The 57,671-nt window shown below is 38.9% G+C and carries 44 protein-coding genes, 1 riboswitch and 1 other annotated feature (2 of these 46 cut by a window edge); of the genes, 5 read left to right on the forward strand and 39 right to left on the reverse strand.

All coding sequences use genetic code 11. The features are described 5' to 3' along the window. The 22 genes from hemA to CD126_RS10545 all read right to left on the reverse strand — a co-directional run. Positions 1 to 263 carry the 5' portion of a glutamyl-tRNA reductase gene (gene hemA / locus CD126_RS10440; RefSeq protein WP_103370468.1) on the reverse strand. The gene continues 1,081 nt to the left of window position 1, outside the view, so only the first 263 of its 1,344 coding nucleotides appear in the window; its start codon is at positions 261 to 263; its stop codon lies beyond the left edge, outside the window. Between the two features lie 309 nt (positions 264 to 572). Further along, positions 573 to 1,160 carry a ribosome biogenesis GTP-binding protein YihA/YsxC gene (gene yihA, locus CD126_RS10445; RefSeq protein WP_002471536.1) on the reverse strand — a complete coding sequence of 196 codons (588 nt, stop codon included), beginning with the start codon at positions 1,158 to 1,160 and terminating at the stop codon, positions 573 to 575. Between the two features lie 261 nt (positions 1,161 to 1,421). After that, complete coding sequence (gene clpX, locus CD126_RS10450; protein ID WP_103370469.1) at positions 1,422 to 2,684, reverse strand: ATP-dependent Clp protease ATP-binding subunit ClpX; 1,263 nt, start codon at positions 2,682 to 2,684, stop codon at positions 1,422 to 1,424. Positions 2,685 to 2,926: 242 nt separating this feature from the next. Continuing rightward, positions 2,927 to 4,249, reverse strand: coding sequence for a trigger factor (tig, locus tag CD126_RS10455; protein WP_049407345.1), 1,323 nt, complete (start codon positions 4,247 to 4,249; stop codon positions 2,927 to 2,929). Between the two features lie 114 nt (positions 4,250 to 4,363). Then, entirely contained in the window at positions 4,364 to 5,287 is a 924-nt protein-coding gene (locus CD126_RS10460; RefSeq protein WP_049407348.1) for a hypothetical protein, read from the reverse strand. A gap of 15 nt (positions 5,288 to 5,302) precedes the next feature. Next, positions 5,303 to 5,911 (reverse strand): NUDIX domain-containing protein, encoded by a 609-nt coding sequence (locus CD126_RS10465; RefSeq protein ID WP_049407351.1) that lies wholly within the window; start codon positions 5,909 to 5,911, stop codon positions 5,303 to 5,305. A 213-nt stretch (positions 5,912 to 6,124) separates the two neighbouring features. Then, positions 6,125 to 6,481: a 50S ribosomal protein L20 gene (gene rplT, locus CD126_RS10470; RefSeq protein ID WP_002470931.1), complete on the reverse strand. Its 357-nt coding sequence runs from the start codon at positions 6,479 to 6,481 to the stop codon at positions 6,125 to 6,127. Between the two features lie 46 nt (positions 6,482 to 6,527). Beyond that, on the reverse strand, positions 6,528 to 6,728 hold the full coding sequence (gene rpmI, locus CD126_RS10475) for a 50S ribosomal protein L35 (protein ID WP_049407353.1): 201 nt from the start codon (positions 6,726 to 6,728) through the stop codon (positions 6,528 to 6,530). A 17-nt stretch (positions 6,729 to 6,745) separates the two neighbouring features. Beyond that, positions 6,746 to 7,279, reverse strand: a complete 534-nt coding sequence (infC, locus tag CD126_RS10480) for a translation initiation factor IF-3 (protein ID WP_040805965.1) — start codon at positions 7,277 to 7,279, stop codon at positions 6,746 to 6,748. A 24-nt stretch (positions 7,280 to 7,303) separates the two neighbouring features. Next, positions 7,304 to 7,427 (reverse strand) — a sequence feature (ribosomal protein L20 leader region). A gap of 64 nt (positions 7,428 to 7,491) precedes the next feature. After that, the gene (locus tag CD126_RS10485) at positions 7,492 to 8,985 is read right to left on the reverse strand and encodes an amino acid permease (protein ID WP_103370470.1); all 1,494 of its coding nucleotides are present in this window, start codon (positions 8,983 to 8,985) and stop codon (positions 7,492 to 7,494) included. Between the two features lie 128 nt (positions 8,986 to 9,113). After that, positions 9,114 to 9,288, reverse strand: a riboswitch (Lysine riboswitch). Between the two features lie 67 nt (positions 9,289 to 9,355). Continuing rightward, a complete protein-coding gene (thrS, locus tag CD126_RS10490) occupies positions 9,356 to 11,293 on the reverse strand; it encodes a threonine--tRNA ligase (protein ID WP_103370471.1) in 1,938 nt (645 codons plus the stop codon). Positions 11,294 to 11,694: 401 nt separating this feature from the next. Further along, positions 11,695 to 12,621, reverse strand: a complete 927-nt coding sequence (dnaI, locus tag CD126_RS10495) for a primosomal protein DnaI (RefSeq protein ID WP_103370472.1) — start codon at positions 12,619 to 12,621, stop codon at positions 11,695 to 11,697. Then, on the reverse strand, positions 12,618 to 14,036 hold the full coding sequence (locus tag CD126_RS10500) for a replication initiation and membrane attachment family protein (RefSeq protein ID WP_103370473.1): 1,419 nt from the start codon (positions 14,034 to 14,036) through the stop codon (positions 12,618 to 12,620). Before CD126_RS10500 ends, dnaI begins: the two co-directional genes overlap by 4 nt. Further along, positions 14,033 to 14,506 carry a transcriptional regulator NrdR gene (gene nrdR, locus CD126_RS10505; RefSeq protein WP_002470932.1) on the reverse strand — a complete coding sequence of 158 codons (474 nt, stop codon included), beginning with the start codon at positions 14,504 to 14,506 and terminating at the stop codon, positions 14,033 to 14,035. Before nrdR ends, CD126_RS10500 begins: the two co-directional genes overlap by 4 nt. Positions 14,507 to 14,816: 310 nt before the next feature. Next, entirely contained in the window at positions 14,817 to 15,815 is a 999-nt protein-coding gene (gene gap, locus CD126_RS10510; RefSeq protein ID WP_049407361.1) for a type I glyceraldehyde-3-phosphate dehydrogenase, read from the reverse strand. A 421-nt stretch (positions 15,816 to 16,236) separates the two neighbouring features. Continuing rightward, the gene (gene coaE / locus CD126_RS10515) at positions 16,237 to 16,866 is read right to left on the reverse strand and encodes a dephospho-CoA kinase (RefSeq protein WP_103370474.1); all 630 of its coding nucleotides are present in this window, start codon (positions 16,864 to 16,866) and stop codon (positions 16,237 to 16,239) included. A gap of 15 nt (positions 16,867 to 16,881) precedes the next feature. Continuing rightward, the gene (gene mutM, locus CD126_RS10520) at positions 16,882 to 17,754 is read right to left on the reverse strand and encodes a bifunctional DNA-formamidopyrimidine glycosylase/DNA-(apurinic or apyrimidinic site) lyase (protein WP_103370475.1); all 873 of its coding nucleotides are present in this window, start codon (positions 17,752 to 17,754) and stop codon (positions 16,882 to 16,884) included. A 15-nt stretch (positions 17,755 to 17,769) separates the two neighbouring features. After that, on the reverse strand, positions 17,770 to 20,400 hold the full coding sequence (polA, locus tag CD126_RS10525) for a DNA polymerase I (protein WP_049407365.1): 2,631 nt from the start codon (positions 20,398 to 20,400) through the stop codon (positions 17,770 to 17,772). A gap of 378 nt (positions 20,401 to 20,778) precedes the next feature. Continuing rightward, entirely contained in the window at positions 20,779 to 22,473 is a 1,695-nt protein-coding gene (gene pnpS, locus CD126_RS10530; RefSeq protein ID WP_049407367.1) for a two-component system histidine kinase PnpS, read from the reverse strand. After that, positions 22,473 to 23,180 carry a response regulator transcription factor gene (locus tag CD126_RS10535; protein WP_049407368.1) on the reverse strand — a complete coding sequence of 236 codons (708 nt, stop codon included), beginning with the start codon at positions 23,178 to 23,180 and terminating at the stop codon, positions 22,473 to 22,475. The genes pnpS and CD126_RS10535 overlap by 1 nt, the downstream gene beginning before the upstream one ends. Positions 23,181 to 23,416: 236 nt before the next feature. Beyond that, positions 23,417 to 24,685 carry an NADP-dependent isocitrate dehydrogenase gene (gene icd, locus CD126_RS10540; protein WP_049407370.1) on the reverse strand — a complete coding sequence of 423 codons (1,269 nt, stop codon included), beginning with the start codon at positions 24,683 to 24,685 and terminating at the stop codon, positions 23,417 to 23,419. 66 nt (positions 24,686 to 24,751) lie between these two features. Further along, positions 24,752 to 25,873, reverse strand: coding sequence for a citrate synthase (locus CD126_RS10545; RefSeq protein ID WP_049407372.1), 1,122 nt, complete (start codon positions 25,871 to 25,873; stop codon positions 24,752 to 24,754). 711 nt (positions 25,874 to 26,584) lie between these two features. Between CD126_RS10545 and CD126_RS10550 the strand changes: the two genes are divergently transcribed. Next, positions 26,585 to 27,943 carry an amino acid permease gene (locus CD126_RS10550; RefSeq protein WP_049407374.1) on the forward strand — a complete coding sequence of 453 codons (1,359 nt, stop codon included), beginning with the start codon at positions 26,585 to 26,587 and terminating at the stop codon, positions 27,941 to 27,943. A 239-nt stretch (positions 27,944 to 28,182) separates the two neighbouring features. On the opposite strand, the gene pyk is transcribed toward CD126_RS10550, so the two are convergent. From pyk to CD126_RS10590, 8 genes are all read right to left on the reverse strand, one after another. Then, positions 28,183 to 29,943 (reverse strand): pyruvate kinase, encoded by a 1,761-nt coding sequence (gene pyk, locus CD126_RS10555; protein ID WP_049406160.1) that lies wholly within the window; start codon positions 29,941 to 29,943, stop codon positions 28,183 to 28,185. 22 nt (positions 29,944 to 29,965) lie between these two features. Next, positions 29,966 to 30,934 carry a 6-phosphofructokinase gene (gene pfkA / locus CD126_RS10560; protein WP_049406162.1) on the reverse strand — a complete coding sequence of 323 codons (969 nt, stop codon included), beginning with the start codon at positions 30,932 to 30,934 and terminating at the stop codon, positions 29,966 to 29,968. Between the two features lie 324 nt (positions 30,935 to 31,258). Beyond that, the gene (locus CD126_RS10565) at positions 31,259 to 32,206 is read right to left on the reverse strand and encodes an acetyl-CoA carboxylase carboxyltransferase subunit alpha (RefSeq protein WP_049406163.1); all 948 of its coding nucleotides are present in this window, start codon (positions 32,204 to 32,206) and stop codon (positions 31,259 to 31,261) included. Further along, positions 32,199 to 33,065, reverse strand: coding sequence for an acetyl-CoA carboxylase, carboxyltransferase subunit beta (gene accD / locus CD126_RS10570; protein WP_002471215.1), 867 nt, complete (start codon positions 33,063 to 33,065; stop codon positions 32,199 to 32,201). Before accD ends, CD126_RS10565 begins: the two co-directional genes overlap by 8 nt. Before the next feature lie 268 nt (positions 33,066 to 33,333). Next, entirely contained in the window at positions 33,334 to 34,569 is a 1,236-nt protein-coding gene (gene ystJ, locus CD126_RS10575) for an NADP-dependent malic enzyme (protein ID WP_103370476.1), read from the reverse strand. A 212-nt stretch (positions 34,570 to 34,781) separates the two neighbouring features. Beyond that, positions 34,782 to 37,976 (reverse strand): DNA polymerase III subunit alpha, encoded by a 3,195-nt coding sequence (locus CD126_RS10580; protein ID WP_103370477.1) that lies wholly within the window; start codon positions 37,974 to 37,976, stop codon positions 34,782 to 34,784. A 14-nt stretch (positions 37,977 to 37,990) separates the two neighbouring features. Next, positions 37,991 to 38,926, reverse strand: coding sequence for a DHH family phosphoesterase (locus CD126_RS10585; protein WP_049406168.1), 936 nt, complete (start codon positions 38,924 to 38,926; stop codon positions 37,991 to 37,993). Positions 38,927 to 39,122: 196 nt separating this feature from the next. Continuing rightward, the gene (locus CD126_RS10590; RefSeq protein WP_103370478.1) at positions 39,123 to 40,415 is read right to left on the reverse strand and encodes a DRTGG domain-containing protein; all 1,293 of its coding nucleotides are present in this window, start codon (positions 40,413 to 40,415) and stop codon (positions 39,123 to 39,125) included. A gap of 216 nt (positions 40,416 to 40,631) precedes the next feature. Here CD126_RS10590 and CD126_RS10595 point away from each other — a divergent pair, with 216 nt between their 5' ends. Continuing rightward, complete coding sequence (locus tag CD126_RS10595) at positions 40,632 to 41,045, forward strand: universal stress protein (protein WP_049406170.1); 414 nt, start codon at positions 40,632 to 40,634, stop codon at positions 41,043 to 41,045. A gap of 114 nt (positions 41,046 to 41,159) precedes the next feature. Here CD126_RS10595 and CD126_RS10600 read toward each other — a convergent pair whose 3' ends face one another. Further along, positions 41,160 to 41,849, reverse strand: a complete 690-nt coding sequence (locus tag CD126_RS10600; protein ID WP_049406172.1) for a metal-dependent hydrolase — start codon at positions 41,847 to 41,849, stop codon at positions 41,160 to 41,162. A 152-nt stretch (positions 41,850 to 42,001) separates the two neighbouring features. Here CD126_RS10600 and CD126_RS10605 point away from each other — a divergent pair, with 152 nt between their 5' ends. After that, positions 42,002 to 43,060, forward strand: a complete 1,059-nt coding sequence (locus CD126_RS10605) for a M24 family metallopeptidase (protein WP_169931279.1) — start codon at positions 42,002 to 42,004, stop codon at positions 43,058 to 43,060. A gap of 51 nt (positions 43,061 to 43,111) precedes the next feature. On the opposite strand, the gene ald is transcribed toward CD126_RS10605, so the two are convergent. Beyond that, the gene (gene ald, locus CD126_RS10610) at positions 43,112 to 44,227 is read right to left on the reverse strand and encodes an alanine dehydrogenase (protein ID WP_002471233.1); all 1,116 of its coding nucleotides are present in this window, start codon (positions 44,225 to 44,227) and stop codon (positions 43,112 to 43,114) included. Positions 44,228 to 44,371: 144 nt separating this feature from the next. On the opposite strand from ald, the gene CD126_RS10615 reads away from it, so the two are divergent. Together CD126_RS10615 and CD126_RS10620 are read left to right on the forward strand one after the other, a co-directional pair. Next, on the forward strand, positions 44,372 to 44,875 hold the full coding sequence (locus CD126_RS10615; protein ID WP_002471230.1) for a universal stress protein: 504 nt from the start codon (positions 44,372 to 44,374) through the stop codon (positions 44,873 to 44,875). A 268-nt stretch (positions 44,876 to 45,143) separates the two neighbouring features. Further along, on the forward strand, positions 45,144 to 49,610 hold the full coding sequence (locus CD126_RS10620) for a putative mucin/carbohydrate-binding domain-containing protein (RefSeq protein ID WP_103370480.1): 4,467 nt from the start codon (positions 45,144 to 45,146) through the stop codon (positions 49,608 to 49,610). A 300-nt stretch (positions 49,611 to 49,910) separates the two neighbouring features. Here CD126_RS10620 and CD126_RS10625 read toward each other — a convergent pair whose 3' ends face one another. From CD126_RS10625 to CD126_RS10655, 7 genes are all read right to left on the reverse strand, one after another. Next, positions 49,911 to 51,107, reverse strand: a complete 1,197-nt coding sequence (locus tag CD126_RS10625; protein ID WP_002471232.1) for an acetate kinase — start codon at positions 51,105 to 51,107, stop codon at positions 49,911 to 49,913. Positions 51,108 to 51,188: 81 nt separating this feature from the next. Next, positions 51,189 to 52,136: a class I SAM-dependent methyltransferase gene (locus tag CD126_RS10630; protein WP_103370481.1), complete on the reverse strand. Its 948-nt coding sequence runs from the start codon at positions 52,134 to 52,136 to the stop codon at positions 51,189 to 51,191. Between the two features lie 659 nt (positions 52,137 to 52,795). Continuing rightward, the gene (locus CD126_RS10635) at positions 52,796 to 53,350 is read right to left on the reverse strand and encodes an RDD family protein (protein ID WP_002471190.1); all 555 of its coding nucleotides are present in this window, start codon (positions 53,348 to 53,350) and stop codon (positions 52,796 to 52,798) included. Between the two features lie 9 nt (positions 53,351 to 53,359). Then, on the reverse strand, positions 53,360 to 54,355 hold the full coding sequence (gene sppA, locus CD126_RS10640; protein WP_103370482.1) for a signal peptide peptidase SppA: 996 nt from the start codon (positions 54,353 to 54,355) through the stop codon (positions 53,360 to 53,362). A 155-nt stretch (positions 54,356 to 54,510) separates the two neighbouring features. Further along, positions 54,511 to 55,284 (reverse strand): sulfite exporter TauE/SafE family protein, encoded by a 774-nt coding sequence (locus CD126_RS10645; protein ID WP_103370483.1) that lies wholly within the window; start codon positions 55,282 to 55,284, stop codon positions 54,511 to 54,513. A 44-nt stretch (positions 55,285 to 55,328) separates the two neighbouring features. Next, the gene (gene thiI / locus CD126_RS10650; protein ID WP_049406185.1) at positions 55,329 to 56,552 is read right to left on the reverse strand and encodes a tRNA uracil 4-sulfurtransferase ThiI; all 1,224 of its coding nucleotides are present in this window, start codon (positions 56,550 to 56,552) and stop codon (positions 55,329 to 55,331) included. Continuing rightward, a protein-coding gene (locus CD126_RS10655) for a cysteine desulfurase family protein (RefSeq protein WP_049406186.1) crosses the window boundary here: on the reverse strand, positions 56,549 to 57,671 show its 3' portion. The gene runs 14 nt beyond the window's last position; only the last 1,123 of its 1,137 coding nucleotides appear in the window; its start codon lies off the right edge, out of view; its stop codon occupies positions 56,549 to 56,551. The genes thiI and CD126_RS10655 overlap by 4 nt, the downstream gene beginning before the upstream one ends.

Genomic DNA, 57,671 nt, shown 5'->3' on the forward strand with positions numbered 1-57,671 from the left:
GAAATTGCTTTAATATCTTCCACTTCAAGACCAGAATTACGTGCTAAAAAGCGTTGAACGTAATAACGTCCAGTGTGAATTTGGTCTGCAACTACATATACTTCCGTGCGATTACATGTTGATAAGATGACATTCTCTAAAATCGCTTTCGTTTCAAACAAATCAACATTCGCTGAACGTATGTTATCTTCTTTGAAGGCAACTTTCTCTCTCAATGCTACATCTGCAGTGCGATGGTTAATACTTATCGCAATTAAATGCATTTATAACGCCCTCCATACATATTACAATAACTACATTATAACACAATTTATCCCGTAGTTAAGCACTCTGCTTGATTTAATTATAAATATTCTAATGTAAGAATCAGAAGACTACATGTTGAGTTATAAAATGTGAACGAACAGCCCTTTTTGCTCTATATTTGAGTACTAGCCCCACTTATAGATACCAGGTGTATTTCGAATAAATTCAAAAGGATGTCTCGCGATTCTAATCTAGCTACATTCTACTATGAAATTTGATCGAGATAGTACCTCTTAAATTAACCAGTCGTTATCACATTAGAATAATTATAAATAACTTTCGATAGCATCCCAAATCTGTTGTTGCTTATTTCCTTTTATAGATGAATAACTAATGATTTGATCGCCTTCTTCAAGCTCTAACTCGCGTTTCACCATAGCAAGTTGTTTCTGTACTTGGCCTCTTTTAATCTTATCCTCTTTAGTCAACACAATCAGCGTTGGTATTTCAAAGTGCTTAAGATAATCATACATCAACACATCATCTTCTGTCGGTTTGTGACGAATATCAACGAGTTGTACTACGAGTTTCAAACTTTCTCTCTGTGTGAGATAAGCTTCAATCATCTTGCCAAACTCTTCGCGCTTCTTCTTACTCACTTTGGCATATCCGTATCCTGGCACATCAACGAAGATAAGCTGACTGTCGATATCATAGAAATTTAGTGTTTGTGTCTTACCTGGCTGAGCAGACGTACGCGCCATATTCTTGCGACCTATCATACTATTGATAAAGGTCGATTTCCCCACATTAGAACGTCCACTCAATGCCACCTCACTTAGCCCTGTTTCAGGATATTGCTCTGGCTTTACTGCACTGATGAGTAGTTCGATTTTATTCGGATTAACCTTCATAGCTACCCTCTCTTCTCTATTTAACTAACTGTTTCATTATATTATATTGTGAACGGAGATGCGAGTGCTGTCACGAAAGTTTCATATTATTCATTATATATATTGAGTAAAATGCAATACTCAATGGGATGATTGCTAAATCCCTTATTCATCCCTAATTCTTCTTCATAACTCATAAATCCAAAAAAATCGCTCATCTGCCTTATAAAGACAAATGAGCGACACAATTATCATACAAACTTTAACAACGATAGCACCTAGCTATGCAGAAGTTTGCTCTTTATTAACTAAATTACCTTCATTATCATATAGTTCTGGTTCAGTTTCATCTGTAATTGTTTGTTCTGTAATAACGACTTTCACTACACCATCGCTTGAAGGCACATCGTACATAATGTCAATTAATGCTTCTTCGATGATTGAACGTAAACCACGAGCACCTGTCTTACGTTCGATAGCTTTGTTACTAATGGCAGCTAAGGCTTCATCAGTAAATTCAAGTTCTACATTATCTAATTCGAGCATCTTCGTATATTGTTTAACTAATGCGTTCTTAGGTTGAGTTAAAATATTTTTCAATGCTTCAACATCTAATTGTTCGAGGTTAGCAACAATAGGTACACGACCGATGAATTCAGGAATTAAACCGTAAGATTGTAAGTCCTCTGGTCGAATTTGTTCTAATAATGCATCTTCATCGTATTTAGATGCTTCACTACTTGCAAAGCCGATAACCTTTTCACCTAGACGACGTTTAATCACGTCTTCGATACCGTCAAAGGCACCACCTAGGATGAAGAGAATATTAGTTGTATCAATTTGAATCAATTCTTGGTTTGGATGCTTACGTCCGCCTTGAGGTGGCACACTAGCGCTCGTACCTTCAAGAATTTTGAGTAACGCTTGTTGTACACCCTCACCGGAAACATCACGTGTGATTGACGTATTTTCTGATTTACGTGCAATTTTATCGATTTCGTCGACGTAGATAATTCCTTTTTCAGCTTTATCTACATCGAAATCAGCGGCTTGGATTAAACGTAAGAGGATATTCTCAACGTCATCACCTACATAACCTGCTTCAGTTAAGCTCGTCGCATCGGCAATAGCGAAAGGCACGTTAAGCGTCTTAGCTAATGTTTGTGCGAGTAATGTCTTACCGCTACCTGTAGGTCCGATTAACGCAACGTTACTCTTTTGAAGCTCAACATCATCGTCATCAGGACCGAGTTGTTGAATACGTTTATAGTGGTTGTAGACCGCAACTGCTAGGGATTTCTTAGCTTTCTCTTGTCCAATGACATAATCATTTAACTGATCCATGATTTCTTTAGGAGTAGGTAATTCAGTTAAACCTTCTGGAGCGGATTGAGAGAGCTCTTCTTCTACGATTTCAGAGCATAATTCGATACACTCATTACAAATGTAAACGCCGCTACCAGCAACTAATTTTTTAACTTGATCTTGGTCCTTTCCACAGAAAGAACACTTTAAGTTTTCTTCATCTTCATTGAATTTAAACATTATATTTACACCCCTATTTCCTAAAGACTATACTAGAATGAATTTTAATATGCAACTGACGGTAACTACAAGTTAAATGCCTTATGTTTGAGTCTTCAGACTTAACTTTCCCGTTAGTTAAAAAATATAAGCCCCAGCATGCATAAAATTTAAACTTTAGTTATGCTGGGGCCTCAAATTATTCACTTCAAAACAGCAATATTTGATTGCAATTTATGAAATTAGTTACTACTTTATTAAAATTATTCTTCGTCTTTGTTGTCTTTATCGTCTTCAGATGGTTCGACTAATTTCGCTTCGTCTACGAGTAAGTCGATAACTTTTTGAATACGTACATCATTTTTCACGATGTCTGTATTACCTAAAGTATTCTTAATATCTTCAACTGAGATGTTGAATTGCTCGCTCATTTTTTCAAGTTCTTTATCGATATCTTCTTCAGATACTTCGATATCTTCTTTATCAGCGATTGCTGTAAGTGTTAAGTTAGTGCGCACGCGAGCTTCAGCATCGTCTTTCATTTGTTCTCTAAGTTGAGATTCATCTTGACCTGAGATTTGGAAGTAAGTTTCAAGGCTAAGACCTTGTTGTTGCATACGTTGGCCAAACTCTTGAAGCATGCGGTCTAACTCAGTGTTAACCATTGCTTCTGGAATATCAATCTTAGCATTGTCAGATGCTTTTTGGATTGCTTCTTCTTTTTGTACGTTTTCAGCTTCAGTTTGTTTTTGCTCTGCTAAGCGTTTACGTAAGTTCTCTTTGTATTGATCAACTGTTTCAGCATCTGAATCAAGTTCGTTTGCGATTTCGTCATCAAGTTCAGGAACTTCTTTATATTTAATTTCATTTACTTTCGTTTTGAAAGTCGCTTCTTTACCTGATAATTCTTCAGCGTGATATTCTTCTGGGAATGTCACGTTTACATCTTTCTCTTCGCCAGCTTTCACGCCAACTAATTGCTCTTCGAACCCAGGGATAAATGAACCTGAACCGATTTCTAAGTCATAGCTGTCCGCTTGGCCACCTTCGAATTGTTCACCATCAACATAGCCGTCGAAGTCGATGTTTACTGTATCGCCTTCTTCAACAGCACCGTCTTCTTTAACAACCATTTCTGAAAGTTGGTTAAGTTGTTGATTGATGGCTTCGTCAACTTCTTCGTCAGTTAAGTCAGCATCTTGTTTTTCAATTTCAAGACCTTTGTAGTCACCAAGTTCTACTTCTGGTTCTACTGTTACTGTAGCATCAAATTTGAAGTCTTGACCTTTTTCAATTTGTTGTACTTCGATTTCTGGTTGATCAACTGGTTTGATACCTGTTTCTTCAATTGCTTCACCGTAAGCTTCAGGTAATACGATGTCAGCTGCATCTTGATATAAAGCTTCAACGCCGAAACGTTGTTCGAAGATTTGACGAGGTACTTTCCCTTTACGGAAACCTGGTACATTGATTTGTTTAACTACTTTTTTGAAAGCTTTATCTAAAGCGTTATCAAATTTTTCTGCGGGTACTGTAACAGATAGTACGCCTTGATTACCTTCCTTTTTTTCCCAAGTTGCTGTCATGTATAAAAACCTCCATGATAATCCTATTTTAATTTTTCAACTTCATCATTATAGCACAGGTCTAGAACCTATACAAATGACTAGAATTATTACTATTCGCTCGTTAGCAACGAGTTAAGGCTCTCGATCGATTGCTATAATTAATTGAATTAAATCATTCTGTTCATCAAGTTCGTTCATGCCGAGCATGGATTTAAAGTAATTCTGATACGCGATAATCCAGTCTTCTTGTGAACCAAGACTATAAATATCCAATGGATAGAGCATAATCGCATGGTTTGTTAATAAGCGATACGCCTCTCGAACAAGCTGTGCTGCCTCTTCTTCGACAAATTCCAACACCCGAGGAATCAACTGCTGTTTCATCTCAGAATGTTCAATTCCAGGTAAGTCACCAGGTATAACAGTCTTCTCATGCCCGTATTTAGCTACCGTTAAACGTTCTTCGTAATGCGCTAATCGTAAGTATTCGAGCATAATACTGATGAGGTTAGGTGCTAACTCAAGTGTTTCAATTATATTGGCTACGCTCGACTTGTAATTAAACTGACTATAATCAATTAATGTTAGAATGGTCTGCACTTGCTCGTGTAAAGCTAATTGGTCAAAGCTTTCGAGCTGTTGTGCTGCCTGCTGATTATAGGCTTCAAGTTGAGATTCAGCATATTCTTTCAATGGAAAGAGACGCATTCGAGATTGATGGTTGCTCACTTCATCAATCACTTGATCAATAACCTTAACAACCTCGAAATACTGTCCTAAACCGTTCAATGCTTGTACGTAATAAATCATGAGCGCATCATAACTACCTAATCCCTGTTTAAGCAGAATAATCGCCTCTTCTCGTAGCTCTAAATATCTTTCGAGTTGGTACAAGATATCGCATTTTAATTCAGCAAGCGAATCATCCATTTCAAAGAAACGCTCATATTCTTCAAATAAATCTGAAGCATTTTCATACAAATGGTCATAATAAGCTGTTTTAATCTCTTTGATTAACTTCTGCTTCGCTCGTGGAAAGGGAATAATATCAGACATAATGAGCCACCTCTCTTATAGCGCTTCTAATATCAGGCTACTCCATGTTTCAAAGTTGCTCGTATCTTCTATCTTACCTTGTTCAACCCATTCAATCGCAAGGGTATCTGTCTCTTGAACTTCAACATCGTTCTTATCAACAGTTATTTTAAACACGACACCTAAGTGGACCTCTCCGACTTCATTCGTATCATCATTAATAAATCCTAAATATTGTAAGTTCTGACTTTTAGCTGGGGATAGCCCCACTTCTTCTTCAAGCTCACGTTGTGCATTCGTACGTATGACTTCGTTGATGGACTCTGCGCCTGGGACATCGTTCATGTGACCACCTACGCCAATAGAGCCTTGGCCGTGAAGACGTGATTCACCACCGCCAGACAAACGTTTATAAACGAGTAGCTCGCCTTGATGATTCTCAAGTAAACAATATGATACGAGCTGCTTGTAGTTGGGATCTTCTTCCATATCACCGCGTCTTTTAACCTCATAGTGTGAAAGTGCGTTAAAGATCTCTTGTCCTTGAGCTGTTGATTTGTTTAAAAATCCATTAAATTGGTTGCGTTCGTTATCGAAGGCTAAGTCTCGTGGTACGACTGTAATCATCTCATCAAATTTAGACATAGTAATCTCCTTTATCATTTGTCATCTGGCTTTATTTTATCAAACGTTGCACACATATCAATCGTAAATATAGTGATTGGTGTTTGTGCCCTTTGATTTCTTATCATCCGTACGCTCTTGTTGAAACGAATTTCAACCACGCTAACACTTCTAGTATGTAAAAAAATTCCTTCCAAATGGAGCGAAGCCATCTTTGGAAGGAATGATAGTTAATTATTTTAAAGCTTCTTTCGCTTTAGATACTAATTCACCGAATGCTTTGTCGTCAGAAATTGCGATTTCAGCAAGCATTTTACGGTTGATATCGATACCAGCTTGTTTTAAGCCGTTCATTAAACGTGAATAGCTGATGTCGTGTTGACGTGCAGCCGCATTGATACGTGTAATCCATAATTTACGGAAGTTACGTTTTCTTTGACGGCGGTCACGGAAAGCATATTGACCTGATTTCATTACTTGTTGTTTAGCTGTTTTGTATAATGTGCGTTTCGCACCAAAGTAACCTTTTGCTAATTTAATCGTTTTTTTACGACGTCTTCTAGTTACTGTTCCACCTTTTACTCGTGGCATAGTAAATTCCTCCTTCTAATATCTTGAACGAATAATTGATTTTAAATTATTTTTTGTAAGCTAGTAATTGTTTTACGCGTTTCATATCTGATTTATGAACTAATTTCGCTTTACGTAATTTACGTTTTTGTTTAGTGTGTTTATTTGCAAATAAGTGTGAAGTGAAAGCTCTAGAACGTTTTAATTTACCTGAACCAGTTCTTTTAACACGTTTAGCTGCTCCACGGTGTGTTTTCATTTTTGGCATGATAAATTCCTCCTAAATTATTTTTCATTGTCAGCATTTGGAGCTAACATGATAAACATTTGGCGACCATCCATCTTAGGTTTTTGTTCGATCGTCGCAATATCTTTCGTTTCTTCAGCGAATTTCTCAAGAACGCGTTGACCAATCTCTTTATGAGTGATGGCACGTCCTCTGAAACGAATAGAAACTTTACATTTATCGCCTTTAGATAAGAATTTACGTCCATTCTTCAACTTAGTTTGGAAGTCGTGTTCTTCGATAGTTGGACTTAAACGTAATTCTTTAACGTTAATTGTTTTTTGTTTCTTCTTCATTTCTTTTTCTTTTTTCTGTTGCTCGAATTTGTACTTACCGTAGTCCATGATTCTTGCAACAGGTGGCTTAGCGTTTGGAGCCACTACTACAACATCTAATCCTACTCGGTCTGCCATATCTAAAGCTTCTTTTTTAGATTTGACTCCGATTTGGTCACCATTTTGACCGATTAGACGAATCTCTTTTGCACGAATACGTTCGTTAACTTGAGTTTGATTTTTTGCTATGGTTGACACCTCCATTATTTTTACGAAAGTAACACCAAGTAAAAAGAGCGGGTATACTGTACCCGCTCTTCAATCACATGATTAGTCCATGTCTATTGACCTGCCAACTGCTTTGCGCGTCGCTACAGGTGAGAAGCGGATACTTCTACTTGGTTCGTTTCGTATTCAACATGAACAATCATACCAATATTCATTTCATAAGTCAATGCTTAATTGTATTTTTAATGATGTTTAATATCGTCCATTTTAACATCTTGGCGTAAATCCACTTGATCTAAAGGAATCTTCTTCGTTTTATAACGTATTTTGTGATAAATAAAGAAGACCAAGAAGACTGGAATTCCCATGTATGTCGTGATAAAGCGATTTAAATCAAAGTGACCTGTCTTGATGAAGTCCACGTCTTGACCAATGATGACGATGACACAGAGTACACCAGCAAATATCGGTCCAAATGGGAATAATTTCGCATGGTATTTTAGTTTCGACTTGTCATAGTTCTGTGCATTAAACGCCTTTCTAAAGCGATAGTGACTGATAGCGATACCGACCCATGCGATGAATCCAGTCATACCACTGGCTGCTACGATATATTCGTAAGCATCACCATTTAGATGTTGGAGTCCAAAGATTGCTAGCACAATCACTCCTGTTGCAATGAGTGAGATGTAAGGTACGCCGTGTTTATTCGTTTTACCTAAGATTGGAAAAGCAAGGCGATCTTTACTCATTGAATAAAGCATACGTGTTGATGCATACATACCGGAGTTACCAGCTGATAATACTGAAGTCAAGATTACAGCGTTCATGAATGATGCCGCAAAGGCTAGACCTGCATTTTTAAACACTAAAGTAAATGGCGACGTCGCAACATCACTGTCTCCTCCCATTAACGCTGAACTATCATACGGAATCAACATACCGATGATGAAAATAGCGATTATATAGAACAGCAGAATACGCCAAAAGACTTGTTTAATCGCTTTCGGCACGGCACGTTCAGGATTCTCAGATTCTCCTGCTGTAATACCGATAAGCTCAGTACCTTGGAATGAGAAACCAGCGACTAAGAATACGCCGAGAATGGACAGTAAACTGCCGCCCACCCCATTACCGAGGATAGGTCCGTCACCTTTCGTAAATGTATCGAAGCCAACGTAGTGACCTCCCATAATACCCACGATAGTGAGTAAACCGATAATGATAAAGATAATAACTGTGACTACTTTAATTAAGGCGAACCAGTATTCACTTTCACCATAAACACGTACAGACAATGCGTTAAGCGCAAAGATAATCACGATAAAGATTAAACTCCAACCCCACGCTGCTAATCCTTTCATCGGCGCCCAATACTGAATGACTTGAGCAGCGATCGTAACGTCTGCAGCGACGGTGATTACCCAGTTAAACCAGTAGTTCCAACCCAAGGCAAAGCCAAGTGATGGATCGACGAAACGTGTAGCGTAAGTGCTGAATGATCCGGAAACTGGTAAGTAGGTTGCCATTTCACCAAGTGAGGTCATTAAGAAGAAGACCATGGCACCAATGATGGCGTATGCTAATAATGCACCGAGTGCACCTGTATCATGAATCGCACCACCTGAGGTCATAAATAACCCTGTACCGATACAGCCTCCAATCGCAATCATCGAAATATGACGATCTTTCAGACCTCTTTGAATCCCTTCGTTCTGATTTGAATGTTTCTCCATAGAAGCTCCCTTTCTAGTCTTTAGAGGTTACTCTCTTTCACTAGTGCTCGCTATTCGGTTATTTCTCTATTTATCATCCTATTGAAAAAGGTTGCATACCCTTTGGATATGCAACCGATTGAAGATTTATTATAGGTAGCACATCACAATTGTGACAGTCCAGCACCTTTCGATGTCTGACCCAACGATATCAATGAATGACGATGGATATCGCTTCGGCGACTTCGCCTTTCATTTGAGTTTCCTCAGCCTCATTCTGCCTACACTCAATTACTCATCGAAGTCGCAACCTCTAACTCTTATTGTAATATTCATCAAATTTCTATCTGACTAGATTTTAATATACAGTAAACCTTATCCTTTTTCAAGTTTAGCGTTGTTTTTTCAAACGAATTTCATCAACTAAATTCCAAATGAAGTCATCTCTCTCCATAGTCTCTTGATCTTTAGAACCATATTCACGAACGTTGACTTCATTATTCTCAACTTCTTTGTCTCCTACGACAACTTGGTAAGGTACTTTATGCATTTGTGCTTCACGAATTTTATAACCCATTTTTTCATTACGGTCATCGATATTGACGCGTACACCTTGAGATTTCAATTCATCTTGTAAAGCACGCGCATAATCGTAATGTAAGTCGACATTAACTGGAATGATTTCAACTTGACGTGGTGCTAACCATGTTGGGAAGGCACCTTTAGTTTCTTCAGTTAAGAATGCGACGAAACGTTCCATAGTAGATACTACCCCACGGTGAATGACTACAGGACGATGGTCTTCCCCATCATTACCGATGTAAGTTAAGTCGAATTTCTGTGGTAATAAGAAGTCAAGTTGTGCAGTAGATAATGTTTCTTCTTTACCCATTGCAGTTTGAACTTGAACGTCGAGTTTAGGGCCGTAGAATGCTGCTTCGCCAATCGCTTCTTCATATTCTAAACCAAACTCATCTACCGCTTCTTTCAACATTGCTTCAGCTTTGTTCCACATATCATCGTCATCGTAGTATTTCTCTTTATCTTCTGGATCACGATAACTTAGGCGGAAGCTATAGTTTTCAAAACCAAAGTCGTCATACACATCTAGTATAAGTTGAACAACACGTTTAAATTCTTCTTTAATTTGATCTGGACGTACGAAGATATGCGCATCATTTAAAGTCATGCCACGTACACGTTGTAAACCTGAAACTGCACCACTTGCTTCGTAACGATGTTGTAAACCAAGTTCCGCAATACGGATTGGTAATTCACGATAAGAATGTGGTTTGTTCGCATAAACCATCATGTGATGTGGACAGTTCATTGGGCGAAGTACCATCTCTTCGTTCTCATCGAGTTTCATCGGTGGGAACATGTCATCTTGATAATGATCCCAGTGACCTGAAGTTTTATATAAATCTACATTCGCCATGACAGGTGTATAAACGTGGTCGTAACCCATGCTAGTTTCTTTGTCTACAATGTAGCGCTCGATTTCGCGACGGATGACAGCACCATTAGGCAACCATAGTGGTAAACCTGCGCCGACGAGTTGGTTATTAGTGAATAAATCCATTTCTTTACCGATTTTACGGTGGTCACGCTCTTTACGTTCTTCAAGCATTTGAAGATGTGCTTTTAAGTCTTTCTTATCGAAGAACGCAGTACCATAGATACGTTGTAGCATTTTATTGTTGCTATCTCCACGCCAGTACGCACCTGCTGTAGATAAAAGTTTAAACTCTTTAATTTTAGATGTAGATGGAACATGCACGCCTCGGCATAAATCCGTGAATTCACCTTGAGAATAAAGTGTGACATTTTCATCTTCCGGAATCGCATCGATTAGTTCTAATTTGTAAGGATCGTCCTTGAAGAAGTCTTTCGCTTCATCACGAGAAACCACTTGACGTTCGATAGGATGATTTTCATCCACAATTTGCTTCATAGTCTTTTCAATCTTTTCAAAGTCATCTGAAGAAATGCGTTCATCCATATCGAAGTCGTAGTAGAAACCACCTTCAATGACAGGACCTACACCAAATTTCACATCACCGTATAAACGTTTCAATGCTTGCGCCATTAAGTGTGCTGTGGAGTGACGAAGTACCTCTAACGCTTCTTCACTTCCCGGTGTGATGATTTCAATCTCACCATCTGTTTCAAGTGGACGAGTAAGGTCTACCATTTGTCCGTTGAATTTACCTGCGACCGCTTTCTTTCTCAATCCAGGACTAATAGAACGTGCGATATCTTCTGTAGTTGTGCCTTTATCAAACGCGTTACTATTACCATCTGGAAATTGAATATTAATCTGTTCCATCTAGAACCCTCCTATTGATACTTAATGATCTCGTCGACATGAAACGCAGTGTTATTCAAGCTTCTATTTCTTAGATGCCTTGATTCTAGGTTCTTGTATAATGATTCAAATAAAAAACGCCCTCACCCATAAAGGGACGAGGACGCCGTGTTACCACCCTAATTAGATATGTAGGTTTAAGTAGTGTGTACATAAACTCACATATCTCACTTTACTTAAGATAACGGTCTTGAGCCGGATATTCATTACAAATATCAATCATTAAGGGAGTAACAAACAAAGATGTCAATTAGCCTCTCAGCACCGCTAACTCTCTGTGTAACAGAGCTTTGCTTATCATATCCTTAGACGTTTCATGTCGATTTAGATTTATTCCTATTATACACTATCTATTATAAATTTCAAATATCCCTGTAATTCACGCCTTCTAGGAAATAGGGATGTGCAAGTGATTTAATACGTTCCATGATGCGTGCCCCTTTGGTTGCTTCCGCGCCTTGACGTGTGAGTGAGAAGTGATGTTCAAGTTCTTTGAAATTCAAGTTTGAACTGAAGAACGTTGGCAATTCATGAACCATGCGATAATGAAGTAGTGGACCTATCACTTCATCACGTGCCCATGGTGTTGTTTCTTCTGCGCCGATATCATCTAAGAATAAGACATTGGCTTTCATGATTTGATTAAGTCGTTTTTCAAAACTGTTATCATTAAAACCACTCTTTAACGTGCGAATAAATTCTGGTAGATAGACCATGGTGGAAGGAATATTCTCGCTCTTCAATTGGTTCGCCATTGCACCAAGGATAAATGATTTACCTGTACCGAAAGGACCATATAAATATAATCCCTTCAAGTACTCTGTCTCTCCACTCTTAATACGTTTACAAATATCATTTGCAGCCATGGCAACATCAAGACGATCACGACGATTCGTATAGATATCTTTCAACTCAGCATCTAAAGTCGCACGTTGCATATGATGGGAAGTGATTAAATGCGCTTTGAACTTCGCCTCATCATGTTTAATCTTACAAGGACATGGAAGGTATTTAATCTTGAAATGACCATTCTCAATATAGAGTTCTGGTACATGCCCTTTAACGAAGTTCGGACAATCTTCAAATGCATGGCCATCATAATGTTTCTGTTGGTCTTTATATTCTTGAAGAATATTTAAATCTCTAACAATCATAGAATTAGTGATTTCTGAGCGGTGAGCTTCAAGAAAAGCTTTGACATCAGGGTCTTTAATGACGTCTCTCTTAATCTTTTCAAGTCGTTGATTTAAATCTTTCGAATTCCCTAATATATCATTTAAACTCTTCATTCTTTCTTACCTCCATTCCATGTCTGTTGTAAGTCTTGAAGGAATGCTTGACGTTCCTTTTCAAACTGTTCATCGTGTTCTTCATCGGATGAGTCCTCTTTTTGTTGCGCACGTTGCTCACGATTTTTCAGCCATTCAGGCGTTAACTCTCGTGAATAAGGTTGATATTGTGGACGATAACTTCTTTGGGGTTGTGCTTTTTTCTCTTTCTTCTTTGATTCTTGCTGCATGGTTTGTTGATAAGCCTGTTTAGCAGTGGTATACCCCTTTTTCTTCCAATTCGAAGCTATTTCCATAATATAATTCTTCGGCAACTTCATGTCTTCTTTCAGCATGACATATTGCAAGAGGATGTTGATTACGCCGAAAGAAAGCTTTTCACGTTCTACCAATTCTTCAACTATTCGTTTCTGATGATCAGTCGGCTCTGACTCTGACCACGACGCTAACATTTCAATAGGACTCGTGTTATCGAGCAGTTCTAACCAACTATCTGACCCTGGTTTAAGTTCGTCTTCTTCATTTTTTGCTACGTCGTTAGCCGTTCCTTGCACCTGTGTGTTGGCTTGTGAAGGCTGTTTAACTTGAATGTTAGGAAGTTGCTGATCATGTTCCATCAAGTAATACGTCCGCGCGTGCTTTCTCAACTCTTCGAAAGAGAGTTCTTGGTCGCTTGTAAGTGATTTTAATATAATACTCTTCATCGCTTCAGGCGTCAGTCCATATAGTGTTGCGAGCTGCGTAATGAGTTGTTTCGTCTGACTGCCTATAATTTTACTACTGATAAAATGCGATTGTAGTAAATCATACAACGCTTCAAAGTCAAATTCGACGTCTGACAAATTAAGTCCTTGATATGTTTGTTCTTCTGTCACTTGAATGTCTGTGTCAGGCACGCGTTGATGCGGAATATTAAATACATCAGTATATTTACGAGTAATTTCCGTAAACTGGCTCAAGTCAACTTGCGCCTTAGAAGATGCAAAGAAACGCTTTAATTGATGGTAACGTTTATGCCCAACTTCACTATATAGAAAGACAGATAACATCGGATCATCAAAGAACTGTTTGCCTGTTGGTGGCTGAATGAGTTCATAGATAAAATGCGAATGTGCCGTATCATGATGCACATATGTCTTCACTAGTCCTATCGCTTCAAGTACATCCATTTGCTTGCGAAATTCTAATAAATTAATCTTGAGTTCACTCATAATCGTATAATGTGTCAGCTCAGATTGCGACGCTTGCCCACTAAACTGATCTAAATAAATGTATAAACCCGTACTACTAGAGCCTATGAGAGGTGTGAAGAGTCGGTTAAGAATATCCATATGATTACTATGAAATTGAAATTGGCGTAGGATTTGAAAGTCATCTTTAGCTCTTAAACCATAATCTTTAGACTTTAAATTCATTCATCGTCACTCCGCTCATCTTTCGACAAGATACCTTGCATAGAAGCTAACAATTGATCGACATCCTTAAATTCTTTGTATACTGAAGCAAAGCGTACATACGATACCTGATCGACATGCATGAGTTGGTTCATCACATGTTCACCGATTTCTCTAGAAGAAATTTCTGCATGACCATCGTGTCTTAACTTCCATTCTACATGGTTGGTAATTTCCTCAAGTTGTTGGTAACCAACGGGTCGTTTTTCACAAGAACGTACTAATCCATTTAAGATCTTTTCGCGTAGAAATTGTTCTCTTGTTCCATCTTTCTTCACGACGATGAGTGGTCGTTTCTCGATATGTTCAAACGTCGTAAATCTCGTACCACAGTTCTCACATTCTCTACGACGACGTATCGCGTTGACATCGTCCGCATGACGTGAATCAACGACGCGAGAATTGGTCGCACTACATTTAGGACACTTCATCGATATTCATCCTCTCTTCTAGATTATACATTATTATACTATAAATAATTATGAGACTAAAGAAAGGCCTACGACGATGCTTTGAATCAACAGAGTGAAGCTGTGAAAGGCGATTTATTCTTGAGTTGCTACGCTCCTCAGTCATTTTACCTTAGATAATAAAAAGGCTTGCCTCGTGAGACGAATCTCAATCCGAGACAAACCTTCATTCAATTTATTGTATCAATCACACTTATAACTTATTGGTAACCTACCCTACTGGTTAAATATATTAATAATAAAATATGTTCAATTACTGACTTAACTTTAATTAAAGCGCTTGGCCAATTTGTTCAGCAATGTCTACAACACGGTTTGAATAACCCCATTCGTTGTCGTACCAAGCGATGACTTTCACTTTACGAGGACCCATTTGCATAGTGCTTGGTGTATCAACAATTGCTGAATGTGGATTTGTATTAAAGTCTGAAGAAACGAGTGGTGCATCTTCTGTTGCAAGCACGCCACCTAAATCGTTGTCTTTAAATGCTTGGTTGACTTCATCTACTGTGACATCTTTGTTTAAGTCTACAACTAAGTCAACGAGTGACACGTTCTTAGTTGGTACACGTAAAGCCATACCATGTAATTTACCTTCAAGTTCAGGTAACACTTCTTTCAATGCTTTCGCAGCACCAGTTGAAGTTGGGATGATACTCTCATTGCATGAACGTGCACGTCTTAAGTCTTTATGAGGATTGTCGATGTTCTTCTGATCATTAGTGATCGCGTGAACTGTAGTCATTAAACCATTATCGATGCCGAATTGGTCGTTAAGTACTTTCGCAACTGGACCGATACAGTTAGTTGTACATGAAGCGTTACTAAAGATATCGTATTCGTTGACGTCTAAGTCGCTATCGTTAACACCTTTAACGAGCATTTGAACATGGCCGCCTTTAGAAGGACCAGTAAGTAAGACTTTTTTAGCGCCAGCATCAATATGTGCTTGAGCTTTATCACCATGGTTAAATACACCAGTTGCTTCAATAACAATGTCAATGTTGAGATCTTTCCAAGGCAAGTTAGCTGGATTACGGTCAGCAAGTAATTTGATTTCATGACCTTCTACTTTAATACCATTATCTGTCGCTTCGACATCTAAATCAAACTTACCGTGAGTCGTATCATGTTTGATTAAATGCGCAATAGTTTCAGCTGGGTAGCTCGCGTTGATTGCGACTACGTTTAAATCATCATTTTTTAATGCGATTCTTAGCACCATTCTGCCAATTCTACCCATACCATTAATTGCAATATTTGTCGACATAAAAAAAGCACCCCTCGAATTATGTGTTATACTTTATGACATTAGTATAACATAAAGTTACTGATTTGAAAGCGGTTTCTAAAAACTTTATGAAAAAGCTTACATAGACGTGTCGGCTGAGGTCTGTAAATTAGGGAACAACCATATAGCACTATCATCTTTCAATACATATTCAATTAGTAACTTAATTACATTTATATCCCAACCACGGTATTTTCTACGCATGCCCCCCCTATTTTACTACCGAGATGAGAGGCACTCACACTCTCCACTTTTTAACAAAAAATAGCTATAGAAACGCCTCATAATTTGCGATTTCTATAGCTAATTCGCATATGTTCAACTATCACATATCCGATGCAAAAGAGAACATTATTCTTTTATTCAATTCTATTCATAGACGTGCGATTTCACAATAAACTTACGCTTCATCCTCGTCATCTTCAAGTGTTTGATTAATATACCCTTCATCGAGTAGCAAGCGTTCAAGATTCTGCTTTAACTCTAATTTGCTATCACGGTTATCGATAACGTGATCAGCCATACGACGTTTCTTATCGATTGAAATTTGGCTATAAATTCTAGCCTTGGCATCATCAGCAGAAAGATCATTTCTTTCCATAAGACGATCGATTTGAATACTTTCAGAGGTGTAGACTAACCACACTTCATCCACTGTATCCTGCAGTTCATTTTCAAATAACAAAGGAATATCCATGATCACATTGTGACCTTGCGCCACATATTCCGCTTTCTTTTTATCCATAATTTCACGCACGATGGGGTGAATAATATTATTGAGTTCAACTCTCTTCTCAGGTTGCTTAAAAACAATGTCGCCCACATAAGAACGGTCCATCTCACCCTCTTCTGTGATCGCGTCATCACCAAAGGCTTCGCGGACTTGTTCTAAACCATGTGAACCTTTCGCGACTGCTTGTCTTGCAGCGATATCAGCATCGACAATCTTGAAACCGTGAGCTGATAGTAGTTCTGAAACGGTAGATTTGCCTGTCGCAATTCCACCTGTGAGTCCAATTACTTTAGGCATACTTTCCCTCTTTCTTTAACTTTGACATTCTGGGCAGAAATGACTATTTCTAGTCGCAATAACCTGCCTTTCGATAGGCGTTCCGCAAACTTTACATGTGTCTTGCTTATAGACATTTAAGCGGTTCTGCATTTCACCACGCCGACCATCGGAATGAACATAATCGGAAATGCTTGTCCCACCATAGCGGATTCCTTCTTCTAATACTTCTCTGATATAATAGAATAATAATTTGCGTTCTTGCATCGTGAGACTATTGGCTTTGCGAGCAGGATGAATACCAGCACGGAAGAGCGCTTCACATGCATAGATATTGCCGCATCCAGCAATCACACGATGATCAAGAATCATAGCTTTAATAGGCTTTTTAAGAAATTTTCTTTCATTAAAATAAGAAAGATAATGTTGTAACGCTTCATCTTTAAACGGTTCTGGTGCAATTTCTAACAAAGGTGGATAGGCTGCTAATTCTGGAATGTTGCGTATTTCACCGAATCGACGAATATCCGAATACACTAACATCTTGTCATTATCTAACTGAAAGATGACGTGCCAGTGTTTACGATAATTATGATTACCTATATCATCCAATTCGTTAACTACGAAGTACCCTCCTGTCATACCGAGATGACTTACCATGATACGTGTCTCGTCACCCTGTTGTAGATGAAAGTAAATATACTTACTACGACGTTCAATATGATTTATGGTATAACCCTCTGTAAACGTTTTAAAGGTATCTAGTTCCAATCCTTTAACAATCGTTTCACGCTGATTTCTTTTACCTAGCTTAACTTGTTCTGAAAACCGTACCTCTTGAATCGTAGTACCTTCTACACCAGGCGCGATACCTCGCTTCACATGTTCGACTTCTGGTAACTCTGGCATATGCTCACCTTCTTTCTACTTCGCATCATACCAAGTTGCACCATAACTAGATTCAACCTTTAATGGTACATCGAGCTCTAATGCATGTTCCATAATATCAATAACAAATTCACTAAACGCATCTACTTCGTCCTTTGGAATCTCAAAGATGAGTTCGTCGTGAACTTGAAGCAATAACGTCGCATTAAAGTCACTATCTTGAATAGCGTTCGCGTAATTGACCATCGCGAGTTTGATAATATCTGCTGCACTACCTTGAATCGGTGTATTCATTGCTGTACGTTCAGCGAAACTTCTCATATTAAAGTTGCGACTTGAAATATCTGGTAAATAACGGCGACGGTGTAGCAATGTCTCAACATACCCGTTCGCTTTAGCTTCTTTTTTAATATTATGCATATATTCTTTCACGCCTGGGAAGCTATCTAAATAATCATCGATAAATTGCTTCGCTTGTTTACGCGTAATACCTAGACTTTGGCTAAGACCATAGTCACTAATACCGTAAACGATACCAAAGTTAACTGCTTTCGCCTGACGACGCATTAAACTGTCGACCTCATCCGCTTCCACATTAAACACTTTCATAGCCGTAGCCGTATGCACATCATGATCGTGAATAAAGGCTTGTTTCATACTTTCATCACCTGTGATATGTGCAAGTACGCGTAGTTCGATTTGTGAATAGTCGGCTGAGAAGATGACACTGTCCTCATGTGTCGGTTTGAATGCTTTACGTATACGCTTCCCTTCTTCTAAACGTACAGGAATATTTTGCAAGTTAGGATCTACAGATGAGAGACGACCTGTTTGAGCAAGTGTTTGGTTAAAACGCGTATGGATACGTTGATCTTTACTAATCATCTTTTGTAAGCCTTCAACATAAGTTGATTGAAGTTTCGCAAGCTGACGATAATCAAGAATGTAGTCGATAATTGGGTGTTCACCTTGGAGTTGTTCAAGCACATCTACAGCTGTTGAGTAACCCGTCTTCGTCTTCTTGATCACAGGGAGTTCAAGTTTTTCGAAGAGTACTACACCCAATTGCTTAGGTGAATTCACATTAAATTCTTCACCAGCCGCATCATAAATTTGTTGAACTAAAACGTCAAGTTTCTCTTTAATTTCTTGCTCCATCTCTTCTAAGTCAGACCGATCAGTATAAACGCCTGTTTCCTCCATTTCACTAAGGATGCGAGCAAGTGGCAACTCTATATCATTAAGTAATTCACATTGTTGATGCGCTCTTAACTGATCAATCATTTCTGGCTTACTTTCTGAAATACTGTGAACAATCTTTCCTACGTAGTCGTTCAGAACATCATCTTCAGGCACCGCACGTTTCTTACCTTTGCCATAAACCTGTATCTCTGAAGGTACGTAATATTGGTCATAATGCTCAACAACAGACTTCACATCACTAATAGAACGTGATGGGTCGATAATGTAACTTGCTAGCATAGCATCAAATCGGATGCCTTCAATCTGAATATCCAATCGGTGTGCAACGACATAGGTCTTCTTAGCGTCATAAACCACTTTCTCAGTATTCGGATCTTCCAACCATTTAACTAGAGCATCATGCGCCGCAACTTCTTGAGCATCGACCACTACATGTTGATCTTGCGCATAAATACCAAATTTAAGCATATCATCTTTCAAATAATTGCTGCCATCAATTTCGAAATGGATGGTAGCTGAGGCAAGTTGAGTAAAATCAATAGCGTTTAACAAAGTTTGAACTTCAATATCTAATTCTGTATCTCCACTATCAACAGATTCAACATCTAAATTGTTAAGGAGCTGATTAAATTCCAATTTCTTGAACAATTCTATTTTATCTTGTTCATCAATGGATTCTGGAAGTTGTGTATCTTTCAAGTTAACTTCGAGTGGACTATTTACATTAATTGTCGCTAACTGTTTACTCATCAACGCATCAGCTTTACCATTCTCAAGCTTTTCTTTTAACTTTTTACCTGATACATCATCAATGTGTTCATAAACACCTTCAACAGACTCAAATTGATTTAATAACTTCAATGCTGTCTTCTCACCTACACCTGCCACACCAGGAATGTTGTCTGAAGTATCGCCCATCAGACCCTTCATATCAATAATTTGTTTAGGTTGAATGCCGTTGTATTTCTCCGCGATAAACTCAGGCGTATAATGATCGACGTCAGTAACACCTTTCTTCGTGTAGTAAATCGTCACACGATCTGTCGCAAGTTGGGTGAGATCTCGGTCACCGGTAATGATGATGGTATCTATGCCAGCTTGATCGGCTTCTTTACTCAACGTACCAATAATGTCATCGGCCTCGTAATTGTCAAGTTCGTAATGTTTGATTTGATACGCATCTAAAAGTTGTCGGATGTATGGGAACTGCTCACTTAATTCAGGAGGCGTCTTCTGTCTACCGCCTTTGTAATCACCATAGGTTTGATGTCTAAAAGTGGTCTTTCCGGCGTCAAATGCAACTAAGAAATGGTCCGGTTGCTCTTCTTTTAATATTTTCTCTAACAACATCGCGAAACCATAAATCGCATTCGTATGTATGCCGGCCTTATTCTGTAATAACGGTAAAGCATAGAAAGCACGGAAACTTAAACTATTGCCGTCTACTAAGACTAATTTACTCAATCTTGTAACCTCCAACGTTCGTTTACTCCCATTCTACCATAAACCGAAGTTCACCCGAACCTATAAGCAATAGATCAGTTGGAGGAGCGTGAGTTAAGGAAATACTTATAAATATGACAAAGGGCTCTTTCAAGATAGGAAGCGGTACCGAATAAGAGGTATTGAAATTTCGCTTGGTAACAATAGCGGTTGTGAGATTGAATGCGTATTTTGAAACATATTTATAATACACAAAAGTGACAAGCATCCATTATTCTGAGATACTTGCCACTCCAAAACAGGCTTAGAACCCGTCAGATAAATATTAATTTTAACAGCTATACTCACCCTACTTTTACAAAAACAGTCCTCAAGTTCTGAATCAATAAAAGCCTTACCTCACTCACTCAAATCTAAAGTCACTTTAAACGTTGAACCAATGCCCAGCTCACTGTCGACTTCAATCTGACCTTCGTGCGCTTCAATAATATGTTTCGTAATCGACAAGCCGAGACCTGTGCCACCAGAGTCACGACTTCGCGCTTTATCAACACGGTAAAAACGTTCGAAAATACGTGATTGATCTTCGGGTGCAATACCCATCCCTTGGTCTTCAACCTCTAATAAACATTGATGCGCGAGGCGAGTTAACCTCACTTGAATTTGGCTTTCTGCAGTAGAATAACTAATCGCATTAGAAATCAGATTCACAATCACTTGCATGAGTTTGTCACGATGCCCATTCACAAAGATATCTTCATCAATATCATCAATAATTTGAATCGCTTTCTCCGACGCAAGATGTTTCAAGTTCAATACAGCTTCAAGCGTCAATTCAGACAAGTTTAACCGTTCTGTCGTTAGCGACGCTTGTTGTTCAATGTGCGAGAGATCTAGTAAATCTGAAACGAGCGATTCTATACGTTCGGACTCTTTATGAATAATGTTGAGGAACATCTCTAGGGAGTCAGTGTCTTGCGTTGCGCCATCAAGCAGAGTTTCAGAAAAGCCTTTAATAGACGTAATCGGTGTCTTTAACTCATGAGAAACATTCGCCACGAATTCTCGACGTAAATTCTCTAATTTCTTCAACTGCGTGATATCGTGAAGAACGACGATAATGCCATAGAGATACTTCTGATTGCTAGAGTGTACTGGGACACAAGCCATGTCAAAGTATTTGTCGTGAACCTCTGTCAGTTGAAGATTAATTTGTTCGTACATCGGCTTTTCAGTCTTGAAACTTTCGGCGACATATTGTTGTAATTTAGGGTTAAGACACGTTGAGTAACGCTCCCCTTTCAGTGAAGCGGTAGGCTTAAAGTTATGATAGTACGATTGGTTGACTACCACCACTTCTCCTCGGTTATTGATCATCAAGATAGAACTTGGAATATTCTCTATCGTAGTCGTCAGCCGATGTGCTTGCAACTTCTGAGCATGATTGAGTCGTTGAAGCTGTCGCGCTAATTTATTCGTCGTCACGAAGAGCGCTTTCGTTTCTTTCACATTACTTTCAGGAATTCGAATATGATAATGACCCTCCACGAGCAGAGATGTCGCATAGGTCACATCATTGATTGGACGAATATAAGAACGATGTATGTACCGTACGATCAGATATAGCAGAATCATGACTACTACACCAATAAGCGCAAGATACTTCCATATCTGAATCCTTAAGTCGTGCACTTTATCATCCACTCCGCTGATGATTACACGATAATTTCCTGAATGATTTAATGAGGTGAAGCGATGTTTCCCTTGGTGTTGATCATAGATAAAATGTGTCGGATTCGCTTCCTCAGTTATATTTGGATTCGTGGCTACTTTTCCCTTCTCAGTAAAAACCTCTTGTCCGTGCTTATAAATCGAAACCGTCAATGCTTTATTTTCAATAATATTTTTGAGTTGATCTTTCTTGCCGTGTTTGAACAGATCGACATAATGCTCGCTCTCATGCGCTAATTCACGCTCTTGACTATCGAAGACAACCTGCGTTACTACATGCGTGACAATAATGCCGAGCAAGATAAAACTAACAACTGTGACAGTCCACAACAATAGCAGGAGCTTATGATGAAATTTCAGCATTAATCTTTAGGGCGCTCCAATTTATAACCTAGGCCACGTACTGTCTTAATTAATGTCGGTTGTTTCGGATTCTCTTCCAATTTGTCGCGTAAGTGACTCACATGTACATCTACAATTCTTGAATCACCTGCAAACTCATAATTCCAGACGGAGTTCAACATATGTTCACGTGACATCACACGACCTTGACGCTCTATTAAATAGAGCAACAATTCAAACTCTTTTGGTGTTAATTCTAACAACTCATCATCTTTATAAACTTCAAAGAAATCAGGGCGTATACGTATGGAGCCGATAATAATATCTTCATCTGTATCGTCTTGGCTAGCAGTTTGAACCATTTCTGAACGTCTTAGTATAGCTTTCACTCTTGCTACAACTTCTCTAGGTGAAAATGGTTTCGTCATATAATCATCAGCGCCTAACTCCAAGCCAAGTACGCGATCAAACTCATCATCTTTAGCAGTTAACATCAAGATTGGCACAAGGTTCTTCTCTGTCCGAATCGTCTTACATACTTCAATACCATCTTTCTCAGGTAACATGACATCAAGAACAATGAGGTCAGGATTAAATGTTTCTAGCTTGCTCAATGCCTCATGACCATCGTAAGCCACATCCACCATGTAGCCTGCTTGTTCTAAATTGTACTTTAATAATGTTACGATTGATTGCTCATCATCTACAACTAATACTTTATAAGACATAGGATACCTCCAGAACTGAATTCACTCGCTTATACTTCAAGTTTAATTTAAATTATAATAGGTTAAAATACCTTTTACATAAACTTAACAATTCATTATAAAAATTTAATGAGAGAATGGAAATTTACATTGATTTCGGGGTGGCGATTCTTTATAGAATTATAAAAAAAGAGGCTAAGCAACGCATGGTTGCCTAACCTCTTCGCCATCTATTAAAGATGAGTACATTTCACTAATTATTTAATGTTTTTGATTAATTCGTCAGCAAATGCTGAAGTAGAAACTTCTTCTGCACCTTCCATTAAACGTGCAAAGTCATAAGTTACTACTTTAGAAGCAATTGTAGTTTCAATAGCTTCTGTGATCTTATCAGCAGCTTCTTGCCATCCTAAGTGTTCAAGCATAAGTACAGCACTTAAGATTTCTGAAGAAGGGTTAACTTTGTTCATGTCAGCGTATTTAGGTGCTGTACCATGAGTCGCTTCAAAGATCGCGTGTCCTGTTTCATAGTTAATGTTTGCACCAGGTGCAATTCCGATACCGCCAACTTGAGCAGCAAGTGCATCTGAAACGTAGTCACCGTTTAAGTTCATAGTTGCTACTACGTCGTGGTCAGCTGGACGAGTTAAGATTTGTTGTAAGAAGATGTCAGCAATTGAGTCTTTGATGATAATTTTTCCATCTTTTTCAGCTTTTTCTTGTGCTTCGTTCGCTGCATCTTTACCGTCTTTCTCAACGATTTCGTCGTATTGTTGCCAAGTGAATACTTTATCGCCAAATTCGTTGTGTGCAAGGTCGTAACCCCATTGTTTGAACGCACCTTCAGTGAATTTCATGATGTTACCTTTGTGTACTAATGTCACTGATTTGCGGTTGTTTTCAATAGCGTAGTTGATTGCAGCACGTACGAGACGTTCTGTACCTTCTTTAGAAACAGGTTTCACACCGATACCTGAAGTTTCAGGGAAACGGATATTTGAAACGCCCATTTCATTTTGTAAGAAGTCGATTAATTTTTTAACTTCTGGAGTTCCTTCTTTGTATTCGATACCTGCGTAGATATCTTCAGTATTTTCACGGAAGATAACCATATCAGTATCTTCAGGACGTTTAACTGGTGAAGGTACACCTTTGAACCATCTTACTGGACGTAAGCAAGTGAATAAGTCTAATTCTTGACGTAATGCAACGTTAAGTGAACGGATACCACCACCGATTGGTGTAGTTAAAGGTCCTTTGATTGCGATAAGGTAATCTTTAATTGTGTCTAACGTTTCTTGTGGTAACCATTCGCCAGTTTCGTCATAAGCTTTTTGACCTGCTAATACTTCTTTCCATTCGATGCGTTTTTCGCCATTGTATGCTTTTTCAACTGCAGCATCGATTACACGACTTGCAGCTTTCCAAATGTCTGGTCCAATACCGTCACCGATAATGAATGGAATGATTGGTTCGTTAGGTACGTTTAAACCATCTTTTTGTTTTACAATTTTGTCTCCTGCCATGAGTTAAACCTCCGCTTTTACTAGTTTTAGTATTGAGTCAATTGTGCCTTACTGCAATTGAAAAACTTAGTCACGTTCTTCAATTGGTAAGTAAGTACGATTTGTTTCACCAATGTATTGAGCACGTGGTCTGATGATACGGTTGTCTCTATATTGTTCTAACATGTGAGCAATCCAACCTGAAGTACGACTTACGGCAAAGATTGGTGTGAATAAATCGTGAGAAATGTTTAAGCTGTGATAAACTGTTGCACTATAGAAGTCAACGTTAGGAATTAATCCTTTTTCTTCGTGCATTTTATCAGCAATCTTCACAGAGATATCGAAGAGTTGGCTTTGACCTGTTTCTTCTGTAATCTTCTTACTCATTTCTTTTAAGTATTTCGCACGTGGGTCGCCGTCTTTGTATACACGATGTCCGAAGCCCATGATTTTTTCTTTATTTTTAATTTTTTCATCAATATAGTCATCTACAGCGTCAACTGTCTTCACATCTGAAAGCATGTTCATAACACGTTCGTTTGCACCACCGTGTAAAGGTCCTTTTAATGAACCAACGGCAGCCACGATACCTGAATACATATCAGATAATGAAGAAACTGCACATCTTGCTGTGAATGCTGATGCATTTAATTCGTGGTCAGCATGTAATACTAATGCTTTGTTAAATGCTTCAACTTCGATGTCTGTAGGCACTTCACCACGTAACATGTAAAGGAAGTTACCTGCATAGCTTAAATCTTTGTTAGGCATTACAGGATCTTTACCTTCACGTACACGGGCAAACGCAGTAACTAGTGATGCAATCTTAGCTTGAATGCGGATTGCACGTTCAAATTTCTTGTCTTCACCTTCGTCTTCAGCATCTGGATCGAAGTGCGCGATGTAAGATACTGAAGTTCTTAAAGCAGTCATCGGGTGAACATGATCTGCAGCGTATTCTTTGAAGTGGTTATAGACACTATCGTTGAGTGGCATATACTCATGTAACTTTTCTTTGAGTTCTTTAAGTTCTTGTTTATTAGGCAATTTGTAATGCCATAATAAATAGATGATTTCTTCAAATTCTGCATTTTCAGCTAAATCATCAATATCATAGCCCGCATATGTTAATTGACTATCGATGATTGAGCTTACTTTTGTTTCAGCTGCGATAACCCCTTCTAGGCCTTTTTGTAATTCTGCCATGATAAATTCCCCTTTTCTCTTTCATAATGAAATGGATTTCAACGTATATTATACCGAAATTCATGTAATTATGAAACCTTATAACTTAGTATGGTTGCTGATAACTAACAATAAAGTTGATATTATCTGATTCAACACATACGACTTTCCTTATACTTTACCCTTTTACGTCAAACTAAACGTATGCCATTCTTATATGAAATTATTGTGTTATTTCATTATGGTGTAGATCCATCATGAAGTTTGATATATCTATATTTTAATGGTAAATCGCTTTCACATCAATTTTTCTATGCTTTTCAATTCTTTATCACTGTTAATAACAATATATGAACATTGTAGAGCAGTTTTACACTTATATACTAAAAATAATTGTCTTATCCTTAAAAAAGTATCATAATAGGTTTATTAAGATAAGTGAGTGTACGCTAGCCGCTACAACAAACTAGAGTAACCTTCGTATTGAACGTTGTGAAACACCGAAATCGCTTTCACAATATTCAATCAACTTGATAAAAAGTAAGTCACGTAGTTATTAGTTAGTAACGCGCTCACTTCACTTTTAATAAAGGGGATCGTGTTATCACAATAAGTTAGTTTACAGCTAGATGAGTTATGACACTGATTTGTGATCACACATAGTAGTTGAGTTCCACACCTAATTTGGCTGCTATGAACAGATCAAAGAAATTCAATAAAGGAGTAATTATCATGGCAAAACAACAATTACAGCGAGAATTAAGTAGCCGCCATGTCCAGCTCATTGCCATCGGTGGCGCAATCGGTACAGGTTTATTCTTAGGTGCTGGACAAACGATCCACCTCACTGGGCCATCTATCCTATTAACATATATCATCATAGGATTTATGCTCTTCATGTTTATGAGAGGTTTGGGGGAAATATTAGTCGCGAATACAGGATTTAAGTCTTTTGCAGATGTAACTGCACATTACTTAGGGCCTTTCGCGGGATTCGTCACTGGATGGACTTACTGGCTTAGCTGGGTTATCACAGGTATGGCAGAAGTTACAGCAGTAGCGAAATACGTGAGTTATTGGTTCCCAGAAATACCCAACTGGGTTACTGCATTATTCTGTGTACTCTTCCTGATGTTTCTCAACTTACTCAGTGCTAAGTTGTTTGGTGAGTTAGAATTTTGGTTCGCTATCATTAAAGTAGTAACGATTATTGCTTTAATCGTCATCGGTATAGTAATGATTATTTTTGCGTTTAAAACGCCGTTCGGACACGCGTCACTCTCAAATATTTACAAACACGGTTTCTTCTCAGATGGGCTCAACGGTTTTATGATGTCCTTCCAAATGGCAACCTTCTCATTTGTAGGTATTGAGTTAATCGGTGTGACAGCTGGTGAGACGAAAGATCCTAAGACAATTATTCCGAAAGCAATCAACAGCGTGCCTTTACGTATCCTCGTATTCTACGTAGGTGCTTTAGCCGTTATTATGTCAATCATTCCTTGGACACAAATCAATCCGGATGATAGTCCTTTCGTTAAGTTATTTGCGTTAATCGGTATACCATTTGCTGCAGGTATCATTAACTTTGTTGTACTTACGGCTGCTGCTTCATCTTGTAATAGTGGTATCTTCTCAAATAGTCGTATGCTCTTCGGTTTATCTAAAAAGGAACAAGCACCGCCTATTTTTGAAAGCACGAATAAAAATGGTGTACCACACTTGGGTATTATCGTATCATCAGCATTACTCTTTGTCGCAGCATTTTTAAACTATGTTATTCCGAACTCAACGTTAGTGTTCACATACGTTACAACACTTTCTACTGTATTATTTATCATTGTCTGGATACTGATTACACTCGCGTATATTAAGTATCATCATGATAATCCGGAAAGTCATAAGAAAGCGAAATATAAATTACCTGGTGGAAAATATATGGGTTATATTATACTCGTGTTCTTCTTAATCATCTTCGCTCTCTTATTCGTCAATCAAGAAACAAGAATCGGAATCTATATTACACCAATTTGGTTCATAATCTTAATCTTGATGTACTTACGTTATAAAAAAGTAACAAAACAGAGCTAAGAAAACGAAGAAGATGATTCTATACACTATTTTAATTTGAATATCTATCAAATTAATGTTGCCTGACCGCATCTACTCATGTGGTCAGGCTTTCTTATATCTTAAATAAGCGAACTATAAGTTCTTGAAATGTACACTCCATATTCTATCTATATCATAAAAAAAAGTAGGACAAGGAATAAATTCATTCCCTGTCCTACTCTCATTTTACCTATAGCTTCTAACGCTTTAACTGTAAATTAAAGCACGTTTGCGTAACCTTCGAAGATCTTACCTTGGTTTGCATCTACCGTTACTAAAGCGCCCTCTTCAAATTCGTTAGTTGCATTGTCCACGCCTACAACTGTTGGAATACCTTTCTCGAGACCGATAATCGCACTTGGAGAAGTAATACCGCTCTCTTCAGTAATTAAGCCTACTGCCTCTTCAATGTAAGGAATGATAGACTCATCAACTGAAGTCGTTACGATAACGGCATCAGATAAATCTTTACCTTCTAAATCACGGGCGTCTTTCGCAATCACTGTATTACCTACAACTGAGTTACGACCAACACCTGTGCCACTTGCGAGTTCGTCACCTACTAAGTGAAGTTTCATCATGTTTGTCGTACCTGGTTCACCTGTTGGAACACCTGCAGTGATGATGATAAGGTCACCATTCTGAACACGCTCAGTTTCTACAGCAGTTGCAACTGCATTGTTGAGCAAGGCGTCTGTAGTCTTACGTCCTTCTTTAACGACTGGGTGGATACCCCAGACAATCGCACATTGACGTGCTGTTTCAGGATGTGGTGTTACTGCGATGATATCTGAGTGTGGGCGATATTTAGAAATTGTGCGTGCAGTAGAACCACTTTCTGTTGCTGCAACGATTGCTTTGACATTTAAGTTTAAAGCTGTGTGCGCTACGGATACCCCAATCGCATTCACGAGTGAAGTTTGAACAAGATTTGTACGGTCAGATAATAGCTTTCTATAATCTTGTGCGCCTTCAGCAGAAACTGCGATATTACGCATCGTCTTCACTGCTTCTTCTGGATATTGTCCAGCAGCTGTTTCACCTGAAAGCATAACTGCATCCGTACCATCGTAAATAGCGTTAGCTACGTCACTGGCTTCGGCACGTGTCGCACGTGGATTGTGTTGCATAGAATCTAACATTTGAGTTGCTGTAATAACTGGTTTACCAAGTTTATTACATTGTCTAATTAAATCTTTTTGAACCATTGGTACGGATTCAGGTGGAATTTCAACACCCATGTCACCACGTGCAACCATGAGGCCATCTGATACTTGAAGAATCTCTTTAATGTTGTCGATACCTTCTTGGTTCTCGATCTTAGGAATGATACTGATTGTGTCACAGTTCTCCTCTTCAAGAATCTTGCGAATGTCCAATACATCACTTGGGCGACGTACGAAACTAGCAGCGATGAAATCGATACCTTGTTCAATACCGAAGTGAATATCATTAGCATCTTTATCTGTAATACCAGGAAGGTTCACTTTCACTCCTGGTAGGTTCACACCTTTTTTATTTTTCAATTCGCCTGTGTTAAGCACCTCACAGAGCACTTCGCCTTTATCTTTGTCGATACTTTTAACTTGTAGTTCGATAAGACCATCGTCGAGTAGAATGTAAGAACCTTCATCCACGTCATCAATGAGATGATCATATGTCACAGAAATCTTGTCAGGTGTACCTTCAACTTCTGTCATGCTCACGACAACTTCTGAGCCTTTCTCAAGTTCAATCACACCATCTTTCATGTTGTGAGTACGAATTTCAGGTCCTTTTGTATCAAGTAGGATACCTACCGTCTTGTTTAAGCGTTTCGCAACTTTACGAATCGTATCGATACGTGCTTTATGCTCATCATGATCACCATGTGAAAAGTTTAAGCGTGCAACGTTCATGCCGGCTTTCATCAACTTTTCAATCATTTCTTCAGATTCTGAAGCTGGACCAATTGTACAAACAATCTTTGTCTTTCTCATTATTAAATGACCTCCTGTTTCTCTATATAGAAAGTTCTTTCGTTAATTTAAACATATTATAGTCAAACTCATGTTTATTATTTCTAAAGATTTCTTCAAATGGTGTATAAGTGAGTGCGTTATTTCTAATACCGACACCGAGTGCTGTTTTACCATCTAGCAATAATTCTACTGCATAGCCACCGAGACGTGATGCTAAGACACGATCCTGGCCTGATGGACTACCGCCGCGCTGAATATGCCCGAGTACAGATACACGTGCATCAACATTGATGTATTTCAATAATTCTTTAGAACATTCTTCACCAGACATACAACCTTCAGCAACCATGATGATTGAATGTTTCTTACCTCTTTTAATACCGTTCTCAATACGTTCTGCAATTTCTTTAATATCTGTATCAACTTCAGGTAAGATGATTGTTTCTGCGCCGACTGATAGACCTGCCCATAGCGCAAGGTCACCGCAGTCTCTACCCATCACTTCAATGATGAAAGTACGGGCATGACTTGACGCAGTATCACGAATCTTATCGACAGACTCAATAATCGTATTAAGCGCTGTGTCAAAGCCAATAGTGAAATCTGTACCATTGATGTCGTTGTCAATCGTACCTGGCACACCAATCGTTTGAATGTCTTTACATTCCTCACTGATACGTTGTGCGCCACGGTAACTACCATCGCCACCGATGACTACTAGTCCTTCTATACCCCTTTTACGTAGGTTCTCAATCCCTCGTTGACGAACACTTTCTTCTTTAAACTCTGGACAACGTGCTGAATAAAGGAACGTTCCTCCACGTTGAATCGTATCCCCTACTGCACCTAAATCGAGTTGATGAATATCATCATTGATTAATCCCTGATATCCATGGTAAATTCCGTAAACTTCAATATCATTATAAATTGCTGTTCGAACAACTGCTCGGACAGCTGCGTTCATACCGGGTGAATCTCCGCCGCTCGTTAAGACTGCAATTTTTTTCATGACGATTTACCTTTCTTACTTAGAATTCATAGTTTTAAAATACCATAAAAAAGGCTCTAAGGCTATTAATATAGGGCTTTATGAGCGATGAAAACGTTTAAGGTTATACTAATTCAACGCAATGATGAAGTATGTCATATTATATCGATAAGATGATGCTATTGGTATGTCATAATCAAAGTTAAGAGCTAACAGCTATGCTAAAACATGTTTTTTCGTCGCAAAGTGAATATAAAACAACAAACCCGCAAATGAAAAATCTGTAATCATTTGCGGGGAATTTACATGTGAGTTGGACTCACTTATAAAATTTTAAAACTAAGTTTAGCCTTCGTTCACTTCACCGATACGTCTAAACTTGTCATAACGCTGATCGAGCAATGCATCTTGGTCAAGAGATTGTAAATCAGCAAGTTGTTGTTCAAATACAGCTTTAATACGTTCAGCTTGTTGCTCAACGTCTTTATGTGCACCGCCTAAAGGTTCGCGGATAATCTCATCTGCTATACCTAATTGGTGTAAATCATCAGCAGTAATCTTCATCGTTTCAGCAGCAATCTTCGCTAAACTGCTATCTTTCCATAAAATACCTGCTGCACCTTCGGGAGAGATGACTGAATACGTGCTGTTCTCTAACATGAGCACACGGTTGGCAATACCTAGACCTAAGGCACCACCACTACCACCTTCGCCAATGACGATGGAAATCACAGGTACAGACAATGACGCCATCTCGATAAGGTTACGTGCAATAGACTCACTTTGTCCACGTTCTTCAGCTGCTTTACCTGGGTATGCCCCTTTCGTATCGATAAACGTAAAGATAGGGCGGCCGAATTTCTCGGCTTGTTTCATCAGTCGTAAAGCTTTACGGTACCCTTCTGGGTGAGCCATACCGAAGTTGCGATAAATATTATCTTTCGTATCTTTCCCTCGTTGTTGACCTACAACGGTCACAGCTTGTCCATTCAAATAGCCAATTCCGCCAATCATAGCTGGATCATCGCGGAAAGTACGATCACCATGGAGTTCGATGAAGGAGTCAAAGATATATGGAATGTAATCAAGAGATGTTGGGCGCTCTTGTAAACGTGCGAGTTGCACGCGATCCCATGGCTTGAGATTCGTGTAAACCTTTTGCGTTTCACGGTCGAGTGATGCTTCAAGCATATCGATTTCTTCTTGAAGATCGACATCATTTTTCTCTTGTGATTCTTTTAAGGACTCAATTTTACTTTTAATCTCAAAAAGTGGTTTCTCGAAATCAAGCATTCTCATTCACCTCTTGATGCATTTTTAATAAATTAGCCAACGTATTGCGCATATCTTTACGATGCACAACTTTATCAAGTTGACCGTGTTCGAGTAAGAACTCAGAAGTTTGGAAGTCATCTGGCAATTTCTCATTAATCGTCTGTTCGATTACACGACGACCAGCAAAGCCGATGAGTGCTTTTGGTTCACTGATATTGATATCGCCTACTGAAGCGAAACTTGCAGAAACGCCTCCTGTTGTAGGATTAGTAATATAAGAAATGTAGAGTAAACCTGCATCCATATGGCGTTTCAAGGAGACGCTCGTCTTACCCATTTGCATGAGTGAAATAATTCCTTCTTGCATGCGTGCACCACCACTTGCTGAGAAGAGGATAAATGGAAGACGTTCTTTCGTACAATGTTCGATGATACGACAAATCTTCTCACCTACGACAGAGCCCATGCTGCCCATACGGAAGCGTGAATCCATGACTGCTACGCCATATTCAATACCTTCAAGTTGCGCCGTACCTGTTACGACAGCTTCATTCAAGCCTGTCTTCTTCTGGTCTTTCTGAACTTTCTCTTCATAACTTGGGAAATCGAGTGGATTCGCTGACGTCATCCCTTTATCAAATTCTTCGAACGTTCCCTCATCAGCAATCGCATTGATACGATCATGTGCCGTGAGGATAAGATGGTGATCACAGTTGAAACAAACATTCAGATTCTCAGCTAATTCTTTCGTATACATAATCTTTTTACATTTTGGGCATTTCGTCATGATTCCAGCTGGGACTTCATTCTGTTTTGAGTCCGATACTGTCACGTATTTTTTCTTTTTACTGCTTCTGTTAAAAAAGTCTTTAAACATCAGTAAACCTCCAATTGCCATATGGTAGTAGCTACATGTAGATACCAAAGAGCATCCTACACTGCAATACTCTTAGTTTAAATCAAATTCGGTGAATGAACCTGCATCGGCTATCATCGAGTCAATCATCTCTTGCATTAGAAGTGCGAATACATCAACTATATCTCTATAATAGTTCACATCTTCCTCTTACGTAGCTAAGTAAAATATGTATTAGGAAGTTAGGTGTTGAACCCTATACGTTCAACCCTAACTTACAAGTTCTCATCTATTGATCATTGAGATCTGTTAATTTCATGGTTTTATCATAAACATCTTGCGGATCAATTTCAATACGTGCTACACCAGAATCCATTGCCGCACGAGCTACTTCACGCGCAACAGATGGTGCGACACGAGAATCAAACGGACCAGGAATGCAATAATCTGGATCGAGTTCGTCTGAATCAATGAGATTTGCAATCGCTTCAACCGCAGCTTGCTTCATTTCTTCATTGATATGTGTCGCTTCTACGTCTAGTGCCCCTCTGAAGATACCAGGGAATGCAAGCACGTTGTTGATTTGGTTTGGATTATCAGAACGACCTGTACCAATTACTTTAGCTCCAGCTTCTTTCGCATCATCGGGATTAATCTCAGGGTTAGGGTTAGCCATCGCAAAGATGATAGGGTCATCTGCCATAGAACGTACCATGTCTTGCGTTAAAATATCGGCAACACTCACACCGATAAAGACATCTGCATCTTGAATCACTTCTTCAAGATCGCCTTCTGTTTTATCGCGATTGGTCCATTTCGCCACTTGTTCTTTCGTTTCATTCATACCATGGCGACGACCTTCATAAATCGCCCCTTTAGAATCGCACATAATCATGTCACGAATACCATAGGAATATAATAATTTTACTATAGCAATTCCTGCAGCACCAGCACCATTTAAGACAACTTTAATATCTGACATGTCTTTATCAACGATACGTAGCGCATTGATAAGCCCTGCTACAGTGACAATAGCTGTACCGTGTTGGTCATCATGAAATACTGGAATGTTCGTTTCTTTCTTAAGACGCTCTTCAATCTCGAAGCAACGCGATGCTGAAATATCTTCTAAATTGATACCACCGTAGTTCGGTTCTAATAATTTCACAGTATTAACAATTTCATCTGTATCTGTTGTCTTGAGTGAAATAGGCACGCCATCGATACCAGAGAAACTCTTAAATAAGACTGCTTTCCCTTCCATAACAGGTATACTTGCCTCTGCACCGATGTTGCCTAAACCTAATACTGCTGTACCATCACTGACTACAGCTACTGTATTACGTTTCATAGTATACTCGAATACCTTACGAGGGTCTTCATGAATTTCTTTACAAGGTTCAGCTACACCTGGAGAATAAGCTAAACTCAGTTCGTCTTTGTTTGTCACCTTAACTTTAGGTGCAACTTCGAGTTTACCTTGATTTCTTCTGTGCATCTCTAATGCTTCATCTCTTAAAGTCATTTGAACACTCCTTTATCTAGCTATTCCAAGTTAACCATCAATATACACTTTTATTACATAACTATCCAGAAATTGACATGCTTCTCTTCTTAAGTGATGTAATAAAAATGTATAGTGAGGCGTTTAATTCAACTACTCAGTACCATAAAAACTGATGGCTGCTCATTGCGAACCATCAGTTAACTATATCATACCTCATACAGCGATTAAAGTTATACAATTCTTACATCCCGTGGCGAGAACAACTCGAGAAAGGCTTGTATACTCTCCCTGTTACGCTCAATGACACCAATCGGTTCTATCTGTTGCTGTGCTTGATTGTAATAATAAACGGGTAAATCATGTCCTGTTTCTTGTTGCTTAAGTAACCCTTTCTGTCCCTCATTTTGTAGCGGTTGCCGTACCACGAGATATTTCGCTTGCTTCATCTTTTGTTCTTCAAATTGCTCCACTGACATTAAATCATTGATGATGAGCTGTAACTTGTCATTACGCGTTTCATATTTACCGTAACAGATGAACGGTTTGTCATCTTGTAGATCTATCTCATATCGTTTATAGACATTCGGAAAGAGCACACCGTCTAACGTATCTCTACCATCATTCAAAGTCACAAAGGCCATATTTTGACCTTTTTTAGTACGGATTCGTTTGACCTCATCTATTTGGATGAGCAACGGTTGGTTGTCTTTACTGTTCGCAATTTGGAACATGCCATATTGTTGCTTTTTCTCGAAAAGCTTCTCCATTGGATGTTTCGTAATGTAAAATCCTAGATATTCTCGTTCATAATCACTTAATACATTGTCTGGCAATTCTTCTTTCTCTTCAATATTCACCTTAGGGGTGAGCGTTTCAAAAATAAAGCCATCTTGTTCAACATCACTAACATCATCTAACACTTCATCAATTGAATGGAGTAATGTCGCCCGATTAAGACCGAAGTGATCAAAAGCGCCTACCAGAATTAACGCTTCAAGTGTCGAGCGTGTCTTCACACGCTTAGGTAAACGTCTCGCAAAGTCAAAGAAATCTTTAAATGGACCATTGGCCTTGCGCTCATCGACAATGGATTTCACACTTTGATACCCTACTCTTTTAATCGCACCTAAAGATAAATAGATTCCTTTCGGCGTCGCGCGATAGAACCAATAACTTTCGTTAATATTAGGCGGCAGAATAGGAATAGATTGATGTTTCGCTTCATTAATCATCATCTTCGTCTTCTGACCACCGCCAATGGCATTTGTTAATATATTGGCAAAGAAATATTGCGGATAATGGACTTTAAGATAAGCCATGATATAAGCAATTTTTGAGTAGCTGACAGCATGCGCACGAGCGAAGCCATAATTTGCAAATTTCAAAATCAGGTCGAATATTTGTGTACTTACACGATCATCATAACCATTAGAACGTGCACCTTCGATAAAGTGCTGGCGCTCACTTTCAAGCACAGATAATTTCTTTTTACTCATCGCTCGACGTAAGATATCTGCTTCACCATAACCGAAATTAGCAAAGCGATTAGCTATTTGCATAATCTGCTCTTGGTAAATAATAACCCCATAAGTATTCTGAAGAATGGGTTTCAAGTCAGGATGAATATACGCCACTTTAGAAGGATCATGACGACGGGCAATATAAGTCGGTATCTCTTCCATTGGGCCTGGACGATACAATGACGTCACAGCTACGATGTCTTCGAAGTGTTGCGGTTTCAACCGCTTCAACACATTACGAATACCCTCTGATTCAAGTTGGAAGATACCTGTCGTATTACCTTGAGATAATAATTTAAAAACTTTAGGGTCGTCGAAAGGTATATGTTCAATATCTATATGTTGTTTATGATGATACGCCACTTGTTTAATAATTTGATGAATAATAGATAGATTTCTAAGTCCAAGAAAGTCAATCTTTAACAGTCCTAGGCGTTCATCTTCAGTCATTGTCCATTGTGTTAGTACGCCATTATCCCCCATAACGAGTGGCACATAATGATGTAATGGATGATTATTAATAATGATACCTGCTGCGTGAGTTGAAGTATGACGTGGCAAACCTTCTAACTTTTTACTAATCTCAAACCATTTCTCATGGCGATAGTTTCTATGAATAAAGGCTTGGAATCGCTTGCCTTGTGACGCTTCCTCTAACGTAATCCCGGGCTTATGTGGAATTAATGAGGAAATTTCGTTTAAAGTGATATCATCAAAGCCCATTATTCGACCCACATCTCGCGCTACAGCACGTGCTTGTAAATGACCAAAAGTCACAATACCTGCAACATGTGAGTTACCATATTTCTCTTGCACGTAAGAAATGACGCGCTCACGTTTCGTATCTTCGAAGTCGATATCAATATCCGGCATCGTTACCCTCTCTGGATTGAGGAAACGTTCAAAAAGTAAATCGAATTCCAATGGATCGACTGTGGTGATATTTAATAAATAACTGATGAGAGAACCGGCTGCTGATCCACGACCAGGACCTACCATGACGTTATGCGTCTTTGCGTAATGAATTAAATCACTGACGATTAAGAAATAATCTTCAAATCCCATCGTAGTAATGATGTCGTATTCATGTTTCAAACGTGTTTCGTATTGCTCAGTAGCTAGACCTTTATCCTGTAAACCTTGTTGGAGAAGTTGCCAGAGATAATCTTTCGAACTGCTCCCATCTGGTGTATCAAATTTAGGAAGTAAAGATTGATGATACTCAATTTCAGCATGACATTGATCTACTACCTCTTGCGTGTGCTGCCAAATACTGTCATCTAACGCCAATACTTTAAGCTCTTCTCGTTGATAGAAATGTTGATCTAAATCTTGCGTTTCTTTAACTAAATCTAACTGTGTATTATCTCTAATCGCATGTAAGGCGGGAATCGTATCTACATCCTCTTTATCTAGGTAATACGCACTTTGCATCCACACTCGAGGTATATCATTAAGCGGTTCACTTTCATGATTGAGATAGACAGTCGCTTTCTCTGCGATAGAGTTTACTAGTGATTGATCGTTGTCTGATATCTTTTTAAAAATAACTATCAAATGTTCGCACTTGTCTAATAACCAATCTGTCGGCATCTCTTCTCTCGACTCAAGTTGCATATCAGAAGATAGTTGATATAAATCTTCTAATCCTTGATTATCTCGTGCTAGCAAGACAGTTTCTGCAGTATCCAAATTGTCGGTGAGATGCGTGGTCATACCGAAAATAGGTTTGATATCCGCTTCCTTACAAGCATCATAGAACTGAGGATAGCCATATAGGACGTTCGTATCCGTAATTGCGAGCGCCTCATAACCCTCGTCAGCCGCTTTATTTACCACATCTTTAATACGTAGACTTGAGTTAAGTAAATCATATGATGTATGAATATTGAGATGTGCTACCATCAGTTCTCCTCCTTTTACAACTTGTTATTGAGCGCAGTAGCAAGTTCGTTGAAACGATCCCAGTCACGTACAGAGACGCCTGAAGCGTTTGGATGACCTCCGCCACCGAAATCGTTAGCCACATCATTAATAACAATACCTTTTGAGCGAATGCGACAGCGTATATCTTTACCCTCATCAACTGCAAAGACCCAAATCTTCAATCCACGGATGTCCGCAATCGTATTAACGAATAATGACGCTTCGTTCGGCTCAAGTTCATATTTTTTAAGAATGTCTTGAGTGATTTGCACTTTCGCGAAGCCTTGGTCGTTCAACTCAAAGTTCTGTAAGACATAGCCCTGGAACGGCAAGAGTCGCGGATCTTTCTCCGCCATTTGATTTAAGGCTTTCATGTGATCAAAGTCGAAGCTTAAGAGCTCAGCAGCAATGTGCATCGTATGTGGTGTCGTATTATTGAAGAGGAATCTTCCTGTATCCCCTACGATGCCTAAGTAAAGTAAGCGTGCCACTTCAGCATCGATTATAGATTGATCATTAAAATGTGTGATCATATCATAAATAATCTCACTTGTTGAAGAGGCATCTACATTCACGTAGTTGACCTCACCGTATTGATCCGTTGCTGGATGGTGATCAATCTTCAACACATGTGCACCATTTTGGTAACGCTGGTCACTGATTCGAGGTGCATTAGCTGTATCACAAACAATGACGAGCGCATCTTGATATAAATCATCTTCAATTTGGTCTGTTGTTCCCATGAAATCGAGCGAAGCCTCAGTTTCTCCTACTGTATAGATGGCTTTGTCAGGAAACTTGAGTTGTAAATAACGTTGTAATCCTAACTGCGAACCGTACGCATCTGGATCTGGTCGCACATGGCGATGGATAATCACCGTTTCATTTTCCTTCACACGATCCATGATTAATTCAAATTCTTTGGCCATTCCAATTTCCTCCTCTATATATTCACGCCTAGGTTTTAAATTATTGCTTTCATGTATTAATCTCTTTTTAAAATGCTCTTTCATTATATCAAATGTCTGTGCAAGCTCATACATAACGAGAGTGACCCGAAATGCTTTATAGACGTTTCGAGTCACTTTACTGATTTTATTATAATAACCTACAACAAAAGTACATCTAATCGATGAGCTGACACATAATGATTGCATTCGCTACCTTCTGAGTGCCACTTGACATGTTAACTTCTAGCTTAGCAAAGTTACGTCCCACATCGAACATTTCATAATTCACTTCAATATCTGATTCAATAGGTAACGATTTAATATAGACGATATTTAAACTTTCAATCATGACTTCCAGCTTTTTATACTTACGCATTTCAAAACGAATGGTCTCTTCAATAATCGCTACGATAACTGATTTACTTAACATCCCAAACTGATTAGTCAGCAATGGCGAAACTTGTAAGTGAATGCCATCATTATTAATCGTAATATGTTTCGCAATTTGATCGTTAATGGTTTCACCAACGTGCGGCTGTTGACCAATCACTTGCATCGCTTTCAGTACATCTTCACGTGTAATGACACCGACAAGTTTTTTACTCGGCGAAATGACTGGTAGAAGTTCAATACCTTCCCAAATCATCATGTGCGCGCAACTGGCAACTGTCGTGTGCAATTGCGCATAAATAGGTGGCCGTGTCATAAACTGCTCGACGCAATCGCCATTGCGCATGTTAATAATCTCTTTACTCGTCAAGATCCCTGTTAAACGCCAATCTCGATTGACAATTGGGAAGCGGGAATGTCCCGTTGTCTTTGCGTAATATTTATAATCTTCTAAAGTCATCCCTTCAAAGAGAACACAAGTTTCATCAATATCTTTCACGATATCATCAACAACGAGGACTTCTGTGCGTATCTTCTTATTATATAATGAACGGTTAATAATATTTGCAGCCATATACGAATCATAATTGCATGAAATCACTGGTATATCGTATTTATCTGCGTAGTCGATAATGCTTTTAGACGTATTGAAACCACCTGTGATGAGGACAGCAGTTCCTCTCTGCAATGCTTCGTATTGAACTTCCGGACGATTGCCGACGATGAGTAATGTATGGGAGCTTAAGTATTTCATCACGTCATCGACTTCCATTGCGCCGATTGCGAAATTCGTTAAAGTTCTATAAAGTCCTCTTCTACCACCGAGGACCTTTCCATCGACGATGGATACAATTTCATTATAGGTTAATTGCTCTATACGTTCTCGAGCTTTCTTTTCAATACGTACAGTCCCTACTCTATCTATAGTCGCCACTAATCCCATGTGGCTAGCATCTTTAATTGCTCGATACGCTGTTCCCTCTGATACTCTTAAGACTTTAGCTATCTTTCTTACTGATATTTTTGATCCAACAGATAACGATTCTATGTGTGCAAGTATTTGTTCATGTTTAGTCATCTTTTGTACCTCATGTTTATTAGTTTTGATACTCATATTATAACTTTTAATGCAAGGAAATGCGATTTATGTAACTAAAATTTTTTCATGTTTGCATTTTTTACACCACTACAGTAGCTGATAATAAAATTTTTGTGTACTTATTTGAAAAGTATAACAATTTTATTGCAATAGGAGCCAAAATTTTACTAAAATGAAGATGAGGAGGGATGAACAATGTTCAAAAATATACTATTGGGTGTTGATACACAATTAACGAATGAGAAAGCTTTGAAAGAAGTTTCAAAACTCGCGGGCGAAGGTACTGTCGTTACAATCCTAAATGCGATCAGCGAGCAAGATGCGCAAGCCTCAATCAAATCAGGTATTCATCTAGATAAATTGACAGAACAACGTAGTAAAGGTTTAGCACCTACGCGTCAAGCGTTAGAAGATTATGGCATTGAATACGAAGAAATGATTGTGAGAGGTAACGCGAAAGAGAAACTAGTGAAACAGGCTAATAGTGGTAAATATGATATTGTCGTGCTCAGCAACCGCAAAGCTGAAGACAAGAAGAAATTCGTGCTCGGTAGTGTCAGTCATAAAGTCGCGAAACGTGCCCACATCCCTGTATTGATCGTTAAATAAGCGTCGTACTTTCTTTCGTACCACAAATTTATAATCATAGAGAAACGGCAATTTCTATGTTGGAGTAATAGAAATTGCCGTTTTATTTATAGAATGTTGCGTGTGAATAAAAGATTAAAGTTCTACATCTTCACCTGGTTTAACGATTTGAACTTCACCGACATTGACCGCTGATTTAAATTCTTCAGGATCTTGCTCAATGTAAGGGAAAGTATCATAGTGAATTGGAACTGTAATCTTAGGTTGGATAAATTCATTGATTGCGTAACTTGCGTCGTCAATACCCATAGTAAAGTTGTCACCAATTGGGATGAAACAAACGTCAACAGGATGACGGTCAGCGATCAATTTCATATCACTGAATAAACCTGTGTCTCCAGTGTGATAGATTGTCTTACCTTCAACTTCAAGGATCACACCCATCGGCATTCCTAGATAGACAGGTACACCGTTGTCATCTGTTAAGCTAGAGCTATGGAAAGCTTGAACAAATTTAACTGTACCAAAGTCAAAGTCGACTTTACCGCCAATATTCATTGGACGCACATTGTCGTGACCTTTATTTGTTGAAAGATAATCTCCCACTTCAGCAGAGCCAATTACTGTCGCATTATTTTTCTTGGCTAATTCTACCGTGTCTCCGAAATGGTCGCCGTGACCATGCGTAAGAATAATGTAGTCAACTTCTAAGTTATCTGCATCTAAATCAGATAGTTCATTGCCTGAAATAAATGGATCTACAATTACTTTTTTGTTATTTGCTTCTAAATAAATAGCTGATTGTCCATGAAATGATAACTTCATTATAAATCCTCCCCAAATCATGTTTACTTTGTATTATACCCTACTCTTCGTGTTTTATAACGTTATAGCAGTGTTTTTCAAGTGAATAAACACGCATTTTGATTATTGATAGCCGTTATTTTACAATAAAGAAAACTAACAGGGATGTGAATATTATGAAAATAGACAATTTAATTAACACAATCAAACGTGAACAAGCAGATGGGGCTTGGATTACTCGACCGATTAATATTTATTACCTCACAGGCTATCACAGCAATCCTAATGAACGTCTCTTCGCTCTACTCGTTAAGCCTTCTGGTGAACAAGTGTTGTTCTGTCCTCAAATGGAAGTGGCTGATGTGAACAATTCTTCGTACGATGGTGAAGTGATTAGTTATCTTGATACTGATGCGCCATTAAGTAAACTAAATGAAACATATCCTAAATTACTCATCGAAGCAGAACATCTCACCGTGCATCGTCAACGAGAGCTAGCTGAATATCTACATACTGAAACATTTGCTGATGTGGATCTCACGTTAAAGCAACTACGAAACAATAAATCTACTGGTGAAATTGCGGAACTTACTATTGCAGCAGAACTTGCGGATAAATGTATTGAAATTGGTGTCGCCTATTTAGAAGAAGGACGTACAGAACGAGAAGTCGTCAATCATATCGAACACGAAATTAAGCGATATGGCGTCAATGAGATGAGTTTCGATACGATGGTATTATTTGGCGACCATGCTGCATCTCCACACGGCATCCCTGGCGACCGTCGCTTGCAAACAAATGAATACGTACTCTTTGATCTTGGCGTCGTTTATAACCACTATTGCAGTGATATCACACGTACTGTGGCGTTCGGCACACCATCTGAAGAACCACAGCGTATATATCAAGTTGTGTTAGATGCTCAAACACAAGCGATAGAAGCACTTCAACCAGGTGAAAAGATTTCAAAAATCGATGATATTGCACGAAATATTATTACTAAAGCGGGTTACGGCGATTATTTCACGCATCGACTGGGTCATGGTTTAGGACTCGAAGCACATGAATATCAAGACATTTCAAGTCAGAATGATAATGAATTGGAAGCAGGTATGGTTATTACCATCGAACCAGGTATTTACGTTCCAAATGTAGCTGGTGTGCGGATTGAAGACGATATTCTTATAACTGAAGATGGTGCACGTAGCTTAACCAATTATCCGAAACATTAAAAAAGATTGTCTCGCTCGAAGATGAGCGGGACAATCTTTTTAAATGCTATATTATTTTAAACCTTCTTCGACTGAAATGTAATCAAGATTTAACGCTTCCCCTACTGCTTTGTTAGTAAGTTTACCGTTAATTGTATTTAAGCCATAAGAAAGTGGTTCGTTTTCTTTAAGTGCTTTTTCATAACCTTTATTCGCAATTTGTTGCGCGTAAGGTAATGTTGCGTTGTTTAAAGCAATTGTAGATGTACGTGGCACTGCACCTGGCATGTTAGCTACAGCATAGTGTACAACTCCATGTTTCTTATAAGTTGGATCATCATGTGTAGTGATCTTATCAGTAGTTTCGAAGATACCACCTTGGTCGATTGCGATATCTACAACAACTGAACCGTCTTTCATTTGTTTAACCATGTCTTCAGTTACAAGACTTGGTGCTTTCGCGCCAGGAATGAGTACGGCACCGATAACGAGATCACTTTGTTTAACGCACTCTTCGATATTTAATGGGTTAGACATGATTGTGTGCACACGTCCATCAAATAAATCTTCAAGTTCTTGTAAACGTTTAGGGTTAACATCTAAGACTGTTACATCTGCGCCTAAACCTAAAGCAATCTTAGCAGCGTTTGTACCTGCTTGGCCACCACCGATGATTGTTACGCGACCTTTAGCAACACCAGGCACTCCGCTGAGCAGGATACCCATACCGCCTTTATATTTTTGTAAGAATTCTGCTCCGATTTGTGAAGACATTCTTCCTGCTACTTCACTCATAGGAGTTAAGAGTGGTAAAGAGCGATCTGGTAATTGCACTGTTTCATAAGCGATACTTACAACTTTGCTATCAAGTAATGCTTTCGTTAATTCACCTTCATTAGCTAAGTGTAAGTAAGTGAATAAGATAAGTCCTTCTTTAAAGTACTGGTACTCTTCTTCTAATGGTTCTTTAACTTTCATAACCATGTCGACGTCCCATACTTTTTGTTGTGAATCCACAATAGTAGCACCAGCTTGTTCGTAATCTTTATCCTCGAAATAAGATCCCTCACCTGCTGATGCCTCTACTAATACTTTATGACCTTGATCTACTAACGCGTGAACTCCACTTGGTGATAAGCTCACTCGGTTCTCATTATTCTTGATTTCCTTTGGAATACCAATAATCATGTTCTCCACCTCCAAATTTATAGTAACGCGGAACGCATGAAAGCGCAATCACAAAGTTGTTAAAATTTTACAATTATACTTATTATTAAGATTTATATCAGTGTGGTATAATATAAATAAGAAAAGCTGAAGGGGGTACAAGCGATGTTAACTTATAAAAATATTCTTATCGCTGTAGACGGATCACACGAAGCAGAATGGGCGTTCAACAAAGCTGTTGAAGTAGCTAAACGTAACGACGCTCAACTCACAGTAGTCAATGTCATCGATTCTAGAACATATTCTTCATATGAAGTGTACGATGCTCAATTCACTGAGAAATCTAAGAACTTCTCTGAAGACTTACTACAAGGTTACAAAGAAGTCGCTACAAACGCTGGTGTTACTCAAGTCACTACACGTTTAGAATTTGGTTCACCTAAAGCGATTATTCCTAAGAAATTAGCTACAGAACTAGGCATTGACCTTATCATGTGTGGTACTTCAGGTCTTAACGCTGTCGAACGCTTTATCGTCGGCTCAGTTTCTGAATCTATCGTTCGCCACTCTCCATGTGACGTACTCGTAGTTCGTACTGAAGAAATGCCTGAGGACTTCCAACCTCAAGTTGCTACAGACGAATTCAGAGCGAAATATCAATCTCACTAAGTTTAAATGTCATAATCTATTATTTAGACCAGCTCTTTATTGTAAGGAGTTGGTCTTTTTTCAGGTTAAAATGCTGGTGACGGTTGTGCGTGCCCTTTCTTTTACGCGCTTACCTCGATTAACTGTTTATTAGTGAAAACGCTTTTTCCTGACATTAATTGTAAAATTTCCGTTATCTTCTATCATATTGTAAAAAATCATTTTTATTTTAATGGAGTATGGGTATAATAGATAAGAATACAACAACGAAGGGATTTTAATAATAAATATGAAACACACTTATAAATTTGCATTAAGCTTAACTGTAGTCGGAGGCCTAACATTTGTCGCTTCTGAACATATTCACGACGCTTATGCAGCAGAAATACAAGCAAGCTCAACGCAAACAGACAATCACTCAAAAGCAGATAGCCCCAATACTGAAACAACGTTATCATCTGATCAATCACAAGTAAGAGATGCTTCAAATCACACAGATGCTATAGCTTCTAACTCCTTTAATAAAGTAACGCAAAGCTCTGACTCAACACATAATAACAATGCACATTCAAAAGAAGAAAATGTTAATACTCAACCTGAGTCAGTTCAGCCAACGCAAGCTTCTGTAAATCCACATCAGGATTCACAAGGTGCGGGCGAAAGTGAGCAAACTTCATCACATCCACAACAAGATACACAACAATCAAATAATCAACTACGCTCAGCTCAACCATCTCAAGGAGACACTTCAGAAGAACATAATGCAGGTCACACACAACAACAAGATACATCATCAAACGACACTGACGCTGCAGAATCACAACAAGAACGTCCAACTTCAGCACAACCGATCCTTAGAGCAACTTCGAATGCTGAAACACCAGAGACAACTTCAGCACCTATGGAAAATACGAAGACGATGACTATTAAAAATGTTGTCAGAGGAAATAATACAGCACAAGCAGGAACGCTTCGTGGACAGAATCACATGCGTCAAAGTTTGGACATCGTTGTACCTGCTAACACGAAAGCGTATATCCGTTCAAAAGATGTAGTGAATAAAAAACAATTAACAGCGGAATTAATTACAGATTCCTCTAAAAGTGATGCACGTACCAATTTCGCACTAGATAATCAATGGCATGAAATCCAAGCTTCTAAAGATGGTGCGCTCTTCATCAAGACACCTTCTAATCTCGATGGCCCAGTAGATGTGGAATATTATGTTGAAGGTAACAAAGGTGTCGACATGCCTCATTACAAATTAAACGGAGACATTGAGAAGTTCAAACGTGACTGGCAAGAGACAGACGCTGCGTTTGCTGTAGCAGAATCTGAGCATTCCCAAATCTTGATTCCTCATGTCGACAAAGATTACGTTCTTGATATGGAAAACACGACGAACCCTATTGGTTTCAAATCTCTCGATGAAACACTCAATTATCATGAGGATATGTTAAAGCACTATGACCACTGGCTTGGTCTTGACGACAGTAGTGATATTGATTCTAACTCTCCACAGCAATACTTTATTCGTGCAGATAAGACAGGTGCTGGCGCAGCTTACTACAACCCAGATCACACAGCCACAAATGGTGACTCAGTCGTACCGTTTCTATCTCGAAGTTGGTTACTACTACACGAAGTAGGACATGGTTACAATGGATATGTCGTACATCCAAACACAGCGACAGATATCGTCTTACTTGAAACTTGGAACAATATTTACGGTAACTTGATGGTTTCTACGGTAGATCCTAAACAAGGTGACTGGCTTTATGGTGGTAAGCAAGAAGCCTATCAGAAACAAGAGTTAGATAAAATGACGAAAAGTGACGATGATTATCAGTTTATTCGTCAATCATTTAAATCACGACTCAACATTATGGCAACACTAGTACGCGGTACAGGTGAAGAAAGCTTTATCAAATTTAATAAATACATGCGTCAAATGGGCAACAAAGTTAAAGAACGCTCAATTAACGATCAACTTGCAGAAGAATGGGGCAACTTGAGTGATGTCAATCTCGTTCCCTACTTCGATTTAGCCGGTATACCAGTTAACGAGAGTGTCAAAGAACGTATTTACGAACAAGGCAATACGATTCTTTATCCATTATCACTTCTTACATCTGACGAAGCTGAACAGGACCGTATTAAAGAAAGTGAACATATGGTATCTCGTCATGATTTGGTTTCGACAGATGCCTTGAAAGACGCGGGTATAACAGCCTCTTCTACAATTGATTTGAAATTAAATGGTAATCAACTCCGAGATAATGCCGAAGTTAGATTATTAGATGGCAAACGCGTAGTTGCTACGGCTCAAGTCAAAGATAATCAAGTACACTTTGAAGATGTACCTATGGGTGTTTATAAAGTAGAAGCGCCTTTTACTACAGATGGTAAATTACCTAAGACAGAATATATTGTTATGAAAGCGCATGAAGATAATCAGCTAGAACTTAACTACCCTGCTGACGCGAAATCTAACTACTCAGAGGTTGCGAACTTCTTAGGCTTAAGCAATGACAATGTAGCGAGTCTGACTTATAACCCGACGACAAATAAAGTGAAGATTACGGATTCACTTAAGGCACCTCACGTGTATTTTAAAACGAACTACATCACGATGACGATTAAAGATAAAAATGGTGAAGTGAAATATCATAAAGAGATGGTTGGTAACCAAGCGCGTACTGGCGATAACATTGAAGATGTTGATGTTCAACCAGGTGACACACTTGAAATTTACCATGCTGAACCAGGACGATTAAAATTTAGTAATAACAACACTAACCAACCTATTTCTGCACTTGAAACGAAAAATCAGACGACAACGTATCATTTCACACCGTATGGTTTAACTAAAACGGATGAAGATGAAGCCTACCAACGTTACATCGATAACTTAAAAGCTGAACTTGATAATAAACAAGCTGATTTAGATGCACATCCGGATCTCGATAGTCGTAAAATAGTGAGTGGTTTGTATGCTGAGATTAATAATTTAAAAGATCAGGATAAACAGCAGTTTATTAATGACTATCGTGAACTTCTTGAAAAAACGGGAGTTATTGAATCAGAAGATGCAAATGATGACAATCACAAGGAAGAACCTACTGAACCTGGCAATGATGATAACAATAATGGCGAAGATGAGGATACAGGCAATAGTGAAGACCCTACTGAGACAGGTGATGACGAGGAACAGCCTGGCGATAATGATAATAATCCAGGTGATTCTGAACAGCCTTCTGAACCAGGCAACGATGATGACAATGCTGAAAATCCTGTAGATCCTGGTGATGATGAGCAGCCTACTCAACCTGGTGATAGCGAAGAGCAACCTGGCAATAATGACAATAATTCTGGCGATCCTGATGAACCAACTGAACCAGGCAATGACCAAACTCAACCTGGAGACACAGAACAGCCTGGAGATAACGACAATGAACCGGGTGATGACGAACAAACAGAAAATGATGATAATCAACCTGGCGAAGGCGAACACGAAGATCCTAGTGAACCGGGTGACAATGAGCAACCAAGCAATCCAGGAAATGAGGCATCTACTGAGCCTGGACAAAATGAAACTGATCCTGGTTCTTCGGAGGAGCCAAGTGCGCCAGGTGATGAGACTGACCCTGCCGTACCTGGCGATGAAGATAACAACCATGGAAATGATGAAGACACAGGCAGTAGCGAAGAGCCTACTGAGCCTGGTGATAGCGAAGAACAACCGAGCGATCCTGAACAACCTACTGAACCGAGCAACGAAGATAATAACTCTGAAAATCCTGTGGATCCTGGTAACGATGATCAGCCTAGTCAACCAGGTGATGACGAGGAACAACCATCAGAACCAGGCAATGATCAAACTCAACCTGGAGACACAACGCACCCTAGTGAGAACGATAATAATCCTGGTGATTCTGATGAACCTAATCAGCCTGGTAACGAAGAACAACCTGGAGACAATAGCAGCGAGCCTAGCGACAATGAGCAACCTACGCAACCAGGAGATAACGACAATAATCCTAGCGATTCCGAACAACCAGACGAGCCTGGCAAGGATAGCAAAGATGATACGCATGGAGACAACAATACAACCCAACCATCAGAACCAACATCACCTCAACCAGGTAATGTAACGATTACTCAACCATCTGATGATGTGTCACAAGATGAATCCGAACCAGGAAAAGTGACGATTCAAGAACCTCAACCAGAACAACATCAAGATAGTGAAGCGCCTATTACAATCGTAACGCCGACTGAACAAGAACAAACATCATCAGTAGAACAATCATCTACGACGCATACTGAAGTTGAAACGCAAACAACTCAAGGTACAGACCAATGGATTGGTGGAACATGTGGAACTGCCCTTGTTGATCAAAATTCAGTATTACAGGATGGATTAACATCTTCATCACTTCATCAACCTAACATCATTCAGTCAGCACAAGCGTCACAATCTGTGAATACAGATATAAACAGTACGCTTATGTCAGATCATCATCTGAAATCTAATTCAGAATTAATTCAACATCCTGAATACAAAGCAATTCAACCTATTGCAGCACCAACTATTCAGAACGCTAAAGATAGCAAAGATAGTTCAGCGCCTCAAACTCAGTTACCTGATACAGGAAGCGCATCTCATAATGGTCCATTATGGGGCACTATAGCATTAATCGCCGGTATCTTTACTTTACGTTGGAGAAAACGTAAATCTACGGATCAAAAGTAAGTTCAAACGAAACTTCAATCACTTATATATTAGCTACTCAATAACACAAAACATCCCTTAGGTCCTCTTACATGAAGACTTAAGGGATGTTTTTAATTTACTAAGAATTATGTATAATTTTTTTCTAATATCATTTTTTAACTAAACCTATGCCTATACTATTTAAATCATGTCACCTTTTTCAAACATTTTACCTCCCCTGCCGTACTAAAAAAGCTTGAGATAAGTCACTTTCAACTTACCTCAAGCTATATCATTTCAATATGACAGAATGCTAGTCACACAATTACAGTTTGCAAATTAAACTTCACCGTATTTCACTACGTCTCTAGCAATCATCACTTCTTCATTCGTTGGAATTACCAAGACTTTCACAGGTGAATCATCTGTACTAATGAGACCTTCACCGTCTGTCATTGCTTGGTTCTTCTCTTTATCTAACTTCACACCCATAAATTCGAGTCCTTGAAGTACACGTTCACGCGTTTCTGGAGAATGTTCACCTACACCAGCTGTCATGATAATCACATCAGCACCTTGCATGTGCGCCGCATACGCACCAATGTAACCGTGAATATGACGAGCATAAACTTGTAAACCAAGTTCACAACGCTCACAACCATTTTTGGCATCCATTTCAATATCTCGAACGTCACTAAATTTACCAGTCAAACCGAGTAAACCTGATTCTTTATTTAGAGTATAACGCACTTCTGCTGCTGTCTTACCTGTTTTTTCCATAATAAATGGTACAAGCGCTGGATCAATATTACCAGAGCGTGTGCCCATCGTTAAGCCTGCAAGTGGCGTGAAGCCCATGGATGTATCAACAGATTCACCATTAACTACTGCAGCTACGGAAGCACCGTTACCGATATGACATGAAACGATCTTTAAGTCTTCGATTGGTTTATCAAGTAGTTTCGCAGCTCGGCGACTCACATATTTATGACTTGTACCATGGAAACCATACTTACGAATACGATAATCTGTATAGTACTCGTAAGGTAAACTGTACATGTATGCTGCTTGAGACATAGACTGATGGAATGATGTATCGAATACAGCTACATGTGGGACCTCAGGCAAGAGTTTACGGAAAGCGCGAATACCCATTAAGTTTGCTGGGTTATGTAGTGGCGCTAAATCACTAAGTCTTTCGATTTCACGTTCAACTTCATCTGTGATGTAAGCTGATTTAGGGAAAGACTCTCCGCCGTGAACAACGCGATGTCCTGTACCATCAATATCGTTGACATCTTTGATTAAATCATGTTCTTTCAAACTATCTAACATGATGTGTACTGCTTTGTCGTGGTCAGGAATATCTTTCGTTTCCTTAATCTTCTCACCGTTCAATTCAATCTTGAAGATAGAATTATCTAATCCAATACGTTCGATTAGACCTTTGGTGATTAACTTCTCCTCTGGCATTTCAATAAGTTGAAACTTCAATGATGAACTACCAGCATTGATTGCTAAAATTAATTTTGACATACCCGCTGCCTCCAATTTACAGATGTTTGATTCAATTTCTATTTAACCACTAATACAGTTTTTTATCAAGAGTAATACAGTTTATTTCTCAGAATGATTTTCCCCCATCCAATCATTGAGCTCTTGAATAAATCCTTGAAACTGTTGTGGGTTTTTGAAGTCTGGAATGTTAGCTAGCAATACCTCTACAGGTCTAGTAACATTAGCTTCTTTTTTCTGGAGAATTAACAGAGATTTACGTGCTTTTTCATTCTTGAATAAAGTGCTAGGTAAATGTAGGAAAGCTTGCATTTCTGCTTCTGTTGCAATATAACTTTGCAACTGTTTCACATGATCGCCTTCGAATATCTGGCTTGGAACGACGAGAAATGCGTATCCTGAAGGTTTCAGTGTTTGAATTGCTTGTTCAATCAATAAATAATGTGAGTAGCTATGACCTTCATCAAAGCCAAGTTTCATTTCATGACTTCGTTCATCTAAAGGATAGTAGCCAATCGGTAAGTCACTAACTACTACATCTGCTTCTTCAAATGGAAGTGGCATAATCGCATCTTGTGGGTACACATCGAATGGAATTTCTAAGAAGTTCGCTAAGTGCACACTCACACGAGAGAGAGTAGGATCCACTTCAACCAAATGATGCATGAGTGTGGTATTCTTTAACACTTCGTGAACTGTCGCGCTCAAGTGACCCGCACCACTCGCTAAATCTACGACATGCATTTCTTCATAATCAGCCATAAATTTATCTACTAAGAAACCTAGGATTAAACCAATTGAATCAGGTGTAATTTGATGATTTGCTTGAACATCTTCTTCTTGCAGTAAGCTTAAGTAAGCGAATTGAAATGCTTTACGACGATCTTGTAATGTCGCTTGTTCTAACAAATCACGCTGATTCGTATACACCTGTTCCATCGCAAGACCTAAGTTCTCAAGTAAACTTTGGCCATTCTCCTTGTGTAAAGCTTTAGCCTGTTCATCTAACGTTGTGAAGAGTTTCTCCATTACCGTTTGTTCTTCAGTCATGACATTAGTCCTTTCTCTATAAAGTCCTGGTTAAATATTATTGAATACATCTGTAAATTAGGCAGACGCCTACTTCATTTTAACAATCTGCTACAATTTAGCGTATTCAATAATTATGGACAGAATAGTAACTGTTGTCAATGTCAGTGAACCGCTTCCCCTTCAGATACATGTTGCCATTTATTCGTATTCTATTTTTAAAATGCCAATTCAAACATACCTTCTATGACCTAATGACGCACAATTGAATGTGTAAGTCAATCTAAATTAACAATTAATTTGTATAATTCAGACAACTAACTGTGCACTTGTAACATATTTCTCTATACCATCTCTGCTCATTGTTCACACTTAACGTATTACAAAGTACATCGTCTTAGTAACAATTCATTTCGCGATGCTAATTTTCTTAAAAATATAAATAAAGACACATTGTTCGCGTTAAGACTTGTGAACTTTAGAAGTAACCGTAGCATTTAATAGGATGAATAGACCTCCTCGACACGCTTACTTTCTGCTCATTAGAGCTCAGTCGAGAAAGTACTTGTTCTAAACGTATGATCTATTCCCACGCCCATCCTATCTCCACGAATTACTTCCTTACAAGCTATTATAACGCTTACAATATGTCTCTAACAACGTTTAATATCCATTTGAGGTCATTTTTTTAAAAAGAAGAGCTTGGCGTATTTATTTTTAATCACTACAGTGTCGCCGAAGTAGTCATGAATCCCTCGATGTTGAGGTGTAAATAAGACTACGATATAAGGCAAGCACAACATCACGCCGTTTACAATTCGGCCAATCCACTCTCTAAATAACACATCTGACCAACGTAGAGCTTCACGATCCACCCGTTCGACTCTAATATTACAAATCATCTTTCCTAAAGTCTGCTTAAAGTATTTCGTGAGCAATACGAAGTAAAGGTAGAAGATCAGAGCTTTGACGAGATGATCGACGCTGAAATAATTAATCCATAACTTCCAATCTGGAATATGTGTAAAATGATTTAAAGGTGCGAGAATCAGTCTTTGAAGCCCGTGAATGATTAATAAATCGATGATAAAACTTACGAGACGTATACCAAAGCCTGCATAGATTTGTTCACGAACACCTTCGTAATATAAATTGGATAACTCATCCGCGTTCGCTTGGTGTTTCATAGGCGACTCTGTATTATGAGACACGTCCCCTGAATATACATTCGTCATCTTCTTCACCTACCCTTCATAAAGATATTCCGGTTTCGCTTTAGAGTCATTATGAATGGCTGATTTCAACTGTTTCATATCATTCTTGATACCATCAATGGATGACTTAACAGAGAAGATAGATGAGAAGAAACCATCATCCATAGCGTACTCAAAGACTTCTGGGTTATCTTTACCGATGTCTTTACTTAAGGCTTTCAATGCGGTCTGCTTATAGCCAATCTCATCGATTAAGCCATTATCTTTCGCTTGTTGCGCACTGTATACTCGACCGTCTGCAAGATGACGCACTTTCGATTCGCTCATATGACGTCCATCTTTCACGACATCGACGAAACGATCAAAGCTGTCATCGATTACAGATTGCATAATTTGTTTCTCTTCTTTCGTCATATGACGCGAGCTACTTAAGATATCTTTGTGATCACCTGATTTAATCACATTCTCTTTAATACCGAGTTTCTTCTGTAAATCTGAATAGTCAATATTAGACATGATTACGCCAATAGAGCCCGTCATACTTTGTGGACCCGCATAGATCTTATCTGCAGGTGCCGATATGTAGTAACCGCCTGATGCCGCCATATCTTCCATTTGAACGTAGACTTTTTTATCTGCTTTCTTAATCTGTTTAATCTTTTGATAGATCTCGTCACTTGGATAAGTACCGCCACCAGGTGAATTCACTGTGAGCAACAAGCCGTCAACAGTGTCGTCATCTTTCACTTTATCGAGCTGCTTTAGAAAGGCTTCGTGATTATACTCTCCACCGCCGAAGAGGCCACCACTTTCGCCACCGCTCATAATCTCACCATTTAACGTAAGATGCGCGATTCGATGATTACTATTTCCATCTTTTTCCACTTGTTCAGTAAAAGGGTCGATGTCACCGATGCCTTGATTATTAAACATAGCAGAAACAAGTGCTGATATTGAACTTACCGTAATTCCACCGATGATAATAACTACGGCTAAGATAATTGCGATGATTCGCTTTTTCGACATATTTCAACCTCCATGTATAGTATTACTGTTTTATTTAAACACATCTCATAAGCAACTGTATAGTTCCTGTTGTAGACAATTAATAGCCACAATTAATAAAGGGCCTAAGTACATCACTCACTGATGAACCTAGACCCTTTATAACAGATATTATCCTAATGCAATAACTGCATGACATAATCATATGCGTTTTTTAAAATCAATAAAGCTGTAACCACAATGAAGAGCACTTTAACGTAGCCCACTCCTTGCTTGATTGCAAACATCGCACCTACGTATGAACCTGCAATCATACTTGCAGCCATAATCAAGCCATAAAGATAATTAACTTCCCCTAAAATCATAAACAGTATGAGAGCTCCGAGATTGGAAGCAAAGTTCAATACTTTAGCATTACCGGCAGCGCCTAGGAAATCAAAGCCAAACATAAGAAGAATAAACATCATAAATGACCCTGTACCTCCACCGAGGAAACCGTCATAGAATCCTATTAAAGACAACAGAATAGTAATCAGTATCGCTTTCTTCACTGTGAAACTCTGAACTCTGCGTACGTCGCCCCAATCTTTTTTGAAAATCGTATAAAACAACACGAGCGTTAATATGACGATAACAATGGGCTTTAGAAGTTGTGCAGGTAAGAACGTCGCTAAACTCGCCCCAAGCATTGCTAGTATAAACACGGGTACAAACAAGCGTCCAACAAGCTTCAAATCAACTTTACCTGAGCGAATGAAACGAATGGCGCTCGTCATCGATCCGAAGACACTTGCAAGCTTGTTGGTACCTAGGGCAACTGAAGGTGGTAATCCTACCGCTAGTAATGTCGGTATCGATATCAAACCGCCTCCACCCACAACAGCGTCAATAAAGGCAGCTAGAAAACCTAGAGCCATAATAATTAATATAATTGAGATACTCCAATCCATAAATACCCATCCCCTCCTTGTTGTCTTATCTTAGAAGTCTACGATTAGAATAAATCATTTGCTAAATCTTCTGTATCGAGCTCTTTCTCACTTTGATAGTCTTCAGTAATCGTTAATGTTTCAATGTTATCTGTAGCACGTTGAACCATCTCTGAGAAGTCATAAACGCTTTCGTATTCTTCTACTTTTTCAAAGTTCGGCTCAGTGACAGGATTTTTCGGCGTGAAGATCGTACAGCAATCCTCATAAGGTTGGATAGATACCTCATACGTACCAATTGCTCTTGCCTTTTTAACAATTTCCTCTTTATCTAAAGTAAGCAACGGTCTAAGCACTGGCGTAGACGTTACATGGTTAATGGCATACATACTCTTCAACGTCTGACTTGCCACTTGTCCGAGATTCTCACCATTCACGATGGCGTCCGCACCGACACGATGCACAAGTTTATCCGCCACACGCATCATCATACGACGCGTAGAAGTCATCGTATAGCGTGGATGGACAACTTTGTTAATGTGTTTCTGAATTTCTGTAAAAGGCACGATGTGCAACTTAATCGGGCCGACTTTCTTAGCAAGCAAACGCGTGAGTTCAATGACTTTCTCTTTCGCCTTTTCACTTGTAAAAGGTGGACTGTGGAAGTGCACCGCTTCAATCGTCACACCACGACGCATCACTTCCATGCCAGCAACAGGTGAATCAATACCGCCTGATAACATGAGCACCGTCTTACCCCCTGTACCTACAGGTAATCCACCTGGTCCGGGGATGATCGCATCGTAAATGTAGATCGCATCACGACGTACTTCAACTTTGATTATATGGTCAGGATCATGAACATCCACAGTAAGTCCATCGGTATGCTTGAGTACTGCAGCTCCAATCGTACGTTGTAACTCAAATGTTTCCATCGGGAAAGACTTGTCTGAACGTTTGACATTAATCTTGAAAGTGTCGCCATCTTCGTAGCTCTGAGCGAAAGCAACTGCCTGTTCATTTGCTGCTTCTAACGTCTTGTCAATCTTTAATACAGGACTAACTGATTTCACCCCGATGATTTCTTTCAAGCGTCCGATTACGCTTTCAACATCGGTCTCTTCAGTAATTTCAATATACATACGATCGCGATTCGCTTTAATCTTCAATTCTTCAAACGAAGACAATGCGCTTTGCGTATTCGCGCGTAGTTGATTCACAAATTTCTTTCTGTTTGCTCCTTTGAGCGTGAGTTCACCATATCTCACTAAGATATGATCATAAATCATCTTAACAGCTCCTTAACTTCTTGATATACAGCCTCAAATGCCTGTTTAAACTGCTCAATATCAGCTTCAGTCGTCTTATTTCCTAATGACACACGAATACTTCCTTCAATTCGTGTCTCATCTATATGCATGGCAAGTAACACTTCATTTAGCTTCGATTGTTTAGACGAGCACGCACTCGTAGTAGAAATCATCACATTATGTTGTGAGAAAGCATTGACGAGCACCTCTCCTTTTACTCCAGGGAAGCCAATATTGAGTATGTGAGGAATTGCACCTTCTGGCGTATTCAAATGCACGCCTGGATATTGTGCGATAAATTGACGTAGGTCATCAGTCAAACCTTGTATGCGCTTATAATTCGCGTCCATATTCTGAACGTTGGCTTTCAATGCCTTTACAATCGCTATATCCATCGGTAAATTCACTGTCCCACTACGTAAGCCATATTCTTGGCCGCCGCCTTGAATAATCGGTTCCAAGTGATGTTTATTACGGATGAGCAACAAGCCTTGCCCTTTCAACCCATTGAATTTGTGGCCACTCACACTAAGACTCTCGACACCTTCTGTCTCTAGTGGTACCTTACCTACCGCTTGTACTGCATCTACATGTAAAAATGCTTTAGGATAGTCCGCAACAATTTGTGCTACTTCGCGCACAGGCTGACGTTGCCCCATAATATTATTGACCTGCATGCACGTTACGAGACCCACTTCACTCGACATTAATGATTTCAAATGCTCAGTATCGAGTCGGCCTTCTCTTGTGACATTGCAGTATTTAACTGTAAAACCTTCTTCTCCTAAAGCACGAACAACTTCAAGTACAGATGGATGTTCGAGTAATGATGTGATAATGACAGGCGCAGAATCTTTCTTACGATATGCCAAACCTTTGAGAGCCATATTATTCGATTCTGTCGCTCCACTGGTAAAAATAATATCGAATTCATCATTTAAATTTAAGATTTGATTAATTTGTGATTTGCTCTGTTCTAATAATTGCGCTGCTTGTAAACCTGCTTTATGAGGACTATTTGGATTGTAATAAATAGATTGGTTCGCTTGTAAATAAGCTTGCAAGACGTCCTCATTTGGCGCTGTAGTTGCAGCATTA

Source organism: Staphylococcus pettenkoferi (assembly GCF_002902685.1).
Lineage (GTDB): Bacteria > Bacillota > Bacilli > Staphylococcales > Staphylococcaceae > Staphylococcus > Staphylococcus pettenkoferi.

Excerpts from the sequence above, each read along its gene's own strand:
- CD126_RS10600 (WP_049406172.1), bottom strand. The coding sequence starts at position 41,849 with ATGAAGTTATCATTTCATGGACAATCAGCTATTTATTTAGAAGCAAAT.
- thiI (WP_049406185.1), bottom strand. The coding sequence starts at position 56,552 with ATGATTTATGATCATATCTTAGTGAGATATGGTGAACTCACGCTCAAA.
- CD126_RS10620 (WP_103370480.1), top strand. The coding sequence starts at position 45,144 with ATGAAACACACTTATAAATTTGCATTAAGCTTAACTGTAGTCGGAGGC.
- ystJ (WP_103370476.1), bottom strand. The coding sequence starts at position 34,569 with ATGACTTTAAGAGATGAAGCATTAGAGATGCACAGAAGAAATCAAGGT.
- CD126_RS10460 (WP_049407348.1), bottom strand. The coding sequence starts at position 5,287 with ATGTCTGATATTATTCCCTTTCCACGAGCGAAGCAGAAGTTAATCAAA.
- dnaI (WP_103370472.1), bottom strand. The coding sequence starts at position 12,621 with ATGAAGAGTTTAAATGATATATTAGGGAATTCGAAAGATTTAAATCAA.
- CD126_RS10615 (WP_002471230.1), top strand. The coding sequence starts at position 44,372 with ATGTTAACTTATAAAAATATTCTTATCGCTGTAGACGGATCACACGAA.
- ald (WP_002471233.1), bottom strand. The coding sequence starts at position 44,227 with ATGATTATTGGTATTCCAAAGGAAATCAAGAATAATGAGAACCGAGTG.
- CD126_RS10485 (WP_103370470.1), bottom strand. The coding sequence starts at position 8,985 with ATGGAGAAACATTCAAATCAGAACGAAGGGATTCAAAGAGGTCTGAAA.
- CD126_RS10465 (WP_049407351.1), bottom strand. The coding sequence starts at position 5,911 with ATGTCTAAATTTGATGAGATGATTACAGTCGTACCACGAGACTTAGCC.
- coaE (WP_103370474.1), bottom strand. The coding sequence starts at position 16,866 with ATGCCTAAAGTAATTGGACTCACAGGTGGAATTGCGACAGGCAAATCT.
- CD126_RS10565 (WP_049406163.1), bottom strand. The coding sequence starts at position 32,206 with ATGCTTGATTTCGAGAAACCACTTTTTGAGATTAAAAGTAAAATTGAG.
- accD (WP_002471215.1), bottom strand. The coding sequence starts at position 33,065 with ATGTTTAAAGACTTTTTTAACAGAAGCAGTAAAAAGAAAAAATACGTG.
- rplT (WP_002470931.1), bottom strand. The coding sequence starts at position 6,481 with ATGCCACGAGTAAAAGGTGGAACAGTAACTAGAAGACGTCGTAAAAAA.
- tig (WP_049407345.1), bottom strand. The coding sequence starts at position 4,249 with ATGACAGCAACTTGGGAAAAAAAGGAAGGTAATCAAGGCGTACTATCT.
- CD126_RS10630 (WP_103370481.1), bottom strand. The coding sequence starts at position 52,136 with ATGACTGAAGAACAAACGGTAATGGAGAAACTCTTCACAACGTTAGAT.
- CD126_RS10635 (WP_002471190.1), bottom strand. The coding sequence starts at position 53,350 with ATGACGAATGTATATTCAGGGGACGTGTCTCATAATACAGAGTCGCCT.
- CD126_RS10550 (WP_049407374.1), top strand. The coding sequence starts at position 26,585 with ATGGCAAAACAACAATTACAGCGAGAATTAAGTAGCCGCCATGTCCAG.
- sppA (WP_103370482.1), bottom strand. The coding sequence starts at position 54,355 with ATGTCGAAAAAGCGAATCATCGCAATTATCTTAGCCGTAGTTATTATC.
- pyk (WP_049406160.1), bottom strand. The coding sequence starts at position 29,943 with ATGAGAAAGACAAAGATTGTTTGTACAATTGGTCCAGCTTCAGAATCT.
- pnpS (WP_049407367.1), bottom strand. The coding sequence starts at position 22,473 with ATGCTGAAATTTCATCATAAGCTCCTGCTATTGTTGTGGACTGTCACA.
- CD126_RS10580 (WP_103370477.1), bottom strand. The coding sequence starts at position 37,976 with ATGGTAGCACATCTCAATATTCATACATCATATGATTTACTTAACTCA.
- CD126_RS10590 (WP_103370478.1), bottom strand. The coding sequence starts at position 40,415 with ATGACTAAACATGAACAAATACTTGCACACATAGAATCGTTATCTGTT.
- CD126_RS10625 (WP_002471232.1), bottom strand. The coding sequence starts at position 51,107 with ATGTCAAAATTAATTTTAGCAATCAATGCTGGTAGTTCATCATTGAAG.
- nrdR (WP_002470932.1), bottom strand. The coding sequence starts at position 14,506 with ATGAAGTGTCCTAAATGTAGTGCGACCAATTCTCGCGTCGTTGATTCA.
- yihA (WP_002471536.1), bottom strand. The coding sequence starts at position 1,160 with ATGAAGGTTAATCCGAATAAAATCGAACTACTCATCAGTGCAGTAAAG.
- gap (WP_049407361.1), bottom strand. The coding sequence starts at position 15,815 with ATGTCGACAAATATTGCAATTAATGGTATGGGTAGAATTGGCAGAATG.
- rpmI (WP_049407353.1), bottom strand. The coding sequence starts at position 6,728 with ATGCCAAAAATGAAAACACACCGTGGAGCAGCTAAACGTGTTAAAAGA.
- clpX (WP_103370469.1), bottom strand. The coding sequence starts at position 2,684 with ATGTTTAAATTCAATGAAGATGAAGAAAACTTAAAGTGTTCTTTCTGT.
- CD126_RS10545 (WP_049407372.1), bottom strand. The coding sequence starts at position 25,873 with ATGGCAGAATTACAAAAAGGCCTAGAAGGGGTTATCGCAGCTGAAACA.
- CD126_RS10585 (WP_049406168.1), bottom strand. The coding sequence starts at position 38,926 with ATGGCCAAAGAATTTGAATTAATCATGGATCGTGTGAAGGAAAATGAA.
- thrS (WP_103370471.1), bottom strand. The coding sequence starts at position 11,293 with ATGGAACAGATTAATATTCAATTTCCAGATGGTAATAGTAACGCGTTT.
- CD126_RS10535 (WP_049407368.1), bottom strand. The coding sequence starts at position 23,180 with ATGTCTTATAAAGTATTAGTTGTAGATGATGAGCAATCAATCGTAACA.
- pfkA (WP_049406162.1), bottom strand. The coding sequence starts at position 30,934 with ATGAAAAAAATTGCAGTCTTAACGAGCGGCGGAGATTCACCCGGTATG.
- mutM (WP_103370475.1), bottom strand. The coding sequence starts at position 17,754 with ATGCCAGAGTTACCAGAAGTCGAACATGTGAAGCGAGGTATCGCGCCT.
- CD126_RS10500 (WP_103370473.1), bottom strand. The coding sequence starts at position 14,036 with ATGAATTTAAAGTCTAAAGATTATGGTTTAAGAGCTAAAGATGACTTT.
- CD126_RS10645 (WP_103370483.1), bottom strand. The coding sequence starts at position 55,284 with ATGGATTGGAGTATCTCAATTATATTAATTATTATGGCTCTAGGTTTT.
- icd (WP_049407370.1), bottom strand. The coding sequence starts at position 24,685 with ATGGCAGGAGACAAAATTGTAAAACAAAAAGATGGTTTAAACGTACCT.
- CD126_RS10595 (WP_049406170.1), top strand. The coding sequence starts at position 40,632 with ATGTTCAAAAATATACTATTGGGTGTTGATACACAATTAACGAATGAG.